Source organism: Actinoplanes sp. NPDC023936 (assembly GCF_040639325.1).
GTDB lineage: Bacteria > Actinomycetota > Actinomycetes > Mycobacteriales > Micromonosporaceae > Actinoplanes.
The window spans coordinates 1-56238 of the sequence record NZ_JBEZZR010000049.1; the positions used below are offsets into that span (position 1 = coordinate 1).

Here is a 56238-nt window from a genome sequence, read left to right on the forward strand (position 1 = left end):
TGCTCCCAGAACCGCACCTGCACCCCACGAGGCACCATCTTCCCCATCAAAACCCCTGATCAATCGAGTGTTGCAACCACTGATTGACTCCAAGGGCCAGGAACGTGCTACGGCTACGGGTGAGGGCTGGCGACTGAGGGCTGGGACGGCGGCTGCGAGGGCTGGGGCTTGGGGGCGTGGCGTGGATGGGCTAGGGCTTGAGGGCTGGCGTCGCCTGAGCCCGCCTGAGCGCCTGAACCGTTCAAACGACGCGTCAAACCCGGCGACACCGAGCAGGCGTTCGCGCTGTTCAGCGAGGCGCGCACCCGGTCGAACCGGCTGGCCGACACCTATGTCTGGCTGGACGCGCACATCCTCGACGCGCAGTGCCGCCTGGGCGTGCGGCACGGCCATCGGGACACACCGGCATGGATCGACGCCTTGCGGCGTCTGGCGGCGCGGTCCGGGATGCGCGAGATGAGGGTACGGGCGATCCGGCACGGCGCCGCCCTCGGCAACCCGGCCGATCGGGCGACGGCCGCCCTGCTGGCCGGTCAGCGCTCGGCGAAGTACTCGTAGGGGGCCACCGACACCCCTTCGCAGATGATCCGGGGGTCGTCGTCGCCGGCGTCCGGGTCGAGGTCACGGGCGCTACGGGAGCCCATCGAGAACAGGGCGAAGCCCGGCTCGAAACGGTACCCGGCGTCGGTCAGCTCGTATCGATGGCCGCGCTCGGCCAGTTCGGCAACCACGTCGTCGAGGAAGCGGAAGGTCAGCTGCACGCCGTCGAACCAGGCCTCCTCACCGCCGTCGCCGGTGTAGGCGACCTCCACCAGCTCGACGGTGTCCACATCGCTGTAGGAGAGCACGAGCATCGGCGTGGTCTCGTAGATCGCCCGATCGAGCCGGCCAGGGTGGACGGGTGTGCCGAGTTTGCACTCGACGACTTCCCTGCTCTCGCCTATGCGCACCAGCGGCGTGCCGCGTCCCGGCAGAATTTCCATCCCCGCATCATCCCACCAGCCGCGCGGCGAACGCGGTGACGGCCTCGTCCGGATCAACACCGGCGTCGATGGACGTGGTCAGCATGTCGAGGAGCAGGCCGTCCACGGCGTAGTGCAGCAGGGCGATCTCGAACGGGCCGCCGGGCAGGCCGGTCGTCGCGTGGAAGGCCACGTCGTCCCGGTACCCCTGGCGCAGCGTCTCGCCGAGGATCGCGGCCAGGCCGGGCCGGCGGGCGGCTTCCAGCCGCAACTCGATGAGCGCCCGGGTCAGCTCCGGCTCCCGGGTGGTCCGCTCCACGATGTAGCGCAGGTAGTCGGCGAAGAGCTCCCGGCTGGGTTCGCGGGCGCTCATCGCGGCGACCACGGCCGGGTCCGGCGCGAACCGCTCCATGATCCGCTCGCCGAGCGCGCCGAGCAGCGCGTCCCGGGAGCGGAAGTAGTTGGAGGCGGTGCCGACCGGCACGCCGGCCTCGGTGTCGACGGCTCGGTGGGTCAGGCCGCGGGCGCCGGCCTCGGCGAGCACCCGCAGGCCGGCGTCGGCGAGCGCGCGGCGCCGGTCGGGATTTCTGGGCATGGCGGACACGGTAGCAGCAACCACTACAGGTGCTGTAGTCTCCACCACGACAGCCGTAGTGGTAAGCGGAAAGAATGAGGTCAAATGCGAAAGCTCGTGTACTTCGTCGCCAGCACCATCGACGGTTTCATCGCCGCGCCGGACGGATCGTGGGACTTCCTCGTGATGCAGGACGACGTCCCGGCGTTCATGAAGGAGCACTACCCCGAGACCCTGCCCACCCAGGCCCACGCGGCGATGGGCATCGAGGGGCCCAACCAGGTCTTCGACACCGTGCTGATGGGCCGGGGCACCTACGAGCCGGGGGCCGCCGCCGGGCTCACCAATCCGTACGCGCACCTGCGCCAGATCGTCTTCTCGCGGACCCTGTCCGCATCGCCGGACCCGGCCGTGGAGGTCGTCGGCGACGATCCCCGGACGTTCGTGGCCAAGCTGAAGGAGGAGCCGGGGCTGGACATCTGGCTGTGCGGCGGCGGCAGCCTGGCCGGCGAGCTGATGCCGCTGGTCGACGAGCTGGTCATCAAGCTGAACCCGGTGGTCGCCGGCGCCGGCATCCCGCTCGCCGCGACCGGCTTCGACCCGCACGGCTTCACGCTGACCGGCACGACCCCGCTGCCGAGCGGCGTCGTGGTCCTGAGCTACCGGGCCGGCCGTTAGTCCACCGTGCCGGCGGGCGGCGCGCCCGTGCTGCCCCACCTCGACGTCGGCAGCGGGAACGCGGACGTCACGACGATCGCCGAGGCCACCGGGCAGGCGGACTTCACGGTGGCGTTCGTGCTGGCGGACGCGGCCAGGTCGTGCACGCCGACCTGGGCGGGCACGACCGCGATCGACGACAGTTTCCGTCTGCGACGGAGACTGCCCGGACGGCACGGTGAGCAGCGAGTGCAACGGGATCGGACAGGACGATCACGCCTTTACCAGCCTGTTCACCACGTTCCCGGGTGAGTCGGCTACGCCGTGTCGCTCTCGTCGCCCTCCAGGTACATGCGACCGGCCCACGCGATAGGTTGATCATCGTGACGGCCCTGAGCGCTCTTTGGTCCTTTGTCATCGTCGTGGGACTGCTCACGATGACTCCCGGGATGGACACGGCTCTCATCCTGCGCACCGCGGCCCTCGGCGAAGCCCGCCGCGCCTGGGGAGTCGTTCTCGGCATCCAGACCGGAACCCTCACCTGGGGTGTGCTCACCTCCGCCGGTGTCACCGCGTTGCTGACGGCTTCGCACCTTGCCTACGAGGTGCTGCGATGGGCCGGCGCCTGCTATCTGATCTGGATGGGGCTGAGCATGGTGTGGGCCACTCGCCGCCGCCGGCCAGACCCGTCGGACGCACTGATCGACGAACCCACGGCGACCGGCAACGACTTCTACCCCGGGTGGCGCCGCGGCGTGCTGACGAACTTGCTGAACCCGAAGGTGGGCGTGTTCTACGTCGCGCTCCTGCCGCAGTTCATCCCCTCCGGCGCTTCCCCGTTCACCTTCGGCGTACTCCTGGCCTGCGTGCACATCCTTCTCGGCACCGCCTGGTCGGCCGTGCTGGTCGTCCTGGCACGCCGGCTGCGTACGGTGCTGCGACGTCCCACGGCTCGCCGGCTGCTGGACCGCGTCACCGGGACTGTGATCACCGGCTTCGGGATCCGGCTCGCTACCAGCAGCCACTGATCTCGCCGGACCCGCCCGCTGCCGCGAAACTCGACGAGTACCGGTACCTCGATGTACTAGGTCAAGGTGGGGCCGTCCGGCCGGGTCTGGCGCTGCTGAGGCGGCTGGTGACGGTTGCGGCTGATGCCGGATCCCTGCTCGGCGGCACGCTGGCGGGCCAGTTTCTCCGCCGCCTCACGGACCCTGGCCGCCGGCCGCTGAACCGTGCCGGCGGCCGCGGCCGGGGCCGGGGTCGGGGTCGGGGCCGGCTCGGTGACGCGGGATCGGGGGTTCTCCCAGGCCCGCGGCCGGTCCGGACGGTGGATGACCCAGTCGCTCTCGCGGAAATGGGCGGAGAGGGTCTGACCGAGCACCGTCGCGTTGAACGGCCCGCTCGACTCGAACACGCCCAGCGAGACCGGACGGCCCAGCCGGTTCTCCCACTGCTTCGCCCACTGGACCAGTGCGGGGCTGGCGCCTTCCAGCGCCTTCGGATCCAGGTACCCGTGGCCGCCCATGAAGTCGCCCGGATACCGCTCGGAATGGTTGGCCCGCCAGTTCTCGCGGGCCGCCCGGACCAGCGCGGTGCTGTTGATGTCGAGGTCGAAGTCGCTCGGTGCGGATTCCAGCCCGAGACGCCACATGGCGTCGTAGGGCCGGCGCAGCGGACCGTTCCCGTCGTCGCCGAGCCAGGACCGCAGCCGGTCGGCAGCCTCCGGGTTGGCGGCCAGTTCCTCCCGGCGCGGCAGGGTCTTGTGCTCGCCGGAGAAGAAGTTGGCGCCGGTGCCCTTGAGCCGGATGTCCACCTGGGACGGGTCGATGCCGTCCTGCCGCAGCGCGTCGAGCATCTCGGTGCCGAACTGCCGGTAGAGCTCGGGCGTCATGCCAAGCGGCGCCTCACCGGTGACCAGCCATTTCACCTGGACCGGACGGATGCCGAGCACGTCGAGATCGTGTTTGGTGACGGCGTAACCGGAGTCGTCGCGGGGCCACCAGTGCGGGGCTGTCTCCGTACCGTCGAGGATCTTTTGGATCTGGTTGTCGAGGGGATGGTCGGGGTTCAGTTCGGCCGTGACCGTCAGGGGCTGCCACTGCTGCTCGCCGGACCGCACGGCCGGCGGCTGCATCGTGGCGGTCTCCCCCAGCGCCGGCGCGCCGAGGCTGACACTGCTCGCCGCGGTCTGCTCGGCCTGCACGGCGGGCGGGCCGGAGTAGACGCCGTCCAGCGTGACCACGCCGTCGCCGCTCAGCGCGACGAATTCCTTCTGATCGAGGAACCCCATGCCGGTCAGCGGGAGCGCCAGCACGTCCCGGGCGGGTTTGCGATCGACCAGGATCACCGCGTGGCCGCCGCGCTGGTTCACCCAGTCCTCGACGACCTGGCGATCCAGCGCCCAGCTGGACAGCGGGCGCTGCGGGATCGCGAAGGCGTCACCGACGTTCAAGCGGCCGACCCAATCCGGCTTCACCTCGTCCTCGCGCCAGGACATCGTCCGGTAGGCGACCACCTCGGTGATACCGCGATCGGCCAGGACCTCCTGGGTCATCTCGTACTGGGTACGCACGAAGTCCCGCAGGGTGTCGCGGTTGGTGCCCAGTTCGATACGGAGCGCCTTACGTCTCTCGCTGTCCAAGTGCCAGTCGAGGACGCCGGTCAGACCGAACTCGTCCCTGGTGACCTCCTGGATCGCGAGGACACGGACGTTGTTGTTGGAGCCGTACGCCCAAGCGCCCATCAACTCGCTGACCGCGATCTGGCGGACCAGGACCTCGGCACGCGGGTCGTCCATCCGGATCCCGTCACGGAGTCCGGCCGGGTCCAGCTCGCCGACGTGCCGGAGGTTGGCGCCCATCGATGGGTACCTGGGATTGAAAGGCACCAGTATGTAGTCACCGTCGCCCAGGTGGTGCGCCATGTCGGTGCCGACGTCCAGACCGAAGGCCGCGCGGACCAGAGCGGGAGTCGGCGAGCTCATCCGCTCCGCCAGCGCCTCGATGGCGATGGTCTTGGCTTGCGGTGTGTTCGTGATCCGGCCGTCGTCGGTCAGCAGCCGTTCGCCGATCTCCTGCTGCACGGCTCGCTCCGGCGAGTCCGGTGCTGGGGCAGGCGCCAGTCCGGGTTCGGGGGACGCCGGCACAACAGATTCCTCGCTCACCGATCCCCCGTCAGCGGGCCGGGCCGACGCCGTCGAGGAACTCTGCGACCTGCCGTCGCAGGCGCTCCGGCGCGACCCTCCACACCGGAGTCCGGGTCAGCTCCCGGAGCTTGACCGCCTTCACCTCGTCCGGGGCGGTGTGGCGCAGGCCCAGGTGGTTCCAGAGGTGATCCAATTCCTGGTACGGGAGATCCCAGGAGTACCCGACGCCGGACTCGGGAACGTCAGGGCCGGGCTCCGGCATGACGAGGACTTCGTCGGCGGTCATGGCTGGTTCGACGCTGATGATGCGGAGGCCGAACCGGTCCACCAGCTCCCGCAGCCGCACCCGGTATTCCTCGACGGTCTCGGTGGCCGGCTGCTTCCCCTCGAACAGCAGCATGAAGGCCCAGCCGACGTCCTCCTGGTAGCCGAGGTCAAGGACCAGGCGGGTGCCGTCGCCGCCGGCGCGGGAACCGTGCGCGATGCTCATCCAGGCGCCGGGGCCCTCGGTCAGCGGCACCGGGTCGAGGTCCAGGATGTCGAGCACCTGCTGGACCTGGTCGGGTGTGAGTTCTCCGTCGGCGTGCACCCGGAGCGCGGGCCAGAGCATGAGGCGTACTTCCTTCCCCGTCGGACAGTGTGCCGGTGATCAATCTAGGCGAATCACGCCCATCGGATGGGGTTGGTCCACGCCCGCTGTCCCGCCGCGTCCTCGACGGTGACCCGGCACCAGCCGCGCCGGAACATCGCGATCGGCAGCGAGCACTCGGTCAACGACAGACCCTCAACCAGGCGTACGCCGGGATCGCCGCCCGTGATCATCACCTTGCTCGCCGGCGAGCAGCGCACGTGCAGCACGCCGTCGTCGAGCCGGACGTCGTGGATCTCCGGACCGGTGCTCGAGTAGTAGTGGCCCGCCTTGAGCGCTCCCAGCAGCGCCTCCGGGGTGAGCTCATCGGCGCGGACCTGCACCCAGGCCCTGCCCCCCGGCGGGTCCTGCGGCTGGAAATGTGCGTCATCGGCGGCGTACGCGGTCAGCAGCCGCCCCCGATTGAGCAGGACGTCGGTCAGATGCCAGCTGTCACCGCGGTCCTCCCGTGCCGACAGCGCGTTGTAGACCTCGACGGCGTGCGCCGCGTCCAGTTGTGCCGTGTCGGCCTCGGTGAGCAGGGACGCCGCCGGATGCGCGATGCCCACGAACGCACCGGCGTCCCGGGCCCGGCGCGCCAGGTCGGTGGCGTTCTCGTCCGGCTCCGGCGGGGCGAAACCGAGCGGCAGCCCGACCGCGAGGATGTGCCACTCCGACGAGAACTCGGTGCGTGGCGGATGCAGCTCGGCGCCGAGCAACGTGGTGAAGCCGGGGACCCGCAACGACCGGGTGTCGGTGAGCGGAAACCCGTACCTCTCCCGGAAGTGGTCGGTGATCGCCAGGAAGTCGTAGCCGGCGTCCCGGTAACGGCGGGCCACCTCCGCCGGGGGCAGAGCGCCGTCGGAGCGGTCCGAGTGGGTGTGCAGGTTGCCACGCCAGAACCGGCCGGGCCGCCCGAACGGCAGATCGTTCACCGACATCCCCCTCTGTTCGGTACGAAGATCGCAGCGGTCAGCGGCCGGCCCGGACGACCGCGCGGACCCCACCGGCCACCAGCAGCCCGAAGCCCAGAGCCATCACCGGCAGCCCCACATCGAACGGGATCTCACCCACCCAGTTCGAGCTGCCCTGCTCCGGGAACTGCGCGAAACTGACCGCCACCACCAGCAGCGCGAACATCATGCCGCCGATCGCGCAGGTCAGCGCGGTGACCGCCGCACCCTGCGACGACCTCGCCCAGAGCCCGGCGATCAGCGCGACCGCCAGCCAGCCGAAGGTGACGAGGGTCCAGCCGCCGCCGGTGCTCAGCGAGGCGTAGGTCCACCCGGAGAACGACCACGCGTAGCCGTCCTGCAGGCGAAACCACGGCAGCAGATAGCCGGCGAGAGCAACCAGCGAGCCACCGATGATCAGAGCGTCGGGGGCGGGGCGCAGGCTGACGTCCTCAGCGGTCATGATCGCCACGGTAGCCGGTCACCGCATCGTCTCCGCCGGCATCCGCGGCATAGTCGCCGACCGCGACGTCATCGAGAAATGACGACCAATAACCGTCCGGATCCGCGGTCGCGACACTGTCGATACGCACCAGGATTCGGCGAAGTTCCTCCGCCGCCTCCCATGCCATGTCCAGATCTCGATCGGCCGGGTAGAAGGGATACCGGACATCCATCTCGAGCAGCGACTCGCGGAATGCACCCAGGGAGCTGTTCACCACCGCTGGGCCGGATTCTTGGGGCCAGCGGAGACACACGTTGCCCGACACGAATTCCACATACAACTCGACGTTCTCCCGGGAACAGCCGAGGACGATCCCGTCGACCTCTGCCGAACCCGGCGCAGGGCCGGGCGAGGGCGTGAAGATGTTCAGGCCCACCCTCGGCAGGCCCACGCGGCACAGATCATCCCAGATGGCCTCGGGGCACCCTTGAGGCTTCTCTCCGCCGTAGGTGACGAACTCCACGCCGATTACTTCCCTCCGCCGATCATCATCGACCACACGGGATTCACGGGACGAGGCGGCGGCTGAAGATAGGTGAGCGCACACGCAACACCATCGTGGGCGCTCACCCCTGCCAGGGCAGGGATGAACGCCCACGCACGGCTCCGGTGTGCCGCCGTACCGCTGGCGCGGGCTTCGGTGTGCCCTCGTCCCGCGCCAGCGCCACGTCGTGAGCCGTCAGGTGCCGGCTTCACCGAAATTCTTGGAGCACCCCGACTGCCGCACGAAAGGCGTCAACAGCCTCCGGTTCCGGGTTGTCGCTGTCGAAGTATGTGTCATACCAATCATTGCCCGGAACCGCCATCGCACGCAACGACTCAAGCGCCAACGCAGCAAGTGAAGGATCGACATCGGGAATCACCGAGTTGGTGAGCCGGGCCGTCTGCTCCCCCTCCACCACTAATCGCTCAAGACCGCCCGGCACGCTGATCGCCACCAGATTAGCCGCCGCGACGACATCCTCGGGAAACAGATCGACGTCCTCCCCCGCAGCCAACCGAAGGCCGTCGTTCAGCATTTCACGAATGAATTCCCCTCGGGCACCCGGGTCTTCAGCAGCAGCGAGATCGAGTAGATCGGCGGCGGCATCGCTGCCGAATGGCCCCGGATTCCAGGTTCCCATTTTAGCTCCCGAGTATTGTCATTACTGAAGATGAGGGGGCAGATACTTCTTCCCGATTTTAGCGTACGGGAGCTGCCCTCTTTCCTTGAACTTCCCGACGTAGTCCGGAACGTGGTGCGGCATCGGAACTTCCGGGTATTTCTGATTCACCAAGGTTGTCCCGCCCTCCAGAAACTCATCCATCAGGTTCTGCTCACCGGTCCGGGTGTCGAGCCGGCTACCTCTGCGGGGAGAGACGAACGGGTAATCCGTCCAAGTCACGTTCTGGATGTCGTCACGTTTATATTTGGCCCGGGAGACCGCATGGTTCGAGTTCAACAGCGAGTCGTTGACACGTTCCCGCATATTGGTGTGCGAAGACCCGACGTATTTCCGGCCGTCCTTCAGGTGAATCGTGTAGACACCCGGGCCCTTGGTCACCTCGTAGTCGTCACCGAGGTGGTCGGTCTCGCCGCAGTTCTCGTTGTGGACGAGAACCGGCTGGTCGCCGGCGGCCACATAGTACGTGTGCAGGTCGGCGACGGTGAGGTTGTGGACCCGTGTGCTCGCTGTGTGATGGCTGATCGCCGAGATCTGGGCGTATGTTCCGGCGCTGGTTCGCAGCCATTGATGCTGCGACAACCGGCCCGCGTCGATCCAGTCGTTGAGGGCCGGAACCCAGAAGGGGTGATTGTCGGTCGCCGTGACGGTGGCGGTTTTGTCGCCCCGGGCGCCGTCGATGTCGATCGTGACGTCGACGAGGCTCTTCTGGCCGGCGCCGACGATGACGGCGGTGACCGGCTTACCGAGGGTGACTCCGGCAATGGGATCGGTTGCCAGAACCCGGTCGCCGACCTTTACCTGTTCGATGGCGACAGTGGTGCCGTCGGCCAGCAGAACCGGAGTGCCGGGCAGGAAGCTGTTCGGCGTCCGGACGGGACACGAGTCTTCGTCGTCCTTGAGCTTCTTCTTGCGTCTGGCGAGTTCGCGTAGCGCGTCGCGCCGTTTCTTCGCGTCCTTGATCCGGTCCAGGAAGGTGAGCAGCTTGGGGACGAGTTTGCCCAGCTTGTAAGTGGCTCTGGCCATCTTGACGACGCCGAGCAGGCCGACCAGGGTCCACAGACAAGCCACGACGTTGCCGTCTCGGACGCAGGAGACCAGGTCCCCGGCGCCGGACAGGTCCCAGAACAGATCCTCGGCCTCGGCCTTGATGAAGTCCAGGACGCTCATCCCGGCTTCTTGCTCAGCCTGGCGCAGTTGTGCCAGCTCTTCAGGGGTGAGGTACTGCGTGAGGTCGTCCCCGGTCGCCTCGGGAGGGATGTTGGCGATGGCGTCGGCGAGTTCCTGCGCGGCGCGTTCCCGTTCGGCCTCCTCGGCACGCTCGGCGGCTTTCTGTGCCTCGGTCGCATGCTGCAATGCCTGGTCCGCTGCGGCGGCGGCGCTGTCAGCGTGCTGTTGCGCGCTGTCGGCGGCTTGCCGCGCCTGGGTCGCGGCCGCCTCGGCTGCGGTGGCCGCGGCGCGTGCCGCGGCGGCGTCACTCTCCGCCTTCGTGGCGGCCCGGTCGGCGGCATCCGCGTCGTCGCGGGCCTGCTGGGCGCTGCGTCCGGCGATCGCGGCATCGTTGGCGGCCTCGTTGGCGGCCTGCCGTGCCGCGGCGGCATCCGCGCGGGCCTGGGCGTCGGCGCGGGCGGCGCTGGCGGCGGCCGTTCGTGCGGCTGCCGCGTCGGCGGCGGCCTGCGCCGCAGCTTGCCGGGCCTGCGCGGCGGACTCGGCCGCGTCGGCCGCGGAGCGAGCGGCTTGGGCTGCCGACAGGTACGCCGGCCGTACCTGATCGGCCGCGTGTTCGGCGGCGGCCTCGGCCGCCTCGGCCGCGGCGAGTGCCTCGGCCGCGCGGGCCTGCGCGGCGGTGGCCTGCTCGGTTCCGATGACTAGTGCTTGTGCGGCTACCTGTGCCACGAAGTCGGCGTCGATGTCGGCGCCGGTGAACGGGCTGACCAAGGCGATCGCGGTGTTCGCCGGCTGGGCGATCCCGGCCGCCGACTGCGCTGCCGCAGCCGCCGCGCGGACCGCGGTCTCAGCCTGTTCACTGGCCGCCACCGCCTCGGTGCCGGCGGCCTGCGCCTCCGCCTTCGTACGGTCGGCCGCCCACAACGACTTCACCGCCTCGTCGGCGGCCTGCACGGCGAGACTCTGTGCCTTGCTCGCCGCCTCGGCGGCCTTGACCTGCTGCGCGGTCGCCTCGGCGGCCTTCGCGTCGGCCCGCACCCGCGCGGCGTGCACGGCCCGGGAAAGCGACTCGGCCTCGTCCGCCGCCGCGTCTGCCGCGGAGGCGGCTGCCTGTGCCTTCTCCGCCGCGGCCCAAGCCCGCTCCGCGGCGTACTCAGCCTGCTTGGCGGCAGCGCGGGCGTTCGCGGCAGCGCCGGTAGCGGTGTTCGCCGACGCGCGTGCCGAACGGGCCGCGGTGGCGGCGATCCCGGCCTGCCGGTCCGCCTCGTCGGCCTGCGCCTGCGCCTCCTGCTTCTCCGCCTCGGTCTCGGCGTGCGCGGCGGCTGCCCGCAGCGCCTGCGCCTTCGCCTTGGCCGTCTGCTCCTCACGTTCGGCGGCCATCGCCTGATCCCGGGCGTCGCGGGCGGTCGCCTCCTGCTGCCAGGCACGATTGTTGGCGTTCGAGGCGGCCTGGTCGGCGGCATCGGACTTCTGCCACGCCTGATCAGCGACGGCCGCCTGCGCGTCGGCCGCGGCGCGTGCGTTGCTGGCGATCGCCTCCTGCTTCTCCGCCTCCGCGCGGTGTTTCTCCGCCTGGACGCGCTCCGCCTCGGCGATCTTCCGCTGCCGCTCCGCCTCGGCTGCCTGCGCCTCGGCGGCCTGCCGCTGCTGACGGGTCTTCTCCGCCTCAGCCCACGCCTTGGCCTCCGCGGCCTGCGCCTGCTCCTTGGCCGTCTTCGTCCGCGCCGCCGCCGTCTTCGCCGCGTCCGCCTGCTTCTTCGCCGCCGCAGCAAGCTTCGCCGCCGCAGCCGCGTGGTCGGCGGCGTGCTGACGCCACTTCTCCGCCTGCCGGGCGTGCGCCTCAGCCTGCGCCTGCGACCCCTGCGCCGCGTTGGTGGCGATGGTGGCATCCACCGCGTGCCCGGCGGTGGTGATCGCGCCGACGGCAGCGACCGCCGCCTCCCGCATGCCGACCGTGATCGCCGACCACTCGATCCCGTACGTCAAACCGGTCTCGTCCAGGGTTTGCGCCGCCACCTGCGACGCCGCCGCGGCGGCCTGCGCCTGCTGCACCGCGAGCTGCGCCACCGACAGCTGGTCAGCGATGATCTGCTTCTCGATCGCGAGCGAACCGGCCTTGCTCGCGACAGTCCCGCCACCGGCCAGGATCCGCTGACTGTTACGCGCCGCGTTCGCCGCCCCGCCCATCGCGTTGGCGGAACGCTGCAACGCCCGTACCCCATTGCCGTGCGCGACCATCATCTGTGCCCGCGCCTGCGACGCCCGCTCAGCCCGCTTCGCCAGATCCGACAACTCCTCGAGGGCCTTGTTGCGCGCCTCCAGATCCGCCAGATGCTTCTCCCGGGCAGCGGCGTCGGCCTTCGCGGCTGCCGCATACCCGGTCGCGAAGAACGCGGACACCGCCTTGTCGTCACCGGCAAGGGCCTGCTCAGCGGCGGTCTTGACCTGGGTACCGGCCGGCGCTGCCGCGGCGAACACCCGCAGCCGCTCCCGCAACGCCGCGGCACGCTCCCGCTCGTCCCCCACCTTCTTCTCGTCCCGGGCACGGGCGATATCCGCGCCGTAGGCCAGGAACGCCCACCGGTCCTCATCGGTGCCGGCATAGACCCGCCGCACCTCGGTGTCGAAGTAGCCGCCCGGCACACCCGTGCCGACCAGCGCCTTCACCTTCGCCAGCCGGTCCGCCGCCTCCAGGCGCTTACGCTCACGCACCTGCTCTTCGATCACCGGCATGTCGTTGAGTGCCCAGCGCCGGATCGCCGCCGCGTCACCGGTCGCGAGGATCTTGAGCGCGGCGTCACGAACCTCCGGCTCCTCGGTCAACTCCGCCAGATCGGTGACCGAGCGCACCCAGCGCTCATTGCTGGTCACCACACCCGTGGAGCCGTTCCACTCCTGGGTCACCAGAGGCGGAACCGGGATCGGGGGTTCTTCCTGCACCTCGGCCACCGGTGCGGGCGCGGCCACGGCGGGCGGCGCGTGCAGACCGGCGGCAGCGACCACGAGGGCCAGCAGCATCACCAGCCACAGACGTAACGAAGACGTGCGTGTATTCACGGGGATCCATCCATAAGAAGAGGGAGTGGCTCAGGACTGCAGGACCAGCTCGCCGGCCAGGACCATCGCGTGGATCTGCGCCCAATACGCGGCCTGCTTCGCGGCGGTGTCGCGGGTGGTCTGCCAGTGCTGCTCGTTGTCCAGAGCGGCATCGGCGATCGCGTCCCAGTTCGGATTCGACGACGCCTCGCCGGCGGCCACCGCCACCTGCTGCCAGTTCGCCGCCTGCTGCTGCGCGACCAGAACCGCGCCATCCCACGCCGACGTGGCCGGCCGGGCCCGGTCGCCGACCAGGTCCCACGCCCGCAACGCGGTCTCCCGCGCCAGTTCCTTCGCCTCGCCCTCCGCCTCGAGCGCCGCCTGCTGCGCCGCCTGCGCGTCCGCGATCAAACCCTCCAGACCGGACCGCCACACCATGTCGCTGTTCGCCCGCTGAGTCCGCTCGGTCTCCAGATCGACGGCAGCCGCGGCAGCCCAGTCGTAGGCGTAGAACTCCACGACATCCGCGTCCGTCGCCTCAGGACGCGCGGCCAGGCCGGCCGCCGCCCGCACCTGGGGTCCCGGGTCGGTGTCCCGCAGACGCACGACGAAATCACGGTCCGCGTCCGACAACGCGGCCGCCTGCTCGCCCTCGGCCTCCCGGGCCAGCCGGTCGCGTTCCTTCGCCGCCGCGTAACCGGTCCGGGCGAACACTTCCAGCGCCGCAGTACCCCGGCTCAACGCGGCCTGCGCAGCCGCATGCACCTCCGGCGAATACTCCACCGTGTGCGTGGCCAGAACCCGGCGCGCGAAATCCTCATTCCGAGCGGACAGCATCTTCGCCCGGTCGACCGCGAATTTCATTCCCGAATTCAGGAAACGATCCACCGCGGTCGGGACATTCTTGCTGGTCAGCGCATTCCACGCAGCCGTCCGTACCAACGCGCGCGGATCATAGAGTGCCAGATAGCGTACGTAAAGAAGGTCTTCCTCGTTCTGGTCGAAGTACTCATCGAACTCCGCCACCGCCACGACAGCCCAGACGGGCGCCGCCGGCACCGCCACAGCGCCGGCGACCACGCCGGGCACCAGCACCAACGCAGCCGCCATCGCTGCGGACCTAGTCCGCACACGCGTATTCAATTGCACCATCCCCCGTAGGACTGCAACCACCGACGAAATTTCCGGCCACCACAAAAAGGCGCGCGGGAATGCGCGAAAAAGAGCCGGGGTGGATTGATCAAACCAAATCTGCCAACTTTCTAACATGGAGGCAGGGGCCGCCGCCACCCCGCGACGGCCCTCACCGGCGGTTCGACGTCGAACAATTCGCGTATCGAAGGGGAACTCTGAGAATTTGTCAGATAGATCTTGACGCTCGGGTAGTCGCATGGTTACGTGTCGTCAGCCGCACGGGAAGCCGCAAACCCGGAGCGGCTGTCTCGCATGCCGCCCTGCCGCTGGATGACCAGCTCAGGCCGCAGAAGCGATTTCCACCAACCACGGGGACTTCATGACAACACGCACCAGGCACCGCACCGTCCTATCCGGATTGCTGGCCACGGTCACGGCCACCACACTCGCGATGTCGATGGCCGAACCGGCTTCCGCCCAGCCCACTCCCGCTCCTCCGACGCCCGCGACGACGTCGTCCGACGCGAAGTCCGGAGCGAAGTCCGGAACGCGGTCCGAGGCGGTGGATCCGGCGCCGTCAGAGCCGGCGGCCGCGCCAGGCGGGACCACCGCGGCCCGGGCCGCTGCCGCTGCCGCCGCCGATGAGCCCACCGAGATGGAGGACAAGGTCCTCGCCGCCCGCGAGATCGGCATCGAGCCGCCTCCCGAGTGGCTCGGTCAGAGCGACCGCAACTTCGTCTTCCTGATCTGGCAGCACTCGGCCAACTACCCGGTGGTCCGGGCTGCCGCCGAGCTCACGCTCTCCGCCGACATCAAGATCGTCGACGCCGTCTGCAAGGAGTTCATCCTGCACGGCATCTTCGAGGCGAAGGTCGCCGACGACACCAAGAAGATCAGCGACGAGCTCGCCGCCCGCCAGGCCCGCGAGCTCAAGAGGTCCGCCTACGCCGCCGCCGGGGTCGCTCTCGACACCGAGGGGCGCCTGCTCCTCTACTCCGAGCGTGACGTGATCGTCGAGATCTGGCGCAAGGCCACCGGGCCCAAGGTCAAGGCCGCCGCCAACACCGCCATCGACGGTGACGCCGCCGCCCAGCACGAGTTCCTGGTCTCCGGCGTCGTCGCCGCGGCGGATGAGGACCTCCGCGACGCCATCGCGGAGGCCGAGAAGGAGAGCCTGGAAGAGGCCGCGCGGATCAAGCGCCGCGGCGAAATGATCGCCGCCGCCGCCCTCATCGGCGTCGTCGCCGACGAGGGCAAACTTGCCATGACCGACGACAACTTCATCCGCTGGATCTGGGAACTCGTCGACGCCAACCCGCGCCAAGTCGAAATCCGCGCGGCGGCCCTGGGCGCGCTGCGCAGCAGCGAACCCGGCGTCTGGCGCGCGTTCATCGCGAGCGGTATGGCCGATGCCAACGAAAAGGACACCACCCGCGAGCGGCTCGCAGCCGAGGCCGCGGACCGCGCCAGCGCCCTCAAAATCAAGAACGACGCGGCCGCGAACGGTAAGGACAACCTCGTCACCGCCGCCACCCACGCCCTGCTCGGCAACGACCCGGCAGCCGTCTCCCACTTCCTGCTGGCCGGCCGCAACCAGGTCGCGCCCGACGCCGACAACCGGCCCGGCGCGATGTCCTGGCAGTGGCGCAACCTGAACTCCGACAAGTGCCTGGCCACCGAGGCCGGCAGCCTCGCGAGCGGCGCGGTCCTGGTGCAGGCGGACTGCGCCGAGGACAACAAGCAGCGCTGGACGGCGGTGCGGGTGTACAACTCCAACCCGGCCCGGTACCGCATCATCAACGCTCAGGACCGCGCCAAGTGCGTCGGCCTGGAGACGGACACCGCGGCCAACGGCACCCGGTTCACGGTCGCCACCTGCAAGAACGCGGAGGACGAGTTCTTCACCTACACCAAGGTGAGCGACAGCTACGTCTGGACGAACGTCCTCGCCCAGCGCGCGATCACCGTGCTCAACGCCAGCAAGGTCACCGGCGCCCAGACCATCACGTACGACGTCAACAACGGCGCCAACCAGCAGTGGTACCCCACCAACACCCGGCTGCTGCCGGGGCAGGAGCTCGGTGAGGCGAAGCTGATCCAGTCGCTCGTCGGCCACACGGCCCGGATGCAGAGCGACGGCAACTTCGTGATCTCGAAGGGTGGCCGGGCGATCTGGGCCACCGCCACCACCAACGGCGTCCGGTTCATCAACCAGCGTGACGGCAATCTCGTCGTGCGCCGGGCCGACGGCACCGCGGTCTGGGCGTCCGGGACTCACACCAGCGGCCCCAGCACGCTGTTCATCCAGGACGACGGCCACGTCGTGCTCTACAGCAACAGCGACGGCAGCGTCACCTGGAAGTCGAACATCTGGGACCTGTCGTTCGTCAGCAGGCTGAACCAGAAGTGCATCACCGTGCCGGGCACGACGTTCGACGCGGGCCTGCAACTGGAGATGCAGCCCTGCGACAAGCGGCCCGCGCAGCAGTGGATGCACCGCGACGACGTCCTGAGCTTCAACAACAAGTGCATGGACGTCAAGGGCGGTGGCCTGGCCCCCAACGGCACCATCGTGCAGACGTGGACCTGCCACAACGGGCCCTCGCAGAAGTTCGTCCTCCAGGGCGACGGAACCTTGAAGAACCCGGCGTCCGGCAAGTGCGTCGACATTCCGAACAGCAACCGCAACGACGGCGCGAAACTGAACATCTGGACCTGCGGCACCGGCCTCAACCAGAAGTGGGATCGCGGCTTCGTCTGATCCGGCCGCCCGCCGGTGGTGCGCAGGCACCATCGGCGGGCTCCATCGGCGGGCAACACCGGCCGATGAGCTAAGACCCTTCGCCGCCGCTCCGCGGCGCATACCCCGGTGGTTGCTGCGGCGGCGGCAGCAACGGCTCCAGGGGTACGACCGGACGCGTCACCGGCTTCTCCGCCGTGACGTCGACCTCCTCGCCGTAGAGCAGGATCGGCAGCGTGGCGCCCTCGCCGTCGCGCAGGCTGACCCGGGCGGTCTCGTGATCGGCCTCGACGAGCAGGCGCACACCGCTGTGCCGCAGGTTGAAACGCAACCGGGTGATGCCGGACGGCAGCCGGGGCGCCAGGGCGGGCACCGCCGAGTGCGAGCGCAGGCCGCCGAAGCCCTCGACGATCGCCGACCACGCGCCAGCCAGCGAGGCGATGTGCAACCCGTCGCGGGTGTTGCCGTGCAGGTCGCGCAGGTCCACCATGGCGGCTTCCCAGGCGTAGTCGTGGGCGAGCTCCAGGTGGCCGACGTCGGCGCACATCACCGCCTGGGTGCAGGCGGAGAGCGACGAGTCCCGTACGGTGATCCGCTCGTAGTAGTCGACGTTGCGGGCCTTCTGCTCGGGCGTGAAGTCGCCGCCGCACCAGTGCATGGCGAGCACCAGGTCGGCCTGCTTGCACACCTGACGGCGGTAGAGCTGGAAGTACGGCGCCGTCATCATCAGCGGCTGGTCGACCCGAGAAGACGGGAAGTGCCAGGGCGCGTACCGGGTGAAGCCCTCCGACTGCGGGTGCACGCCGAGCCGCTCGTCGTACGGGATGTGCACCGCGTTCGCGCAGGCCAGCCACGTCTCCGGCTCGTCCGGCCGGACACCGAGACGCTCGGCGGCAGCGGGGTCGCGGGTGCACGCGTCGGCAGCGGCACGCAGGTTCCGGGCGGCCATCAGGTTCGTGAAGACGTTGTCGTCGGCGACCGCGCTGTACTCGTCGGGGCCTGTCACACCGTCGACGTGCCAGGCGCCGGACGCGTCGTGATGACCGTGCGACGCCCAGAGCCGCGCGGTCTCCACCAGGATCTCCGGGCCGAAGTCCAGCTCGGTTCCGGTGATCAGCCGGTATTCCTCGACGGCGCGGGCCACCACCGCGTTGAGGTGCAGCGCTGCGGTGCCGGCCGGCCAGTACGCCGAGCACTCCTCACCGCCGATGGTGCGCCACGGGTAGGCCGCGCCGGACAGGCCCAGGGTCGCCGCCCGGTCCCGCGCGTGCGGCAGGATCGAGTGCCGCCAGCGCAGCGCGTCCGCGGCGGCCCGTGGCGCGGTGTACATGAGCAGCGGAAGCACGAATCCCTCGGTGTCCCAGAACGCGTGCCCGTCGTACCCGGGACCGGTCAGGCCCTTGCCGGGGATCGGCCGGCCCTCGGCGCGGGCGCCGGCCTGCAGCACGTGGAACAGTCCGAAGCGGACGGCCTGCTGGAGCGTCGGGTCTCCCTCGATCTCCACGTCGGCCGCGTCCCAGAAGTCGTCGAGATAATCCCGCTGCTCGGCGACCAGCCCGTCCCAGCCGCAGTACCGTGCCGTGTTCAGCGCCGCGGCGATCTGGTCGCGGAGCGCCTCGGTGGAACGGGACGTGCTCCACCCGTACCCCAGGAATTTGATGATGCGCAGGCGCCCGCCGGGCGGCAGGAGGGTGACCACCGTGGTGCGCGCCCAATCGGGGCGGACGTCGGTCTCCTCCTGGTAACCGGACGGGCAGGTGATCACGTGGTCCATGCCGGCGGCCAGCAGCAGCCCGCTGGAGCGGGTGCGATGCAGCAGCACCGCGCCGTGCTGCTCGCGGTCCTGCTCGACGGCGAGCAGCGGGTTGTTGAGGGCGGCGGCGACGCGCGGGTCGTCCGAGACTTTCGCCTGCTCCTCGTTGGCGGCCAGCCCGGACTGCACGGTGATCCGGACCTGCTGGTCGACGGCCTCGACCTCGTAGCAGATCGCGGCGACCGCCCGCTGGGTGAACGAAACCAGTCGCCGGCTGGTGATCCGCACCCGCCGCCCGGCCGGTGACTCCCAGTCGACGGAGCGGTGCAGCATGCCGGCGCGCAGGTCGAGAACGCGCTCGTGGGAGTGCAGCACGCCGCTGCCGACGTGGAACTGCTCGTCGTCGACCATCAACCGGATCAGCTTGCCGTCCGTCACGTTGACGACGGTCTGTCCCTGTTCGGGATAGCCGAAACCACCCTCCGGGTACGGCAGCGGACGATCCTCGTAGAAGGAGTTCAGGTAGGTTCCGGAGATCTCGTGCGGCTCACCCTCGTCGAGGTTGCCGCGCATGCCGAGGTACCCGTTGGCGAGCGCGAGCACCGACTCGGTCTGCGCGAGGAGGCTGGTGTCGAGCCGGGTCTCGCGCACCGCCCAGGGCTCGGCGGGGCAGATGTCTTGGCTGATCACAGCAGGGCAATTACCGCGCTCGGCCCCCGGGAAACTGGCAGTTTGCTGAGTTAGGCAGGATGCTCGGGTGCGGAGCTACCTGATTCCCGCGATTGCGGCGACCGTGGTCCTGGCCGGCGGCGGGCTGATCTATGTCGGTCTGGACTCGTCATCCGACTCCGCCGGGGAGGCGGTTGTCGCCTCGCCGTCGCCCACCGGGCCGAGCCCTGAGGAGCTGGCCGCGGCCGAGCGGGCCAAGCGGGTCAAGCAGCTGGACGCGGCGCTGAAGAAGGTGCCGACCGGCGGCGCCGAGTTCTCGGTCGCGGTGCTCGACGCGAAGACCGGGGAGACGTACGCGTACCGGGGCGCCACGAAATACGACACCGCGAGCATCGTGAAGGCGGACATCCTCGCCTGCATGCTGCTCAAGGCGCAGGACGCGGACCGGGAGCCGACCGCCAAGGAGATGAACCTGGCGAAGCCGATGATCCAGGTCAGCGACAACAACGCCACGACGTCGCTGTTTCAGCGGATCGGCGGGAAGGCGGCGGTCACCAAGTGCAACAAGCGGCTCGGGCTGACCGCGACCACGGTCGACGTGCACTGGGGACTGACCCGGACCACGGCCGCTGACCAGGTGAAGCTGCTGACCGCTTTCGACTCCGCCGAGGGCCCTCTCGACGAGGAGTCCCAGAAGACCGCTTTTGACCTGATGACCGGGGTGGACGAGGAGCAGGACTGGGGCGTGCCGAGCATTGCCGCGGAGAGGGAGACCGCGACAGTGAAGAACGGCTGGGACACCCGGGACGCGGACGGCGGGAAGTGGGTGGTCAACACGATCGGGCGGGTCACGTCGGACGACGTCGACGTGTCGGTGGCGGTGCTCTCGCACGACAACAAGTCGCAGGAGGCCGGGATAAAACTCGTGGAGAAAGTCGCCAAGGCAACGCGCCAATACCTCAAGTACTGAACTGGCGCGTTTGGCCGCAAACGTTCACCGGGGGCCGCCCGGTAGTGCGCCGATGCGGCCGCGTGTCACGGTCGGTCGTCGGTGACCGTGGAGCGCTGCGGCGAGCACTGGCAACCAGCCGGGCCGCCTGGGCCCGCGTGCCCCGCCGACCCAGCGCTGGCGTCCTGCGGCTGGCATCTCGCACCTGACACCTCCCGCCCCGCCGATCTTGGAACCCAAGGTCCCAGCCGTAGCCCACACATGTGATCAAGCCCGGATAACCGCTCTCACCTACGGCTCGCATCGCCCGGCCGTAGCTCGCGCATGTGATCAAGCCCGGATAACCGCTCTGCCCTACGGCTCGCGCCGCCCGACCGTAGCTCAGACATGTGATCAAGCCCGGCCTCCCCGGCTGCCGCGAGGTGACATCCCGAGCCCTCGAGGTAACGGAAATCGGACCTCAACGAAGACCTAACGGCCCAGAGGGACGGCCTGGCGACTGGCCACCGACAGCCACACCCACGTTTCCGCAGGTAGGCGGCTTCATTAATTAACCAGCGGGGTCAGCACTCACGACCAGCCGGACCGGCTGGTCCGGCTGGTCGTGAGTGCTGTCCCCCGCTGGTGTGGATCGTGGAAAGGCGTGGCCCGGCTGGCGCTCAGTGCTGCCCCGAGCCGCCGGCGAGAACACTCACAGCCAGCCGGGCACGACGAGCTGGTCGCCAGTGCTGCCGGACGCCCGTTCCGAGAGCACTGAGCACCAGCCCGCCCCCACCGCTCCAAGATCCGAAACCGCCCGCGCCGGCACAACCCCGCCGCTGCCCTAGCGCCCGCGCCGCATCATCTCCTGCGCGATCTCGCTGCGAAGCCGGTCGCGCCAGGCCTGCATGTGCTTCAGGTTCGGCTGGCCGATGTTCTCGTCCTGCCTGTAGATGGTCATCCGCTCGGCCTCGAGTTCCCGGTCCACGTAGACGAGGGCCTGTTCGAGCTCGCCGTTCCGCTCCAGGATGATCGCGAGGGCGTACCAGACTTCTCGCAGGTCCTCGAGCCGAGCCGGTTGCAGCGCCTCCAGCTCGTGGAGCATGTCGGTGAACAGCTGGATCGCTGCCTCCATGTCCCCGTTGTCCCGCAGGAGGTAGCCCATCTGACGCCGTACCAGAAGGGTGTCCGGATGGGTCGGACCCAGCACCCGGCGCATGTCCTCGCTGAGCGCCCGCGCCTCGGTGATCGCCGCAGGGGATCCGACCGCCTTGGCGGTGATCTGGATCAGCTCGCGGCGGGCGGCCAGGGTGTCCGGGTGGTCGGCGCCGAACTCCGCCGTCCGGGCGGTCACCTCCTCCTCGGCGAGCCGGCGCGCCGCGGCCGGGTCGCCCTCCTTCGCCAGCCACCACCGCAGCTTGTGCCGGGCCTCCACGGTGTCCGGATGCCACCGGCCGAGCGTGCGGGTCAGGTACGCGATCCCCTGCTCGGCCCGGTCACCGGCCATCGACTCCGGCCGGTCCCAGGACGCGAACCCGCGCAGTGCCGACCGGCGTCGGACGAATTCCCGGATGCCCATCGCTGACTCCCTGATCTAGATGGTGTCGCTGCCGGTCTCCCAGTAGGCCATCCGCTGCTGCTCGGCGGCCTGCTGCTTCTCGGCCTCGGTCTGGTACGCCCAGCTGCTCGCCAGCGCACTCGTCTGGGTGGCGCTGAGCCGCGTGACGGCCGGCGGCGGCGGCTGCTTCGCGCAGTACTCCTGGAAGCGGTACCGGCGCTTCGGCCAGAGCTTGTAGAGAATCCATCCGAGCGGGACGAGGAACAGCAGCCATATCACCAGGAACGGGATGAACAAGACGAAGCCCTCCCACACCCTGGTCGGGTGGAGCGCGCCGAAGTAGGTGAGTTGGAGGCCCCAGAAGACGGTGAGCGACACCACCGTCACCATCGAGATCAGCCTGAGGAGGTCGGCCTTCCTGCGGGCCCAGCGAGGCAGCCGCGCAACCTGTTCCCGCACGAACTCCTCACGCTGCCGGTCCATGTCGTGCGCGCTCCGGATCTGCGACAGCGCCACCGGCTCCCCGGCCGCGGCGAGCCACTCCAGCACGGCCGCCTCGAGCGGATGCGCCGGCTTGTTCGCCGGGTCGCTGCCGCGTTCGGTCACCGTCACCAGGCCCTCGGCGTCGATGCTGATCAGCCCGTCGACCAGGAGTGCGGACGCGACCGCGGCGTAGAGCGGGCGGTCCCACGCCGGGTTCGCCACCGCGATCACGTAGTAGGGATCGATGCTGACCTCGGGGAACCGCCGCACGACCCGGCTGTCCCAGAGGCTCCGCAGGGGAAAGATCACAAGCAGGACGACCAGGAGCGCGATGGCGTACGCCGCCACGGCGCCCGCCAGGGCCAGATCGGTCACGCCCCATCGTTACATTCCGATGGCGCTGTGTATATGAACTACTTTTCGAAGAGGTACTGGAGGCCGATCACGTCGAAGACCCGCCGCACGATGCCGACCGCCCCGGCGAGCCGGAACCCGATCCCGGCCTCCTCGGCGGCGAGGTACCCCTCCAGGATGGCGCTGACCGCCTCCGAGTCGATGAAGCGCACCCCGCGCAGGTCCACGACGAGCCGCGACCCGTCGGCGTCGCCGGCGGCAGCCAGCAGCGCCTCGCGGATCTCGTCGCGAGCTCCGATGTCGAGGTCGCCGGTGAGCGCGACCGTGATCACGCCGGGCGCGGCCGCCCGCATGATCGTGAAGTAATCGTCCGGCACGATAATTGTCTACCAGCAAATAATCCGGACCGCATCCGGCGCGCGAGGGACGCCCGGCCACGCCGGACGTCCCTCTACCGTAGGACTCAGCTCTCCGACGCCCACAACAGGGCACGTCCGAGCTGGGACTGCAGGCCCTTGGCGTGCAGCCGCCAGATCGGGTCGGTGCCGATCAGGACGACGCCGTTGCCGGCCGCTGTGGTGCTGCGCACGATCGCCGCCTGGCCGGCCGCCTCGGCCTGGCTGCCCGAGCCGTTCGCGGCCGGCGCCCACCAGCCCGCCAGCAGCGGGTCCGCGGCGTACGACTGCTCGACCGTCACGCCGGCGCCGAGCCCGGTGTACCAGACCGGCTGCGCGATGAACGAGTGCGGAATCGCACCGGAGCTGACCGGCCCGCCGTTGTTCACCACGTTCACCACACCGCTGGCCAGGCTCGGCCCGGAATGCGCGGTGACGCTGATCAGCCCGGCCGCGGTGCCGAACGCGGGGCCGGCGCTGTCCACCCCGACCACACCCCCACCCCGTGCCAGGTACGCGTCGAGCGCCGCCCTGTTCTCCGCGGTCAGCACGGCCGGGTTCAGCGTGCTCGCCACCAGCAGCACGTCGACATCCGCGGTCAGGCTCGTCGCGAGCGTCGCCGGAGTGACAGCGCGGGCCTCGAAGCCGGTGTCCGCGAGAGTGTCCCGGACCTCGACCCCGCCGACGTATCCGACCACGACCTCGTCGAGCAGCGTGCCGGACCAGCGTTTCGGCGCCCTGTCGAAGGTGACCCGGTGCTCGGCGGCCTCGGCCGTGACCAGCCGCCGGTAGGACTGCGGGACGACCACCGAGCCGTCGGTCAGCCGGTAGACCCGCGCGCCGGCGTCCAGCAGGTCGTTGACCGCGCGCAAGTCGGTGGCGTCCTGGATGTCCAGCCGGTAGTCGGCGCGGCCGGCCGGCAGGTCACCGCGGACCACCCCGTCGTAGACGCGATGCAGCCTCACCCGGGGCAGGTCGTTCCAGAGCGTGTCCACGGTGGCGCCCCAGGTCAGGCCCTGGCTCCAGCCGGCCGGCCCGGCATAGAGATCGGAGACCCGGTCGGTGATGTCGGCGCCCGGCTCCAGCAGCGAGTTCACGATGCCACGTTTCGGCTGGTGAAGATCAATGACATAGGAGCCCGCCGGGTACGTCTTCCCGCCCGCCCGGAAAGTCGTGGCCGCCCGCCAGACCCGGCCGCCGCTGCCGATCAGCAGGTCGACGAGTCGCGCCGCAGCGGCCTCGGAGTGCTGGCGGTCCCCGGCCGGGATCACGTACGAGCGGGGGAACTCGGTGCGGTAGTCGTCCTCCGGACCCCAGCCGGGCACGTAGCCGTCCGGGATGTCCCGCAGCGGCTCGCCGGCCCAGCCCCGGCGGTACACCTCGGCCTGGTCGTGGATGACCTGGTCGCGGTTCGCCTGGATGTACTCCAGCGACTTCTTGATCGCCACCTCGTGCACGTCGGTGTTGATCCCGGAGCGCCGCACCCGCTCCTGCGGGGTGAGGTTGCCGCGCGGGTTCAGCGGCGCCTCGATGGTGTACGGGATGCTCGACTGCAGCAGCGAGAACGACGGCACGTAGATCGGCGGGAAGTCGTCCCAGACGCCCGGCTCGTCGTCCCGGAACGGGATCCGCGCGCTCTGCGTCTCCGGGTACCCGAGGTCCTTGAGACCCTGCTCGATGCCGAGCGCGTTGGGCAGCGCGTGCTTGATGAACAGGTCGTACTCGTTGTTGACGTTGTGCGGCGGCGTGCTCGGGTGCAGCAGCGTCGGGCTGACGTACCCGTGCAGGTCCAGCGTGATGATCGGCTTGACGTCGACAGCGAGCTCGCGGATCAGGTTCGTCTCCGGCTGGCTCACGATGGTCAGGTCACGGTTCAGGTCGTACCCGTTGCCGTTGGCCCGGGTCCCGGCGACCCGGCCGTCCGGGTTGGCCGTGATGTTGAAGACCAGCCGGTTGCGCCGCAGCAGCGTGGCGACCGCCGGATCCGTGCTCGTCGCGTACTCCTCGATGACCCGCAGCGCGGCGTCGGTGCCCTCCCACTCGTTGCCGTGGATGTTGGCGTTGACGAAGAGCGGGGTCTTGTAGTCGCGCAGCAGCTGCCTGTCGGTGCGGGCCCGGACCGGGTCGTCCTCGATCAGGCGCTTCCAGCGTTCCTGCCGCTGGGCCTCGGCGCGCGACTCCGGTGCGGTCACGGTGACCACGTACAGGTCGTATCCGCCGGCCGACGTGCCGGCCACCCGGGCGGAGACCCGGTTGCTCGCCTTCTGCAGGGCGTTGATCTTCGGCGCGATCTCGTCGTACGGAATCACGCCGATCGGGATCGACGCGTCGTCCGGGTTGTCCGGCCAGACCGGGAGCACGTTCTGGCGCGGGTACCCGGCGATGTCGCCGATCGGGGTGGCCGTCGGCGGCACGGCAGGCAGAGCGTCGGCATATGCGGGAGCGTTCCAGGCGGTGACGAGGAGGACGGCGGCCGCGGTGGAGGCGGCGAGTCTTCGCAACATGGTCGCGATCGTCGATGTTTCACACCAGCGTCGTCAATGTCCGTAAGCGCACATTGCCTATAGATCCAATAGGTTTTATGATCCACCGGTCAGCGCGCGCAGGCCGGCCGCCACCAGCACGCCGAGCAGCACGGCGAGCAGCAGCGGAACCTTCAGCAGGCGAGCGCCGACCACCGCCGCCAGCGCGGCGAGAACCGTCCAGTCCAGGTCGGCCCAGCGCCGCCCCAGGACCTCCACGACGACCAGCCCGGCGAGCAGAGCGGGCGCGAGAAGCGCGATCACTCCGACGCTCCACCACGGCAGCTCCCGGTCACCGAGCAGGGCCGGGCCAGCCGCTTTCACCGCGAAGCTGCCCGCCGCCACAGCAAGAATCGCCAGCCACAACGTCACGGCCGCGCCTCCCCGATCTCGGCATCCGCCGCACCCGCCGCATCCGCCGCAGCGGCCGCACGCGCCGTACCGTCGGCACGCGCCCCACCGGCGGCACCCGCCGCATCTGTGGTACCCGCGGCACCCGCCGCATCTGTGGCACCCGCGGCATCTGCGGCGGAGACCCGGCTGCGCAGCCCGACCAGGGCGCCCACCGTGGCTCCGACCAGCGCGACCCCGGCCGGCACCCACCAGAGCATCCCGGCCGCCACCGCCCCACCGATCACCGCCGCGAACAGCGCCCCATGAGCAAGCCGCGAGCCGCCGCGAGCCGAGGCCGGGCCGCCGCGAGCCGACCGGTGGGCCTGGTGTTCGGCGCGGAGCTCGTCCAGGAGCAGGACCAGGAAGAACGCCGGGAACACCACGTCCAGCCCGAGCTGTTCGACCAGGCCGGGCGAGGGCGCGGCGAGCACCCCGAGCACCGTGCCGGCCACCCACGCCGGCCACTGCACGATCGTCGCGCCGAACAGCCGCCAGCGGTCGAACCGGCCACCGCCCAGATGCGCGGCCACCCACGACCCGTCCACGACGGCCTGACCTTGGAGAGCTCGCCGGAACCGCCCGCCGGACAGACTCGGCCCGATCGCGAGCCCCATCGGCAGGAACCGCCCGTTGATCAGAAGCGCCGCGCCGATAGCCGGCCCGACCCCTCCGCCGCCGGCCAGCGCCGCGAGCAGCGCGAACTGCGCCGACCCGGAGAAGATGAGCACCGAGGCCACGATGGCGGCGAGCGGGCTCCAGCCCTGGTCATGAGCCGTAGCCCCGAACGTGATCGCCAGCACGAACCCCGCAGCGGCCAGACCTGCGCCGACCCGCATCCCACCGACGAAACGCTGTCGCGCGGTATCCACTCCCCCGACCGTACTGTGAACGCCGGGATCCGCATCCCGGGACGGAGATCCGCCACCAGTTCGCCCGGCCGGCCAGTCTCATCAGGGCCGGCACCAGGATCGCGCGGCGCGGCGGCGATGCCGTCCATCGTGGCCGCCGGCGAGCCGGAACGCGCCGCGCTCGTCGGCGGAGCTCAAGAAGGCGCTTCTCGGCTATCTCACCCCTGGCGGATGAGGCGGACCGGGCGAAACCGCTCCTAGCGTCCTGGCATGGACGCGCTGCTGGGATCACTGACCGAAACCGAACTGGCCCTGGTCCGCGAGAGCGACCCGGAACGGATCGCCTCGCTGGACGAGGACGCCCTGATCGAGCTGCACAACCGGGTGCGGCGGGCGCGGAACAAGTACGTGAAGGCGTACCGGCGACGGGCCGCCGGACGGGTCGAGGAGGCCGGCGGCCGGGGCAAGGCGCACGCGCAGAACGCTCGCCGCCGGGCGAAGGCCGAGGTGTTCGAGACTCTGCTCGCGGCCGTGAGCCAGCAGCTCGCCGCCCTGGCGAAGGCGAGCGCCGAGGCGTACGAGGCGGAACGGCTGAAGGCGGAACCCCCGCCGGCCCCGCAACCGCGGCAGAAGCCGCAGAAGGCGAAGCAGAAGGCGAAGCAGAAGAAAGTCGCCCCGCAGCGCACCGATCGCCGCCCGAGCTCACCGGACCTGCGCAAACGCGCCGCCTCCACCCGGGCCACGAACGCGCGGAAGCAGGCCCGGAAGGACAAACGCTCCTGAGTCGCTCGCTCCGGGGGCCGGTCACCGTCTTGACGAGACAGTGACCGGCCCCTATTTTTGTCGCAAAGATTTTCAGAAAGTTTCACTCCTGTTGCAGCAAGACATCCCCCATCCCCCGCAGGAGATCCCCCATGGCCCGTCGTCGCAGTCGTCTCGCCACCGCCCTCGCCGCCACCACGCTCGCCGTCGGACTCGGCGGTTTCGGCATCAGCTCGGTCATCAACGGCCCGGACGCGCTCGCGGCGCCGCCCGGCAGCAGGGACGTCACGGCCGTGATGTTCGAGTGGTCGTTCGCCTCGGTCGCCCGGGAGTGCACCAACCGTCTCGGCCCGCTCGGATACGGATACGTCCAGGTCTCGCCCCCGCAGGAGCACATTCAGGGCAGCCAGTGGTGGACGTCGTACCAGCCGGTCTCGTACCGGATCGCCGGTCGCCTGGGTGACCGGAACGCGTTCATCTCCATGATCAACGCGTGTCACGCCGCAGGCGTGAAGGTGGTCGCCGACACCGTGATCAACCACATGAGCGCGGGCTCCGGAACCGGCACCGGCGGGACCGGCTACAGCAAGTACAACTACCCCGGCTATTACTCCGCCGCCGACTTCCACTCCTGCCGGACGGCGATCACCGACTACACCAACCGCTCCAACGTCCAGGACTGCGAGCTGGTCAACCTCTCCGACCTGAACACCGGCAGCGACTACGTGCGCGGCACGATCGCCGCCTACATGAACGACCTCGCGTCGCTCGGCGTGGACGGCTTCCGGATCGACGCCGCGAAGCACATGTCCGCTTCCGATCTGTCCGGCATCAAGGCGAAGCTGGCCAACACCGGCGCGTACTGGAAGCAGGAGGCCATCTTCGGGGCCGGCGAGGCGGTACAGCCGACGGAGTACACCGGCACCGGCGACGTGCAGGAGTTCCGCTACGCCCGCGACCTCAAGCGGATCTTCCTCAGCGAGAACCTCGCCTACCTGTCGAACTTCGGCGCCGCCTGGGGTTACCTGCCCAGCAACCAGGCGGCGGTCTTCGTCGACAACCACGACACCGAGCGCGGCGGCGACACGCTCAGTTACAAGAACGGCTCCGCCTACACGCTCGCCCAGGTCTTCGCGCTCGCCTGGCCCTACGGCGCGCCCGACGTCAACTCCGGCTACGAGTTCAGCGACCACGACGCGGGACCGCCGAACGGCGGGACGGTCAACGCCTGTTACAGCGACGGATGGAAATGTCAGCATGCCTGGCGGCAGATCGGCAACATGGTCGGCTTCCGCAACGCGGTCTCCGGAACCGCCGTCACCAACTGGTGGAGCAACGGCGGCGACCAGATCGCTTTCGGACGCGGGAGCAGGGGATACGTCGCGATCAACCACGAGGGCAACTCGCTGACCCGCACCTTCCAGACGTCACTGCCTGCCGGAACCTACTGCGACGTCCAGCACGGCGACCCGGTTTCCGGCGGCGGGTGCACCGGAACGACGTACACGGTCAACGCATCGGGCCAGTTCACGGCGACGATCGCGGCCGGGGAGGCGGTGGCGCTCTACGTCGGGGCGACCGGTGGCGTCACGCCCACCACCGGTGCCACCACCAATCCCCCGGCGACATCCGGGGCGAGCTTCGGTGTGACCGCGACGACCACTGTCGGTCAGAACGTCTTCGTGGTCGGTAACCAGGCCCGGCTCGGCAACTGGGCGCCGGCGAGCGCCGTCGCGCTCTCCTCGGCGTCCTACCCGGTCTGGACGGGCACTGTCTCGCTGCCGGCGGGCACGAGTTTCGAGTACAAGTACGTGCGCAAGAACGCCGACGGCAGCGTGACCTGGGAGTCCGGCGTCAACCGCACGGCGACCGTTCCGGCAAGCGGAACGGTCACCCTCAGCGACACCTGGCGCAACTGACTCATTCCGTACGGAACCAGGCAGTTGACCATGAATTTCTACGGCCGTCCCGTTCGCCCGAGGCATTCCGATGCCCTCAGGCGAACCGGACGCTCCGTGCTTTTCAGCCGCTGGACGCGGCGGGTGGTCAGCCCTCTGGGATGCTGCCGCTACTGTGCAACCCATGGTGTTACCAGCCGTAGCCGCCGTGCTCGTGACCTCGATCATTCCCGCGGCAGCGGCTGTGGAATCCCCGCGGACCGTGTGCCGCATCACCGACGACCGGCTCAACGAGATCTCCGGACTGGTCACTGATGGTGACGGATACGTGGTGGTCAACGACGGCGCGGACGACCCGGACGGGCGGCGCGTCTTCTTCCTGAACAAGCGGTGCACTGTGACGCGTACCGTCGCCTATCCCTCCCGGCCCCGCGACACCGAAGACCTGGCGCGGGGCGCGGACGGGACGATCTGGGTCGGGGACATCGGTGACAACGGCAACAGCCGGGAGACCATCGCGCTGTGGCGGCTCGCTCCCGGCGCTCGCAAGCCGGCACTGTTCCGGCTCTCCTATCCGGACGGTGCCCGCGACGCCGAAGCGCTGCTCGTCGCCGGCGACGGCACACCCGTGGTGATCACCAAGGATCCGGTGACGGCCGGGGTGTACGTGCCGTCGGAGCCGTTGCGCGCCGGCAAGACGACACCGCTGAAGCGGGCCGGCGACGTTCCCATCCCGGTGACCGCGACGAGCAACCCGTTCGGGTTCGCCGGGCGGCTCGTGATCACGGGAGCCGCTGCCAGTCCGGATGGGACCCGGGTGGCGCTTCGGACGTACAGTGACGCCTTTGAATTTGACGTCACTGAGGGTGATGTGGTGCGAGCCGTGACCGGTGGCAGCTCCCGGACCACCGCTCTGCCGGACGAGCCGCAGGGCGAGTCGATCGCCTACAGCGCTGACGGATCCGCGCTGCTCACCGTCTCCGAGGGCCGTGACGTGCCGATCCTGAGCTATCCGCTGTCGCCTTCGGCTGCTCCGGCGAGCCCGCCGTCGACCGCGCCGTCACCGTCACCGTCGGTCGTGCCGTCACCGGCGCTCTCGGTTGTGTCGTCGCCCTCGGCCGCACCGTCGGCTGCCGCCGCCTCGCCGGTCGCCGCCTCCACCTTCCCCGTCGGAGCGGTCGCCGCCGCCCTCGGGATGATCGTCGCCGGAGGCGTGACAGGCCTGCTCATCGCGCGACGGCGACGCTCGTGATCACTCGTTGTGCAGGCGGATGTCGTCGACCTTGACATCGACGTTGCTCACGTGGAGCCCGTAGTTCTCCACCGCCTCGATCACTGCGGTCCGCACCGCGGCGGTCACCTCGGCCACCACCTCACCGGCCGCGATCACCAGCACCACCGTGATGTCCACGTCGAGACCGTTCACCCGGGCCGAGACGCCGCGCGTGGCGTCACCGACCTTGTCCAGGCCGATCCCGTCGAGCACCCGGTTGAAGAACCGCGCCACGTCACCGCCGAGCTCCGCGACACCGGGCACCGACCGGGCCGCCGCGGACGCCAGCTTCTCGACCACCTCACGCTCGAAGTGGGTCTGCCCCCGGTAGGCCGCCACCTCCACGACCTCCGCGCCCCCGCGCTGCGGCGGCACGGGCGGAACCACGGCCGGCAGAAAGATCTCCTGGGTACGGTCCGCGCGGAACTCGCCCTCGTCGTTCATCAGCGTCCCTAACCTGGTGCCACCCGAAGCGACGTGAGCCTACTAGATCCATTTCGGGCCGCTGTGGGTGTAGAAAGTGATCGTGATGACTGCGACTGTGTTCCTCGTCGCGCTCTGTCTCCGGCCGGCGATCACCGCGGTCGGACCATTGTTGCCGCAGATCAGCGTGGACGAGCATCTCGGTGAGGCGGCGCAGGGGCTGCTCGGCGCGCTGCCGCTGCTGGCGTTCGCGCTGGTGTCGCCGCAGGTGCACCGGTTCGCGCGGCGGCTCGGGACGGAACGGGCGGTGCTTGCCGCGCTGCTGGTCCTCGCTGCCGGCGGCGTCGTCCGGTCGTACGCGGGAGATCATGGTCTCTGGGTCGGCACCGCGGTGATCGGGTGCGCCATCGCGGTCGGGAACGTGCTGGTCCCGGTGATCGTGAAGCGGGACTACGCGGCGAACGTCTCGCGCGCCACCGGCTACTACACCGTGTGCATCACGCTCGCCGCCGCGACCGCTTCCGCCCTTGCCGTGCCGATCGCCGGGCCGACTTCCTGGCGGTTCGCGCTGAGCGTGTGGTCGCTGCTCGCGCTGCTGATCGCGGTGATCTGGCTGCCCCGGACCCGCGCGTCGGCCACCCCCGTGGCGACTCCGGCTGCTCCGTCCGGCGTCAGCGTCTGGCGGCAGCCGCGCGCCTGGCTGATCACCGCGTTCATGGGCCTGCAATCGACGACGTTCTACATGCTCGTCACCTGGCTGCCCACCATCGAGATCGCCGGCGGGGTGTCCGAACGAACCGCCGGCCTGCACCTCTTCCTCTTCCAAGGCATGGGCATCATCGGCGGCCTGACCATCCCGTTCCTGCTTCGCCATCCCCGGCACCGCCCCCTCGGCGCGGTGGTGGCAAGCCTGCCGGTCCTGCTCGCGATCATCGGCCTGCTCACCGCGCCGGCGCTGGCCGTGGCCTGGACCACGATCGCCGGACTTGGTCAGGGCGCGGCACTCGTCACCGCCCTCACGCTGATCAGCCTGGGCGGCCGAGATCACGCAGAGACCACCCGGCTGTCCGGAATGGCCCAGTCCCTGGGTTATCTCCTGGCAGCCTCGGGCCCGTTCCTGGCGGGCCTGCTGGCAGAACGCACCGGGGCCTGGACGGCGTCCCTGTTCCTGGTGGCAGGTTTCGCCCTCCTCCAGATCGCCGCAGGCGCAGCAGCCGCCCGCCAGCCCGGCACCCCGCAGGAAAACGGAGCGCCGTCACAGCCGGCAGGCCGGCCTAAAGGCCTTCGCTGAGATCCCGGGTGTTCCAGCCCGGCGTGTCGAAGCGCACCGGCCGGACGCCGACGAGCGCTGTCAGGTGCTTCTCGACGGTCTCCAGTTCGGCAGCGCCGATCTGCTGCCGCCATCGCTCGCGTAGCTCATCGAAGATCGCTTCGCCTTGCCGCATGACCTCGAAGCCCAGCGGTGTGACCTGTAGGCGTTTGCGGCGCGCGTCGCGGGGATCCGTCTCGCTCGCCACGTATCCCCGTTCCTGCAGCACGGCGATGGTCCGCGCCGCCGACTGCTTGGTGACCGACAGATGCCGGCCCAGAGCGGAAGCGCTGTCCGCGCCCGCGGCGATGGCCCGCATGGCGAAATCGTGGACCGGCCGGACATCCTCGTGTCCACGCCGGGCCAGCTCGTCGATCGCGGCGTCCACCAGTGCGCGGAAGCCGCCGAGCAGGAGCAATGCGAGATCAGCGCCGGAGCGGGACATGGGACAAGCCTACGTCGACCCCTCGACGATCGACAGTCGGGGTGTCTATTATTCGACACCCAGGCTGTCTAATTGAGGAGCGGCATGACCGTCACCCACCACCACGCCGAGGTCAACGGCACCCGTCTGCACTACGTCGCCGCCGGTGACACCGGATCGCCGATCCTGCTGGTGCACGGCTTCCCCGAGACCTGGTGGACCTTCCACCGGCTGATCCCGCTGCTCGCCGCCGAGCACCGTGTGTTCGCGGTCGACCTACGCGGCTTCGGCGACTCCGGCAACGGCCCCGGCGAGTACGACAGCGCGACCTCCGCCGAGGACCTGCATCGGCTCATCGGCGTACTCGGCGTGGGCCCGGTGCACCTCACCGGCCAGGACATCAGCGGCGCCACCGTGTTCCGCCTGGCCACCGGCCACCCGCAGGACGTACTCAGCCTCACCGCGATCGAGATGGGCCTGCCCGGCTTCGGCCTGGAGATGCTGGCTGACGTCACGCGGGGCGGCGCCTGGCACATCGGCGTCCTCGCCGCGCCCGGCATTCCGGAGCTGCTACTGGCCGGCCGCGAACGTGAATTCCTGAGCCAGTACGCCTTCCCGTCCCTGACCGCGAAACCCGGGGCGATCACCGACGCCGACATCGACGAGTTCGTCCGCACCTATGCCCGCCCGGACGGCTGGCGAGGCGCAGCCGGCCTCTACCGTTCGATGCTGCGTGAAGGTCCCGAATTGGCGGCTCTACGGCTGACCGTCCCCGTCCTGGCCGTCGGGGCCGGCGGCGGTCCCTTCACCGCGCAAACCATGGCCCGGGCCGTCACCGCCGGTATCCGCACGGTGTCGTTGGACGGCGTAGGCCACTACGTCGCCATGGAAGCCCCCGCCGAACTGGCCAGAGCGATCCTCGACTTCACTGCCGCAGTCGACGCCGCTTAGGCCGTATCCGAAAGCACCGCACGAACTCTGGACCGTCACCACGCTGGCCCGCGGTGACCAAAAACGACGTCGGCCCGCACGCCGGCTCGCAGGCCAGGTGCTGTGGCAGGGAGCGTGAGCAGAGACCCGCGACAACCGGTACGCGCGGCAGCAAGGGTGAGTGGGCAAGGTTTTGGGGCGGGGGATGGCCTACGCAGGGATCAAGCCTGACCGCCCGGAGTAGGCCATCCCCCGCCCCAAAACCGCCCCCCTCGCGCCGAGCCGCCACCGGCCAAACCGCGGAACCGCAACGCGCGGAACAGCGCCACAACAGCGCCGTTCTACGAAGAGCGGGCCAGCATGGACTCCACCTCAGAAGCCGTGACATTAGCGCCGAACAACTCGGTGCCGGGCTCCATGCGTACCCCCGAATCGAGGGACCCGGAAATCACCGCATCGAAGCCCAGGGAATCGACCAATGCCGCGGTAGCGGCGAGGTCGTCAGCGGAATCCCCCGCGATGGCGATGGCTTTGCGGCCGGGCGCGCCGGCCGGACGCGCCTCCGCCTCCAGATCGTGATAGCCCATGTGGTTGAACCCCTTGACCACCCGGGATTCCGGCAGGAACCCCTGCACCAGCTCACTCGACGAGCCCAGATCGTCGCGCACCCCGTCGACCTCCCACCAGTAATTCATCGCGTCGACGACCAGCTTTCCGCGCAGTTCCGCGACCGGCACCGACCGGTATTTCCCGAGCGGCAGCGCGAGCACCACGATGTCCGACTTCGCTGCCGCCTCGTCGGCCGAAACCGCGCGAGCGCCCGGGATCAGAACCTCGACGATCAGGCGAATCTTCGACGGGTCTCCGGATCCTGCCACGAGCACGTCATAGCCGGCGGCCACCGCGAGCCGCGCCAGCACGGTGCCCAGTTTCCCCGCACCGAGAATGCCTATCGTGGCCATTACGCCATCATCTCCCGCACCATCGGAGCGACCTTCGCGCCGAACAATTCCACCGCGCGCATCCGGGCACTGGCCGGCTGCGCTCCCGCGGTGTAGATGAGATCAAAGCGCCCGACGCCGAGCGCACCCGCACCCCGGGCGATCTTGCGGGCGACGGTTTCCGGCGAGCCGATGTAGAGCGATCCGTGCTCGACTTCCGCGTCGAACTCGGCTTTGCGCAGCGGCGGCCATCCGCGGAGCGCGCCGATCCGGTCCCGCTGCACCTTGTAGTGCGGGTAGAAGATCTCCTTGGCCTGCTCGTCGGTGTCGGCGACGAACCCCGGCGAGTGCATGCCGACCGGGTGCGCGACGGTGCCGAGCTGCTCGGCGGCACGCTGGTACAGGTCGATGTACGGCGCGAACCGCTCCGGTTGCCCGCCGATGATCGCGAGCATCAGCGGCAGCCCGTACCGGGCGGTGCGGACCACCGACTGGGGTGAGCCGCCGACGCCCACCCACGTGGAGAGCCGGCCGGATTCGGTTTTCGGGAACACGTCGGCGTCCAGCAGCGCCGGGCGAGTCTGACCGTTCCAGGTCACCGGCTTCTCGTCCAGAAGCTTGACGAACAGGTCGAGTTTCTCCTCGAAGAGGATGTCGTACTGGCTCATGTCGTAGCCGAAAAGCGGGAACGACTCGGTGAACGACCCGCGCCCGAGGATCGCTTCGGCTCGGCCGCCGGAGATCGCGTCGACGGTGGCGAAACGCTGGAAGACGCGCACCGGGTCGTCGGAGCTGAGCACTGTCACCCCGGAGGCCAGCGTGATCCGCGAGGTGCGGGCGGCGATGCCGGCCAGGACGGTCTCCGGTGTGGAGATCGAGTATTCCGGCCGGTGGTGTTCGCCGACGGCGATCGCGTCCACGCCGAGTTCGTCGGCGAGGACCGCCTCGTCGACGACCTGCCGGATCGCGGCGGCGTGCGTGACGAGCGCGCCGGAGTCGTCCTGCGGCACGTCGCCGAAGGTGTCGAGTCCGAGAATCATCACTGCCTCCAGGTGATTGATGCGTCAATCAAGTTGATGGACACGTCAACCAGGCGGTCCGCGACTTCATTCCCGACGCGAGATACCGCGCAGCGGCGCCAAACCCAGGCCCCCTCGCGATGTCAAGTGTCCTTGACATCGACGACCGCCCCCTCCTACGGTGTCAAGTGTCCTTGACACGGCTTCCGGATGGAGGGTCCCGTGCACATCCGCAACGAGATCAGGGCCAGCGCGCAGCTCGTGCTCTGGACGTTCGCCTGGGTGGCGAGTCTCGCCCTGGCCAAGTTCGGACCCCAGTTCCTGTGGGATCCGTCGCGGCAGGCGGCGAGCTGGACCGCCGTCGCCCTCAACGTCGCGGCCGGCGCCTGCTGGATCATCGCGTTCACGCGCTTCCTTCGAGCGCTCGACGAGCTGCAACGCAAGATCATGCTGGAAGCGCTGGCGATCACCCTCGGCGTGGGCTGGGTCACCGGGCTCGCCTACGTGGTCGCGGACACCGCAGGCCTTGTCGCACGCGACGTCGACGTCGCCGCTCTGCCCGCGTTCACCGGGGTCGTCTTTGTGGTCGCGTTCGCGGTTGGCAAGATCCGGTACCGATGAAGAACCGCATCACCGAGCTCCGCGCCGAACGCCGCTGGACGCAGGCCGACCTGGCCCAGCGTGCCGAGGTGTCCCGGCAGACGATCAACGCCGTCGAGACCGGGAAGTTCGATCCGAGCCTTCCGCTCGCGTTCCGGCTGGCCCGGCTCTTCGAGATGACGATCGAGGAGATCTTCATCGATGAGCAGTGAGCGCCGGCTGGACCAGTCGGCGCTCAGAGTCTCAGACTCGGCACTGCCACGTCGTCGCGTCGTAGAAGTTCGCGAAACGGTCCAGACGCGCATATCCATGGGTCAGCTCGGAACAGGCAGCCGCCACGTCGATGTCGTAGTAGGTCGGCCCGGCCCGGCTGTACCGCACACAATGCCAGTCGTAGACCGTCGTCCCGAGCAGCGCGGACCCGCTGTAACCCTGGCCGGTGCAGTACTTCTCGAAGTCCGGCGTGACCACGTCCGGCTGCACCGACCAGCAGGAGACCGACGTCGGGTCGTAGAAGTCGTCGATCCGGTCGACGACGTGCTCGTTGCCGTACAACCAGCGGCAGGCCGCGTCGAACGCGAGATCACCCTGCCGGCCGTCGGCGACGCAGTGCCAGTCGTAGGCGGTCGCGCCGGTCAGCGCCGCGTCGGCGTACCCGATCGAGCGGCAGTAGGCGCCGATGTCGAGCCCGCCGACCTGCGTCGGCGGCGGCGGGGAGGCACCGGCCGGGGTGGTCACGGCGAGCACACCGGCGAGGCCGACGAGCATCGCGAGCAGGAATTTGCTGATCGAACGCATAGCACTCCCGAGGGCAGCACGGATCCTGATTTGTCGCCTGAGGAACCCCAAAGGCACGCATAGCCTAAGGTGAATCCGTCGAATTGCAAGCGCTTGCAGGATGTGAATCAACTTGCAGGACTGTGACGCGGAGATGACTGAGGACCGTGGATCTCCCGGTGCAGGCGTTCCATCCGCTCGTCGAGCCGCGCCGCGTCCTCGGCCGCCGCGGTCAGCTCGTCCCGCAGCCGCGCCGGCACCTTCGGGCTGTGCTTGTAGTAGATCTTGTGCTCGAGACTGGCCCAGAAGTCCATCGCCACGGTCCGCAGCTGCACCTCGACCGGCACCGACACCACACGCTCGGACATGAAGACCGGGATCTCCACGAGCAGGTGCAGGCTGCGGTACCCGTTCGGCTTCGGCTTCGCGATGTAGTCCTTGGTCTGCGCCAGATCCACGTCCGGCTGCCGGGTCAGCATCTCGGCGACCGTGTAGACGTCCGAGACGAACCCGCACACCACCCGGATGCCGGCGATGTCGCGAATCCGCTGACGCAAGTCCGCGTACGTGAGCGGGCATCCGATGCGTTGTGCTTTCGCGGCGATGCTGGTCGGCGTCTTGAGCCGGGGCCGGATGTGCTCGATCGGGTTGCCGGTCCCCCGATGCGCCAGCTCCTCGGCCAGGATCTCCAGCTTCGTTCTGATCTCCGCGAGCCCGAACCGATACACCATCAGGAAGTGATCCAGATCGGTCATGTGCTCACGGAGCACCTCGGGCACCGGGCCAGCGCCACGCGGCACTAACTGCCCGTCGTCTGCTCCCGGACGCGAGGTAGCCACCCCGGTGAACTTATCGTTTCCCGCTGTTCCCGGCGCACGTTTGCCTCCACCCGCTGGCCCGCCCAGGTTCCGGCGAGCACCAGGGAGATTCCGGCCAGCACCATCGGGCCCAGCCGCTCACCGCCCAGTCCCACCCCGATCAGAACCGCCCAGACCGGCTCCGTGCCGAGCAGCAGCGAAGCGCGGGCCGCCGAGGTGCGACGGATGGCCCACAGCTGCACGAGGAACGCAAAGACACTGCATCCCAGCGCCAGAAAGACCACCGCCAACCAATCACTTCCCCGGTACGCGCCGATCGCCGTCCCCAGAGCCGGCCCGGCCGCCACCGTGAACAGCACCGCCCCGACGACCGTCTGCACCGTGGTCAGCGTGACCGTGTCGTAGTCCCGGCCGCGAGCGAGATGCCCGGAGAGCGTCACGTGCCCCGCCCGGACCACCGCCGCGGCCAGGATCAACGCGTCCCCGGCGGACGGCGCGCGCAGCCCCGGCCCGGCGACGAGCAGCACCACTCCGGCGACGGCCACCGCTGCCGCGAGGAAGAACGCCGGTGGCAGCCAGCGGCGGCCGATGACGCCTTCGAGCATCGGCGTCAGCAGGATCGTCAGGCTGATCAGCACACCGGCGTTGGTGGCGGACGTGTGCGCTACCCCGTACGTCTCCAAGGCGAGCACCGACGCTTGGGTGAGTCCCAGCAGCGTACCCACCGCGATCTCCCGCCGGCTCGGCCGGCGCGGGCGGCGAACCGCGAGCACCGGCAGCATGGCGAGCGCGGAGATCAGATAGCGCAGGGCGAGCAGGCTCAGCACCCCACCGGCCACGGTCAGGCCCTTGGCGGTCAGGTAACTGCTGCCCCAGACGGCCGCGACGGCCAGGAGCGGGAGGTCGATCAGCACACCTGGCAGCGTGGGCCCCGGAACGATGAAGACCAAGGGCCACCTTCTCAACAGATGGTGTAGTCATACCTAATGGATATGCACCACCTGCGACTACTCCGGGAACTCGGCGACCGGGGCAGCGTGGCCGCCGTCGCCGAGGCCTTGCACATCACCCCGTCAGCGGTGTCACAACAGCTCAAGGTCTTGCAGAGATCCGCGCGGGTGCCGCTGACCGAACGCCGCGGACGCCGGCTCGTGCTGACCGGCGCGGGACGGGCGCTCGCCACCGCGGCCGTGGAGATCTGGACCGCGCTGGACCGGGCCGACCGGGTCGTGGACGCGTACCTGGAGGATCCGGCCGTGCCGGTCAGCGTCGCGGCGTTCCACAGCGCGGCCCTCGCCTACTTTCCCGCGCTGATGGCCGCGGATCTGAACACCCGCTGCTCGGACGAGGACGTCGCGCACGCCGACTTCCCGGCGCTGGTCGCCGATTACGACCTGGTGATCGCGCACCGGCTGCCGTCCAGCCCGCCCTGGCCGGCCGACCGGGTGACAGTCGTGCCGCTGGTCCACGAGCCGCTCTACGTGGCGATGCCGGCCACCCACCCGCTCGCCGACCGGCCCCGCTTGACCGCTGCCGACGTGGGCGGCGAACCGTGGATCAGCGTGCACGACGGCTTCCCGCTGCACGGTGTGCTGACCGCGATAGCGGCGCTCGCCGGGCGGCCGCTGAACATCGTGCACCGGATCAACGAGTTCACCGTGGCCGCCGCGATGGTCGCGGCCAGTGGCGGGCTGGCGCTGCTGCCCGGATACACCAGCGCGCCGGATCCGCGACTGGTGCTGCGGCCGCTCGCGGACCTGCGGGCGGGCCGGCACATCGACGTGCTGACCAGGCCGGAGGCGCTGCACCGGGCGGCGGTCCGGGCCGTCGTCGAGAAGCTGAGGACTTTGTCCTCTGCTCCACCGGACTCCGGCCGCACAACGATGAAGGGGACCGCAGAGGAGGAGTCATGCGAACCCCGACCATCGTCGTCGGCACCGACGGCGCCGCTTCCGGCAACGAGGCGGTCCGGTGGGCCGCCCGGGAAGCCGTCCGCCGCGACCTGACACTCCAGGTCGTCCACGTCCTCGACTGGGACGGCGGCACCTCGGTCCTGGCCGAGTTCGCCGGCCACAACTTCGCGCTGGCCCGCGAGCTCGCCGACATCGTGGCCGCCGCCGGGGTCGTCACCGCCCACGAGGCCGCCCCGGAGGTCGAGGCCGAGCCGCTCACCCTCGTCGGACGGCCGGCCGCCCGCCTGCTCGCCGCCGCCGAGCGAGCCGAGCTGCTGGTGGTCGGCAGCCACCGCCGCAACCGGATGACCGAATTGATCTTCGGGTCGGTGAGCCGCCGGGTCGCCCGGCGGGCACCCTGCCCGGTGCAGGTCGTCCACGCCCACGCCGTGGCCTGAGCGTTCAGGCGCGACTGCGCCGGGCGATCACCGTACGCCCGAAGTCCGACACCTGATCGTCGAGCCGCAGCAGAGCCCGGTAGGGGTTACCGACCGCCCGCTCCCGCCGCCGGGTCCAGGACCAGAGCACGACGACCGCGGCTGTCAGGAGGGTGACTATCCCGATCGTCGCCGGCCATCCGATCCAGCCGGCGACGGGGAACATGCCGACGGGTACTCCGACGAGCCCGGTGAGGATGAAACCGAAGCCGGTGATGAAGGCCGACGTGTCGGTGCTGTGCCTGACCTCGAAGATCAGGGCGACCACCGAGGCCACGACGATGGGTAGGATCACGAAGCTGTAGCTCCCGTCTGCTCCGGTCAGCCAGCGATAGGTGTCCAGGATCGCGTCGTAGATGCCGAGGAGCAGCAGAAACGCCCCGACCACTCCGGCGATCGAACTGACGGTGTTCCGGACGACTCGCAGCGCGTTCGGCGGCACCGGCTCGTCGCCGATGGTCTGCCAGTCCCGCACCGCCGCGTCGCGCAGTGTGTTGGACGGCCAGAACCGCTTCACGATCCCCACCAGGACCGGGGTGGGCAGCGTCCGCAACAGCCGGAACCGATAGGCCCGGCCCACCACCGTGTCGATCGCCGCGAGGGCGAGACGTCGGGCCGTGTCCGGATCGGAGTCCGCGAGGCCCTCCAGCCAGCCTCCGTAATTGTTCTCGTTCGCCTTCTCCAACGGTCTGCGCCGCCGGTGTCCCGAACTCGTCGCAGTCTCGGTGAGGTCGCTGAACCAGCCGTCCGGCGGATCCACCTGCCGAAATGACGCCGCCTGCGCGCCGACCCCGAGGGCGACCCGGGAGTCCGGCGCCGGGAGCTCCGCCAGCGGCTGATCGGTCGGCTGGTCGAGCAGCCAGCCGGCCCGGCCCATGATGATCCGCGTGTGGTGGTCGGACGTGAAGGGTTCCCACAACCAGAGGTAGTCCTTCTCGCTGTCCCTTCGAAACGGCACGGGGTCGAACCGGCTCAGCTCGCCTTCGATCTCCGGCTGCCGGATCAGGACCGCAAGCCACCAGGCCGCCCGGATGGCGACCTCCCGCACACTGAGCCACAGCTGTTCGGCGATCGCGGTGGCTGCTGCCGGGGTGGCGATCGCGCCCAGGTCGTCGATCGCATCCACCGAACCGTTGGCGGCCCGATGCGCCAGCACCGGGATGGCCAGCTCGCCGAGGCGCCGCAGAGCCTCCCGCGCCGCCCGGTCCGTCCCGGCCCGTTCGCTGAGCACCTCGATGGCCTCGCGCCGGCGGGACTCGGCCAGCACGATCAGGTAATCGGGGTTCGCCGCGCCGTCACGCAGCCGGGCGAAGAGGCGCTCACCGGTCGGGGTCCGGTCCGCGGCGACCGCGCCCAGCGCGGCGAATACCAGCGGCTTGTCCGGCTGATCGGTGCCGAGGACGCCCACGAACCCGTCCACGATCCGGTCGGCCAGGTCGGCGTCGAGGTGCCGGGCCTCGGCCACGCATTCCAGAGCGAGCAGCCGATCCTTCGCATCCCCCGCGAAGATCTTGGAAACCAACGGTGTGGCGTCCCGGTTGACGCCACCGCACCACAGCTTGACGGTCTCGCGCCAGCGAGCACGGTTGCCGCGGTAGAGCTCCAGGAGCCGGTCCGGGTCGTCGGCCAGCTCCTGGGCCGCCAGGTACTCCTGGAGCGTCAGGTGGGCGAACTGGTAGAAAAGGTTGGTGTCGTCGATGCGGACGAGCAGCCCGCTGCGGTCCACGATCTCGTCGACCAGCCTGCGGCCGTCGGTCGCCGTCAGGCCGAAACGCGGGACCAGCGTACCGACGACCGTATAGATCTCGGCCTCGCTGAGGACGTTGCGGTCGCCGGCGCGGTCCGGGTGCTCAGTGCCCTGAGCGGCCACGGCCAGGGCGCGCAGCGTGGTCCGTTTGTGCGAGGCCCGGTACTGCGCGAGGTTCCGGTTGCGCCCCAGGTCGTGGTCCCGGCGCAGCAGGTGGGTGATCGCCTCCTCGTAGAAGTCGGCGCGGGAGTTGGTCAGCAGCGGGCCGGCACCCGGATCGGCGTCGTGCAGGGAGGCGATCATCGTGAGCATCAGCGGGGTGCGGGCGAGCCGCATCAGGGCCGGGTTGGCCCGCAGCTCGCCCATCAGCTGCTCGACGAGCGCACGGGCGTTGGGCGGCACGTTGCCCGCCTCGTCGGCGCCACCGCCGTGGCCTTGCTCGCGGGTGAACCAGAGCCGGAGGAAGTGCCGGATGCCCGCGTCGTCGAAGCCGGCGACGCGGATCTGCGCGTCGAAGACCGGGAACAGGTCCTTGTCGTACACCGCGTCGCGGCAGGTCACGACGATCTGGCAGGCCGGGTGCCGCTCGGCGAACTCCTTGATCTCGTCGGCGACGTTCGCCCGGCGTTCGGTCATCACCTCGTCCAGCCCGTCGAGGAAGAGCGAGAGACGGCCGCGGTTCAGGGCAGCGCCGACGACCTGCGGAGCGTCCTTCACCATCGGCCGTTTGCCGTGCCCGGGACGGACCGCGAAGACGTCGGCGACGAGCTGTTCGAGCGTACGGTCGCCGCGGTTGTACCGGGCCAGCTCCACCAGCACCGGCACCCGGTCGTCGCGCTGCGGATCCGCCGACCATCGCAGCATCGAATGCCGCAGCAGCATCGACTTACCGGCGCCGGCCGGGCCCACCACGATGGTGCGCAGCCGGCCGCTGACGTCTCGGTAGACATCGACGCGCTTGCCGTCCTTCTCGTACTGCAGGGGCACGTACACGTCCTCGACCGCCACCTGGATGTCGCGCAGGAAACCGAGCCGGGCGTTGCGATCGGTGTCCTTGACCCAGAGCCGGTACCGCGTCCACTCGTCCCGCCGCAGCGAGCCACGGCCGCCCCTCATCCCGCGCCACACCGCCGCCAGGCCGGACCGGATTTGATCAGCGAAGACCTGCTGGATGATGGCGCCGGCCAGGGCGAGTACCGCGGCACCGACGGCGGCGTACGTCAGATCGAAGGGTAGTTCGGTCACGCGCGCCTCCACGGAGGGTAAGTGAGACGCGCACAAGGTAGTCCACGACGGACCCGCCCCGAATCGCCCAATCGGGCAGCGGAGGTCACTTCTGGGCGGATATCACGCACCGGTCACGGCACGGTCACCCCCTCGGCGAAGCGGATCGCCTCGGCCCGGCTCAGCGGCAGCCGCTCGGGATCCCAGCTGATCGCCAGCACCCGGCCGCCGCCCCGATCGACCTCCAGCCGGCCGGTCTCCGGGTAGAACGCCGCGGGCCGCCCGCCGATCGTCAGGAGCTCGGGACCGGCCTCCTCCATCGGGTCGAACGGCTCCTCGAGGACGTCAGCGCAGAGCCCCGACGGCTGCCGCTCCGACGCCACCGTCTCGGGCGTCGCCACGCACAGGCTCACCCCGCCCTGGTCCGGCAGGGCGCTCTGGTGCTGGAGGTTCAGACCCGGCGGCACGACGGCGAGGGTCACCGGCGCCGGGCCGGCCGGCACGCTGCCGGCGCTCAGATGGCGGGCGAATTTCAGCACCTCCTGCTCGTCCCGCTCGCCCCAGCTGCGCACCTGTGCCCAGTCGCCGTCGGCCGTCCGCCAGCGCACCCCGACGAACTGCTCTCCCGCCCGCGCGCCGTCGTAGAACGACGCGGTCCGGACGGTCGCCTCCCGGCCACCGACGTCGGCGCCGTGCTCCTCCTCGCCCTCGGTCTCCCACTCCGGCTCCAGCGGGCCGATCTCCGCCTCCAGGATCGAGGAGGCACGCTCGTAGTGCAGCAGCACGTTCGCGCCCATCACCGTCACGGACGGCTGCCCCACGCCGGGCGGCACCCAGCCCGGCTTGCGCGGGAAGGCCGGCTCGGGCCACGACGGCCAGGCCCAGTCGACCGCCGGTGAGCCGGTCGGCGCGGTGGCCGGCGGGGTCGGCATGACGCGGTCGGCACGGTTCGCCAGGATCACCGGCACGGACGCGACAGCGGCCAGCGCCACGGCTGCCGCGCCACCGGCCAGCGCCGCCCGGCGACGCCGGTCCCGGCGCACACCGGCGCTCACGGTGTGCCACAGGTCGGGCTGGGGCACGGGCTCGGCGGCGCGGTCGCGCAGCGTGACCCGCAGGTCGTCCTCCAGGCTCATGACGGTGCTCCTTCCCTCTTCTCGGCGGCCGGACCGGCGTTCCCCGCGGCCGGACCGGCTTTCTCGGCGATCAGCTCGGCTCGCAGTCTCGCCAGGCCACGCCCGGCGTGGACCCGGACCGTGACGGGCGAGCAGCGCAGGACCTCGGCGATCTGCTTGTCGTCGAAGTCCTCGTAGTAGCGCAGCACCAGGACGGCCCGCTGGGTCCGGCTCAGCAGGCCGAGACGCGTCCACAGGTCGTCGCGCAGCGCCTGCTCGTCGGCGAGATCGCCGGGGGCCGGCCTCTCCTCGGCGACCGCCCCGGGCCGCTCCCGATTGGACAGCCGGCGCAACCAGCTCACGTGCGACCGCACCAGGGCGGTGCGCAGATAGCGATCGGGCTGGTCAGCCTCGATGCGGGACCATCGCCGGTACGCCTTGACCAGCACCTCCTGCACGAGATCCTCGCCGTGATGCCGGTCGCCGCAGAGCAAGTAGGCGAACCGGCGCAGCGCGTCACCGCGTGCCGTCACGAATTCCTCGAAGCCGCTTCGCATGAAGTCCCCCTCACCATGAAAGACGCAGTGAGCGACCGGACATGTTTACAAGTCAGAGCCGGAGGAGTAGGAAAGGCAGGCTCAAGATCCGTACGGGGGAACGTCGTGCTCGTTGACGCCGGGGCTCTCGCCGCGGCCGGCATGCCTGCCGACCCGCTCCCGTCGTTGGCGTGAACGGTCCTGGCCGTGGTGGTCGGGGCATTCGCGCTGGTAGCTCTCGTGATAGCCCCGGTGGAGTCCATGATCCGCCGTCGTCCGCAGTTGAGCGAGGTCCTCCGCGTCTGCACCCCGTGAGTCCGGCGCCCACACCCGCCAGCCGTAGCGCAGCACGCTTGTCCACCCTTGATCACATGCCTCAGCTACGGCCGGGAGCCGCCAGCCGTAGCCAGCACACGTAATCATGGCGCCTAACCTGCGCGCACTACGGCTGGCCAGACCCAGCCGTAGCGAGCGCAGGCAAAACGGCCGCACAACCTGCGCGGACTACGGCTCGCCAGACCCAGCCGTAGCGCACGCTGGCAAAACGGCCGCACAGCCTGCGCGGACTACGGCTCGGCGGTGGGCACCGGCGCCGGCGCTCGCACCGACACCAAGATCACGCACGGAACAGGGCACGAAAGTGACCCCGACCGGAACTCCAGGGCCGCCCTACCGACCCGTACTCAAAGGGGCTTGATCTCCACCGGAATTCCGTTCAGGACGCTGTTGCCCGACAGCGGGTCGATCACCAGCTCGTCGGTCAGGATGTTGGAGTTCACGCCGGGATGCTCGGCGGCCACCGACAGCCGCACCCCCGGCAGATCATGACCCCACCCGTGCGGCAGGCTCACCACGCCCGGCATCACCCGATCGCTCACCTCGACCCGCGCCGACAGCGCTCCGGCCCGCGACACCACCCGCGCCGAGTCCCCGTCCACCAGCGTGAGCCGGGACGCGTCCGAGGGGTGAACCTGCAGCGTGCACCGGTCGCGGCCCTTCACCAGCGCGGGCACGTTGTGCATCCAGCTGTTGTTCGAGCGCAGATGCCGGCGACCGATCAGAACGAGCTGGTCACGGTCCCGGTCCAGGACGCCGAGCAGCCGCGCCGTCTCGGTGACCAGCGCCGGAGCACACAGCTCGACAGTGCCGCTCGGTGTCCGCAGAACGTCCGGGAGACGCGGCTGCAGCGGTCCCAGATCGATGCCGTGCGGGTGCTCCTTGAGGGTCTGCAGCGAGAGGCCGCCGGGCCGTCCGCCAAATTGATCACCGTACGCCCCCGCGCGCACCGCCACGTCCAGGAGGCGCTCGGCCGGCCCGTCGCCATGGATCAGTTCCCGGGCCGAGGCGAAGCCGGTCCGGGTGAGCGCCTGGTCGAGCAGGTACTCGTGGACGACGGCCGGGTCCCCGTCGCCCTGACCGGTGACGATGCGCAACAGCCGGGCCAGGATGTCGCACTCGTCCAGGCCGTCGGGGTCGGGTGGGAGCACGGGCGGCGAATAGGCGGCGAAGTTACGCACCGCGAACCCGAGGAACGAGAAGTCGAAGTGCCCCTTGCGCATGGCGTCCAGCGGCGGCAGCACCACGTCGGCGTGCCGGGTGGTCTCGTTCAGGTACGGGTCGACGCTCACCATGAAGTCGAGTCCGCCGAGTGCCCGGTCGAGCCGCCCGCTGTTCGGCGTGGACAGCACCGGGTTCCCGGCGACGGTGAGCAGCGCCCGGACCTGCCCGTCGCCCGGCGTCTCGATCTCGTCGGCCAGAGTGGCGATCGGCAGTTCGCCCTTGACCTCGGGGAAGCCGCGTACCCGGCTGTGCCACCGGCCGACGGTGAACCCGGTCCGGGAGCCCGGCTTGCCGGAGAGGTGGGCCGCGAGCGGGAACATCACGCCGCCGGGCCGGTCCAGGTTGCCGGTCAGCACGTTGAGCACGTCGATGAGCCAGCTGGTCACGGTTCCGAATTCGACGGTGCAGGTGCCGATCCGCCCGTACACCGCCGCCCGGTCCGCGGCCGCTAGTTGCCGTGCCAGGTCCCGGATCCGCTCGGCCGGCACGCCGCAGGCGGCGGTCACCTTCTCCGGGGCGAAATCGGCGGCCAGTTGCCGGACCTGTTCCACGCCCGTCACGTGTCCGGCCAGGTCGCGCAGGTCGGTCAGCTCCTCGTCGAAGAGCGTGTGGACCATGCCGAAGAGCAGGTACGCGTCGGTGCCGGGCCGGATGAACAGGTGCTCGTCGGCGTGTTCGGCGGTGCGGGTGCGGCGCGGGTCGACGACGATGAAACGGCCACCGCGGGCCTGGATCGCCGTGAGCCGGCCGGGGAAGTCGGCGGCGGTGGCGAGGCTGCCGTTGGACTCCCACGGGTTGGCGCCGAGGATCAGCAGGAAGTCGGTGCGATCCAGATCGGGCACCGGGATCGTCAGCGGATGGCCGAACAGGTAGCCGCAGGAGACGTGCTTGGGCATCTGGTCGACGGTGCTCGCGGAGAAGACGTTGCGGGTGCCGGTGGCCTTGAGCAGCGGCGTCACATACAGTCCGCCGGCCATCGTGTGCGCGTTCGGGTTGCCGAGGTAGACGGCGAGCGCGTTCCGCCCGTACCCCTCGATGATCGGCCGCAGGCCGGCCTCGACCGCGGCGAACGCTTCGTCCCAGCTCACCTCGACGTGCCGGCCGTCGCGGCGGACGAGGGGACGGCGCAGGCGGTCCGGGTCGCTGCTGAGCTGGCCGAAGGTGGCGCCCTTCGGGCAGATGAAGCCGTGGCTGAACACGTGCTCACGGTCGCCGCGAGCTGCGACGACCTGATCGTCGTCGGTCACGGTGAGTTCCAGGCCGCAGGCGGCCTCACAGAGCGGGCAGGTTCGATACGCGGTTCGCATGGCAGGGCACCAGCCTTCCGGTTACTGGCGAGTATCCTGCCATGCGATCCGCAAGATCGGATCCCCCTACGACGCCGCGCAGGTGACCGCCGGGACCGCGTTGCTGCCGGTCCACGAGCCGAGGAAGCCGAACGACGTGGTGGCGCCGGCCGCGAGTTTTCCGTTCCAGGAGGCGTTCCGCGCGGTCACGGCCGTGCCGCTGGTCGTCACGTCGGCGCTCCAGGCGTTGCTGACCTTCTGGCCGTCGGCGAAGGTCCAGGTGACGGTCCAGCCGTTGATCGCGGCGGCGCCGGCGGTCACCTTGACCTCGCCCTGGAAGCCGCCTGACCACTGGCCGGTGATCGCATAGGCCGCCGTGCAGCCCTGTCCACCCGGCGACGACGGCGAGGAAGACGGTGACGACGGCGCGGGCGACGAGGGTGCGGGTGACGACGGCGCGGGTGACGACGGGGACGGCTGCACGCCGCCGAAGATCGACGCCTCGCGGGCGGTGGCCTTGATCCCGTTCACGCCGTTGAAGATCCGCTCGCCCCAGGTCGACAGCTGATCCGGGTCGAAGCCGATCGCCATGTCCAGGATCGGATCCGTGTTGCCGGCCCACGACCAACCCAGATATCCCAGATCACGGGCGACCGCCTCGGCGAGCAACGTCTCGTGGTCGACCTGCGACGAGTCGAAGCGCCAGCCGAACTCGCCGATGACGAGCGGCCAGCCGTTGTTCTTGAATGTATTCAGATAGTCAACAATTGACGCGGCCGTGTTGAACACCGCATACATGTGTATCGACAGAATCAAGTTGTGTTGTGGGTCGGCGTCAAGCACCGTCTGCGCGTTGTCCCGCATCGTGTACTGCCAGTCCTGACCCCAGTTCGGCGCGTCGACCATCAACAGGTGCTGAAAGCCGTTGCTGCGCATCTTCTGGACCGCCGCAACGGTGGCGGCGGTCCACTGTCCGGGGTTGGTGTTGCCGATCGGCTCGTTGCCGATGTTGATGACGACGTAGTCCTCCTGGCCGGTCAGCACGCTCCTCAGCCCGATCCAGTAGTCGACCGCCTGATCCAGTGTGTACGCGGCGGCGTCCTCCCCGTACCCGGTGGTGTCATGATTCTCCAGGACGCAGATCAGCTTGTTCGCCTTGCAGAGGTTGATCACGTTCTGCACGTCGGCGGCGCTGTTCGCGGTCCATCGGCCACCGCTCAGCACGACCCGCACGGTGTTGGCGCCGGCCGCCTTGATGTCGGCGAACGAGTTCGTCTGGTTCGTGTACCAGGTGTGCATGTGGTTGACGCCGCGCATGACGAACTTCTGCCCGTTCGCCTCGACGATGTCGGTTCCGCTGATGTGCAGGCCGGTGGCGGCGTAGGCCGGCGCCACGAAGAAGAGCACCGATGCGAGAGCCGCGAGCACGGTGGCGGCCAGGGATTTTTTCATGATCCACCTTCGGGGGAAAGGGGGTCCGGACATTGCCTTATGGGAGCGCTCCCACATGGGACAGACCCATTGACTCATGCCGTTTACTGATTGGCAACAACGAGGAGGGCGATCGAAATGAACCCACGCGACCGCTTCGCCGAGATCCGCGCCAACGGCGGCAAGGCGACCCCGGACGAGCTGGACCAGCTCTGGGCAGCGCTGCCGACCGTCCGGCCCGAGGAGATCCTCGGCTCCTGGAAGGGCAGCGAGTTCGTCAGCGGCCATCCTTTCGAGGGGCAGCTCGCCACGATCCGCTGGCACGGCAAGACGTTCACCTCGCTGACCGACGTGACCCCGATCGTCTGCCTCGACGACGAGGGCAACCGGTACGCCAACCAGGAGTGGTCCCGCGGCGGCGCCAGCCTCTGGACCGTGGAGTTCCGCGGCGAGCCGACCGCCACGATGATCTACGACCGCCGGCCCATCCTCGACCACTTCAAGCGGATCGACGAGAACACCCTGCTCGGCGTGATGAACGGCAAGGGCGTGCTCGCCGAGGACGGCCGCCACTATTACTTCGTGCTGGTCAGGGAATGAGGATCAGGGCGGCCCTGGTCACCACCCCCGGCGGGCCCTTCATCCTGCAGGACGTCGAGATCGACAAGCCCCGCCCGGACGAGATCCTGGTCCGGATCACCGCGGCCGGGATCTGCCACACCGACTTGACGATGCGCCGCGCGTGGCCGCCGAAACGGCTCCCGATGGTCTTCGGGCACGAGGGCGCCGGCATCGTCGAGGCGGTCGGCGACAACGTCGCCACGGTCGTCCCCGGTGATCAGGTGTGCCTGAGTTTCCGCAGTTGCGGGGACTGTCCGGAGTGCGGGGACGGGCATCGGGCGTACTGCCGGCGCAGCGATCTGAACACCCGTGGCGGCCGGCCTGACGCGATCACGTCGGAGCACACCCCGGTGTACGGGGACTTCTTCGGGCAGTCCAGCTTCGCGACGTACGCGCTCGCCCACGAGAGCAACACCGTCAAGATCCCGGCGGACTTCCCGGCCGCCCTGGCCGCGCCGCTCGGCTGTGGCGTGCAGACCGGAGCCGGCACGGTGCTCAACGTTCTGGGCACCGGCCCGGCCGACACCCTGGTGATCTTCGGCGCGGGCGGCGTCGGCCTGAGCGCGGTGATGGCGGCCGCGGCGCAGGGCGGCACGGTCGTCGCGGTCGACCCGATCCCCGCCCGGCGCGCCCTGGCCCGCGAGCTGGGCGCCGCCGAAGCCCTCGACCCGGCCACCCCGGACCTGGTCAAGGCCCTGCGCGCGCTCACCAACGGCGGCGCACACCAGGCGATCGACACCACCGGGCGGAGTCAGGTGATCCAGCAGGCGATCGCCACGCTGCGCCGCCGGGGCACGCTCGCGCTGGTCGGCATGGGTGCGAGCGCCGAGTTCGACATCATGACCGTGATGACGAACGGGATCCGGATCCGGGGCGTGATCGAGGGCGACGCCGACCCGGCGGCCTTCATCCCCAAGCTGATCGGCATGCGGCTGCCGCTCGAAAAGATCATCACCGAGTACTCGTTCGACGACATCGAGACCGCCGCCCAGGACGCCGCCGCCGGCCGCGTCATCAAGCCGGTGCTCAAGATCTGGGACTAAGTTAATCCGAATTCGCGCACCATCTGCACAACGCGACTGAGCGCTTCTCGTCAAGTTAATCCGTGTTTACAGTCCATTTCATGGACGACGGTCTCTTCGGCGACGACGCGGTCATCCGCCGGGTGGGCGGCGAAGGGCTGCTGCTCGCCGGCGGCGGCCGGGCGACACTCCTCCAGATCGCGCATCCGTCGGTGGCACAGGGGGTGTTCGAGCACAGCACGTTCGCCGAGCGCCCCCTCGATCGGCTGCGCACCACGATGAGTTACGTCTACGGCGTGCTCTACGGCACCCGGGCCGAGGCCGCGGCGATCAGCCGCGCGGTCGCCGCCACGCACTCCCGGGTGACCGGCCCGGGTTACTCGGCGGCCGACCCGAGTCTCCAGGTCTGGGTCAACGCCACCCTCTACGACACCGCCATGCTGCTCTACCAGCGCGTTCTCGGCCCGCTCAGCGAGGCCGAGACGGACGAGTGCTACCGGCAGTACAGCGTGCTCGCCACCGCCATCGGCTGCCCCGAGCGGGCCTGGCCCGCCGACCGGGCCGCGTTCACCCGGTACCGGGACGACATGATCGCCACCCTCCGCGTCAGCGACACCGCGCGGCGCATCGCGAACACCCTGCTCTGGCCGGAGGGCCTGCCGATCCCGCTGCGCCCGGCCGTCCCGGTGAACCGGTTCGTCACGATCGGCCTGCTCCCCGAGCCGATCCGCGGCGGTTTCGGTTACTCATGGTCACCCCGCCGGCAGAAACTCCTCGACCGCGGCCTCGACGCGACCACCGCGATCTATCCGCGCCTGCCCGAGCGCGTCCGCTTCGCCGCCAAGGACCTCTACCTCGGCGCCCTGCGCAAACGACTCGCCCGCCGCCGCGATCCCCTCGCCGCCCGCGGCTGAGGCCCGGCCTCCGTAGCTGAGACCCGGCCTCCGTGGTGGTCGCCGGGATCAGGCCGTCCGAGCGCGGGCGATGACGTGGCGGCCAGGCGGTCAGCCCCGGCGCAGGTGCTCGGCGGGGATGTCGGCCGGGGCGGGCGGCGGCCCCATCTCGGCGATGCGCACGCTGTCCGGGTACCCGGGGTAGGTGCGGTTGTGCGGTGAGTTGGCGAGCTTGCTGACCCGGCGCGGCGGCAGGAGGCGCTCGCCGGCGGCCTTCGCCGTGAGGCCGGCCTCGGCCAGCGACGTGAGCCAGCGCGGCGCCGGCTCGAAGCCGAACGCCCGCAGCATCCGGTCGTCGAGCAGACTGTGGACGCCGACCTTCGCGGCCGGGCGCAGGAACGACGGGAACCAGCTGGCGAACAGATCGACGGTGTACCGGCCGATCTGCGCGTTCGTCTCCGAATAGGTGAAGTTCGCCCGCTCGTAGTCCCGCTTGAAAGTCTTGAACGCCGCGAAGTCCGCCGGGATCTCGCGGATGCCCATCCGCTTGCCGACCTCGGAGTAGTAGTGGAACGCGGCGAGCCGTTCGTTGTCGTGCAGCGGGCGCCAGCCGTAACGGTCGAGCCAGTCGATCGGGTCGTAGATGAAGGTGGAGAGCACGTAGAGCATGTCGTCGTTGCTTATCGCATAGCGGCCGTGCGCCCGGTTGACGACTTTCAGCGACTCCTTGCCGCGCGGCGAGTCGTAACCGTGCGCCGCCATTTCGGCCATCAGCAGCGCGGTGTCGTCGTAGCGTTTCTGCGGCCGGTCCCGGAACTCGCCGGTCGCGGCCAGCAGCCGGGAGATGCTGGGAACGCAGTACGTACGGAACAGCGCGAATTCCAGCGCCCGGGTGTAGTCCCATGGGAACTCGAGGCCGGACGATATCTGGTAGATCTCCAGGTGGTCGCGTTCCGGGTTGAGCTCGGCGATGCGGTGTGCGTTCGCGTAGCGACGGGACATGTCACACCCCTCCGGATTTGATATTTGATACCGTGACGCCGTGGCGATTCCTACTGAGCGGCCGCAATTGTCCGAGGAGGTCGCTGCCACCCTGCGCGGCCGGATCATGTCCGGTGACCTGCGTCCCGGCGCTCGGATCCGGCTCGAAGAGGTCGCCGCGCAGCTCGGCGTCAGCATCACCCCGGTGCGCGAGGCCCTGCTGACGCTGCGCGGTGAGGACATGGTCGAACTCGAACCCCGCAAAGGGTACGTCGTCTCGCCGCTCTCCAAACAGGACGTGATCGACCTGTTCCAGTTGCAGGGAAACATCGCCGGCGAGCTTGCCGCCCGGGTCGCCGAGCGGATCACCGAACCGCAGCTCACCGAGATCACGCTGGCGAGCCGGGCACTCGCCCGCGCCGCCCGGGCCCGCCGCGTCGCTGACATCGAGCGGCTCGAGTTCGAGTTCCACCGTTCGATCAACCTGATGGCGCAGGCCCGGAAGCTGAGCTGGTTCCTGCACGTGGCGACCCGGTACACACCGGCCCGGTTCTACGCCGCCGACCCGGGCTGGCGCGACGGCATGCGCGACGACCACGAGGCTCTGCTCGCGGCGTTCGGCGCGCACGACGCCGCGACCGCCCGGGCGGTGATGACCCGGCATTTCACCGACGGCGCCGAGTTGCTGGTCAAGCATCTCGACGAGCTGGGCATCTGGGCATAGCGGTTCACTTTCCGCGGGCGTGCCGGAATCGGAACAGTTTGCGGGCCCGGTCGAGGGCGTGCGGGTCGCGGTCCAGCCGCATCAGGTCGATCAGCGGCGCGAACCGGCGCCACGTCACGGACTGGGCCCGGCTGAACTCGCGGAGACCGTCGGCGCCGTGGATCCGGCCGAACCCGGAGTCGCCGACCCCGCCGAACGGCAGCGCCGGCACACCGGCGAAACCGAGCACCGAGTTGATCGAGACAGCGCCGGTGCGCAGGCGGCGGGCCAGCCCGGCCGCGCGCTTCTGATCCTTCGAGAAGATCGAGGCGGCCAGGCCGTACTTCGAGTTGTTGGCCAGCCGGATCGCCTCGTCCAGGTCGGCGACCGGGTTGACCACGAGCGTGGGTCCGAACGTCTCCTCGGTGACGGCCGCGCTCTCCTCGGGCACCTCGGCGAGCAGCACCGGCGAGATGTAGGGCTCGCGGACCGACGCGACGCCGCCGACCACCGCGCGTCCACCGGCGGCGAGAGCGTCGGTGACGTGGGCGCGCACGATCTCCGGCTGCTCCGGGGTGGTCATCGGCCCGTACGCCTCCTCCTGCTTGATCCGGCCGGTGATCTCGGCCAGGCGTTTGAGGAAGTCCTGGTAGACGGGGCGTTCCACATAGACCCGCTCGACACCGGCGCAGGTCTGCCCGGCGTTGCCGAAGCCGCCGAAGGCGGCTGACCGGGCGGCCGCGTCCAGATCCGCGTCGGCCGCGACGATCATCGCGTCCTTGCCGCCGCCCTCGACCACGATCGGGGTGAGCGTCCGCGCGCACGCCGCCATGACCACCCGCGCGGTGGCCGCCGAGCCGGTGAAGGCGATCTTGTCGACGCCGCTGTCGCAGAGCGCCGCGCCGGTCGTCCCGTCACCCGTCACGACCTGCAGCACCGCGTGCCCCGGCACGGCGCGCGTCCAGGCGGCGGCGAGCCAGACCCCCACGCCCGGGGTGTGCTCGCTGGGCTTGAAGACCACCGCGTTGCCGGCCGCCAGGGCGTAGGAGACGGAGCCGAGCGGGGTGTAGACCGGGTAGTTCCAGGGGCCGATCACGCCGATCACGCCGAGCGGCCGGTACTCGAGGGCGGCGGTCTGGTCGGCGGAGAGCAGCCCGCTCGGCACCCTGCGGCGGCGCAGCACCTTGCCGGCGTTGCGGGCCGCCCAGTCCAGATGCTCGACCGCGAGCATGACCTCGAGCAGCGCGTCGCCGAGCGGTTTGCCGGTCTCGGCGCGGATCAGCTCGGCCAGCTCGTCGGAGCCGGCCGCGATCGCGCGTTTCCAGGCCAGCAGCCGGTCGCGGCGGCCATGGGTGTCGAGACCGGCCCACCACCCGGCGGCGACCCGGGCCTCGGCCACGGCCGCGTCGACCGTCTTGGCGTCGGCTATGTCGTACTCCCCCAGCACCTCGGCTGTCGCGGGGGAAAGGGAACGCAGGGTGGCCATCGTCGTGCCTCCGACCGCAGATTTGATATTTGATATGTTACGTTCGGTGTCAATCCCCGGTACGACCTGCGGGAATCTTCGGAGGGGTCTCACATGGCTATCGATCTGACGGATGAGCAGCGCGCTTTCATTGAGGCTGTCGCCGCATTCGCGAAGAAGGAGGCAGGCACCCGGGAGCAGCGCGACGCGCTCACCGACGGCGGCCGCCACGCCCATCATCAGGGCATCTACCAGCAGATGGCCGACCTGGGGTGGATCGAGGGCGCCATCGAGAGCATGAGCGACACCGTTCTCTTCCTCGAACAGATCGGGTACGGCATGCTGCCCGTCGGCGGTTTCCCGGTGTCAGCGATCGTGGCCGCCGCGATCGAGCGCTCCGGATCCGAGGAGCAGAAGAAGACGGTGCTCGGCGGGTTCACGGCCGGCCGGTCGTACTCGATCGCCATGTCCGAGCCGGAGGCCGGGTCCGACGTCGCCAACCTGTCCTGCCGGGCGGTCGCCGACGACGACGGCTACGTGATCAACGGGCAGAAGACCTGGATCTCCAACGCGCACTTCGCCGACGCGATCCTGCTGGTCGCCCGGACCGGCGGCGCGCCCGGCGACCACGACGGGCTGACCATGCTGCTGGTGCCGGCGGACACGCCCGGCCTGCGGATCAGCGGCATCGAGACGATGGGCGGCAAGGAGGTCAACGACCTCTACTTCACCGACTGCCGGGTGCCGGCCGACGCCGTCGTCGGGACGGCGGGCAAGGGCTGGTGGCAGCTGATGGCCGGGCTCAACGTGGAACGGCTCATCCTGGCGGGTCTGATGCTGGGCACCGCTCGGCGCGCGTTCGACGACACTCTCGCGTACATCAAGGAACGCAAGCAGTTCGGCCGCCCGATCGGGAGCTTCCAGGTGCTCCGGCACCGGATCGCCGACCTGGCCACCGAGATCGAATGCTGCCGGCTGCTGGTGCACCGGACCGCCGAGCTGGTCGACCGGGACCCCGGGCAGGTGCTGCCGCGGGAGAGCTCGATGGTGAAGCTGAAGGTCACCGAGGTGGCGCGGGAGACGGCCCTCGCCGGGATGCAGATGATGGGCGGGTACGGCTACGCCACCGAGTACGACATGGAGCGGCACGTCCGGTCCACGCTGGTGTCCACGATCTACGGCGGGACCAGCGAGATCCAGCGGGACATCATCGGCAAGACCTACGGCCTCTAGGTTCCGAGCAGACGGCCGACACCGAACAGGACGATCGCGATGGCGATGTTGGCCAGCAGGGCCGCGCCCAGGCCGATCAGCCCCCGATCCCGGTCCCCCGGCTCCTCCGTGACACTTACCCACGGGCGGTCCCGGAACAGCCAGAGGAGCATTCCCAGGCCGTATGAGGTGACGAGGGTCAGCCAGAACCAGTACCAGCGGGTGCCGCGCACCGGCGCCGGGCCGGCGATCACCACGAGCAGGGTGCCGAGGGCCAGCACGGCGCTGATCCCCTGGAGCCATCCGCGCCAG

52 protein-coding genes (1 of these 52 only partly in view) are annotated in these 56238 nt (G+C 69.9%); 19 read left to right on the forward strand and 33 right to left on the reverse strand.

From position 1 onward, the window contains the following. Positions 1 to 420: 420 nt before the first annotated feature. Positions 421 to 558 (forward strand): hypothetical protein, encoded by a 138-nt coding sequence (locus AB0F72_RS37500; protein ID WP_360442291.1) that lies wholly within the window; start codon positions 421 to 423, stop codon positions 556 to 558. Here the strand turns inward: AB0F72_RS37500 and AB0F72_RS37505 are convergent. Both AB0F72_RS37505 and AB0F72_RS37510 read right to left on the reverse strand, forming a co-directional pair. After that, entirely contained in the window at positions 534 to 983 is a 450-nt protein-coding gene (locus AB0F72_RS37505; protein WP_360442293.1) for a hypothetical protein, read from the reverse strand. The two genes, AB0F72_RS37500 and AB0F72_RS37505, sit on opposite strands and share 25 nt — an antisense overlap. A 7-nt stretch (positions 984 to 990) precedes the next feature. Continuing rightward, positions 991 to 1557: a TetR family transcriptional regulator gene (locus tag AB0F72_RS37510; RefSeq protein WP_360442296.1), complete on the reverse strand. Its 567-nt coding sequence runs from the start codon at positions 1555 to 1557 to the stop codon at positions 991 to 993. Positions 1558 to 1641: 84 nt separating this feature from the next. Here AB0F72_RS37510 and AB0F72_RS37515 point away from each other — a divergent pair, with 84 nt between their 5' ends. Further along, the gene (locus AB0F72_RS37515; RefSeq protein ID WP_360442299.1) at positions 1642 to 2214 is read left to right on the forward strand and encodes a dihydrofolate reductase family protein; all 573 of its coding nucleotides are present in this window, start codon (positions 1642 to 1644) and stop codon (positions 2212 to 2214) included. Here the strand turns inward: AB0F72_RS37515 and AB0F72_RS37520 are convergent. Next, entirely contained in the window at positions 2211 to 2378 is a 168-nt protein-coding gene (locus AB0F72_RS37520) for a hypothetical protein (RefSeq protein WP_360442302.1), read from the reverse strand. The two genes, AB0F72_RS37515 and AB0F72_RS37520, sit on opposite strands and share 4 nt — an antisense overlap. A gap of 198 nt (positions 2379 to 2576) precedes the next feature. Between AB0F72_RS37520 and AB0F72_RS37525 the strand changes: the two genes are divergently transcribed. Then, positions 2577 to 3221, forward strand: a complete 645-nt coding sequence (locus tag AB0F72_RS37525; RefSeq protein WP_360442305.1) for a LysE family translocator — start codon at positions 2577 to 2579, stop codon at positions 3219 to 3221. 56 nt (positions 3222 to 3277) lie between these two features. Here the strand turns inward: AB0F72_RS37525 and AB0F72_RS37530 are convergent, their stop codons facing one another. From AB0F72_RS37530 to AB0F72_RS37565, 8 genes are all read right to left on the reverse strand, one after another. After that, complete coding sequence (locus AB0F72_RS37530; protein WP_360442308.1) at positions 3278 to 5275, reverse strand: hypothetical protein; 1998 nt, start codon at positions 5273 to 5275, stop codon at positions 3278 to 3280. A 91-nt stretch (positions 5276 to 5366) separates the two neighbouring features. Beyond that, complete coding sequence (locus tag AB0F72_RS37535) at positions 5367 to 5948, reverse strand: hypothetical protein (RefSeq protein WP_360442311.1); 582 nt, start codon at positions 5946 to 5948, stop codon at positions 5367 to 5369. Between the two features lie 53 nt (positions 5949 to 6001). Then, on the reverse strand, positions 6002 to 6901 hold the full coding sequence (locus AB0F72_RS37540; RefSeq protein WP_360442314.1) for a CehA/McbA family metallohydrolase: 900 nt from the start codon (positions 6899 to 6901) through the stop codon (positions 6002 to 6004). 37 nt (positions 6902 to 6938) lie between these two features. Continuing rightward, positions 6939 to 7382 carry a hypothetical protein gene (locus AB0F72_RS37545; protein ID WP_360442317.1) on the reverse strand — a complete coding sequence of 148 codons (444 nt, stop codon included), beginning with the start codon at positions 7380 to 7382 and terminating at the stop codon, positions 6939 to 6941. After that, positions 7372 to 7887: an SUKH-4 family immunity protein gene (locus AB0F72_RS37550; RefSeq protein WP_360442320.1), complete on the reverse strand. Its 516-nt coding sequence runs from the start codon at positions 7885 to 7887 to the stop codon at positions 7372 to 7374. The genes AB0F72_RS37545 and AB0F72_RS37550 overlap by 11 nt, the downstream gene beginning before the upstream one ends. 229 nt (positions 7888 to 8116) lie before the next feature. After that, positions 8117 to 8548, reverse strand: coding sequence for a DUF4259 domain-containing protein (locus AB0F72_RS37555; RefSeq protein ID WP_360442323.1), 432 nt, complete (start codon positions 8546 to 8548; stop codon positions 8117 to 8119). A 21-nt stretch (positions 8549 to 8569) separates the two neighbouring features. Continuing rightward, a complete protein-coding gene (locus AB0F72_RS37560) occupies positions 8570 to 12811 on the reverse strand; it encodes a polymorphic toxin-type HINT domain-containing protein (RefSeq protein WP_360442326.1) in 4242 nt (1413 codons plus the stop codon). A 30-nt stretch (positions 12812 to 12841) separates the two neighbouring features. Then, the gene (locus tag AB0F72_RS37565; protein ID WP_360442329.1) at positions 12842 to 13900 is read right to left on the reverse strand and encodes a hypothetical protein; all 1059 of its coding nucleotides are present in this window, start codon (positions 13898 to 13900) and stop codon (positions 12842 to 12844) included. 403 nt (positions 13901 to 14303) lie between these two features. Between AB0F72_RS37565 and AB0F72_RS37570 the strand changes: the two genes are divergently transcribed. After that, complete coding sequence (locus AB0F72_RS37570) at positions 14304 to 16685, forward strand: RICIN domain-containing protein (protein WP_360442332.1); 2382 nt, start codon at positions 14304 to 14306, stop codon at positions 16683 to 16685. A gap of 70 nt (positions 16686 to 16755) precedes the next feature. Here the strand turns inward: AB0F72_RS37570 and AB0F72_RS37575 are convergent, their stop codons facing one another. Then, a complete protein-coding gene (locus AB0F72_RS37575; RefSeq protein ID WP_360442334.1) occupies positions 16756 to 19107 on the reverse strand; it encodes a glycosyl hydrolase family 65 protein in 2352 nt (783 codons plus the stop codon). Between the two features lie 67 nt (positions 19108 to 19174). On the opposite strand from AB0F72_RS37575, the gene AB0F72_RS37580 reads away from it, so the two are divergent. After that, a complete protein-coding gene (locus tag AB0F72_RS37580) occupies positions 19175 to 20056 on the forward strand; it encodes a serine hydrolase (RefSeq protein WP_360442337.1) in 882 nt (293 codons plus the stop codon). Between the two features lie 802 nt (positions 20057 to 20858). On the opposite strand, the gene AB0F72_RS37585 is transcribed toward AB0F72_RS37580, so the two are convergent. From AB0F72_RS37585 to AB0F72_RS37610, 6 genes are all read right to left on the reverse strand, one after another. Further along, positions 20859 to 21593 carry a hypothetical protein gene (locus tag AB0F72_RS37585; protein WP_360442340.1) on the reverse strand — a complete coding sequence of 245 codons (735 nt, stop codon included), beginning with the start codon at positions 21591 to 21593 and terminating at the stop codon, positions 20859 to 20861. A 15-nt stretch (positions 21594 to 21608) separates the two neighbouring features. After that, a complete protein-coding gene (locus AB0F72_RS37590; RefSeq protein ID WP_360442343.1) occupies positions 21609 to 22430 on the reverse strand; it encodes a hypothetical protein in 822 nt (273 codons plus the stop codon). A 38-nt stretch (positions 22431 to 22468) separates the two neighbouring features. Continuing rightward, entirely contained in the window at positions 22469 to 22786 is a 318-nt protein-coding gene (locus tag AB0F72_RS37595; RefSeq protein WP_360442346.1) for an STAS domain-containing protein, read from the reverse strand. Positions 22787 to 22872: 86 nt separating this feature from the next. Then, positions 22873 to 25308 (reverse strand): M14 family zinc carboxypeptidase, encoded by a 2436-nt coding sequence (locus AB0F72_RS37600; protein WP_360442348.1) that lies wholly within the window; start codon positions 25306 to 25308, stop codon positions 22873 to 22875. Positions 25309 to 25383: 75 nt separating this feature from the next. Continuing rightward, positions 25384 to 25698 (reverse strand): AzlD domain-containing protein, encoded by a 315-nt coding sequence (locus AB0F72_RS37605; protein WP_360442351.1) that lies wholly within the window; start codon positions 25696 to 25698, stop codon positions 25384 to 25386. Further along, positions 25695 to 26588, reverse strand: a complete 894-nt coding sequence (locus AB0F72_RS37610; protein ID WP_360442354.1) for an AzlC family ABC transporter permease — start codon at positions 26586 to 26588, stop codon at positions 25695 to 25697. Before AB0F72_RS37610 ends, AB0F72_RS37605 begins: the two co-directional genes overlap by 4 nt. Before the next feature lie 249 nt (positions 26589 to 26837). Between AB0F72_RS37610 and AB0F72_RS37615 the strand changes: the two genes are divergently transcribed. The 3 genes from AB0F72_RS37615 to AB0F72_RS37625 all read left to right on the forward strand — a co-directional run bounded on the left by AB0F72_RS37615 (position 26838) and on the right by AB0F72_RS37625 (position 30479). Next, positions 26838 to 27350, forward strand: a complete 513-nt coding sequence (locus AB0F72_RS37615) for a hypothetical protein (protein WP_360442357.1) — start codon at positions 26838 to 26840, stop codon at positions 27348 to 27350. Between the two features lie 131 nt (positions 27351 to 27481). Further along, positions 27482 to 29248 (forward strand): carbohydrate-binding module family 20 domain-containing protein, encoded by a 1767-nt coding sequence (locus AB0F72_RS37620; RefSeq protein ID WP_360442360.1) that lies wholly within the window; start codon positions 27482 to 27484, stop codon positions 29246 to 29248. A gap of 163 nt (positions 29249 to 29411) precedes the next feature. Continuing rightward, positions 29412 to 30479, forward strand: a complete 1068-nt coding sequence (locus tag AB0F72_RS37625; protein ID WP_360442363.1) for a hypothetical protein — start codon at positions 29412 to 29414, stop codon at positions 30477 to 30479. Here the strand turns inward: AB0F72_RS37625 and AB0F72_RS37630 are convergent, their stop codons facing one another. Next, positions 30480 to 30944 (reverse strand): Asp23/Gls24 family envelope stress response protein, encoded by a 465-nt coding sequence (locus AB0F72_RS37630; protein ID WP_360442366.1) that lies wholly within the window; start codon positions 30942 to 30944, stop codon positions 30480 to 30482. Between the two features lie 85 nt (positions 30945 to 31029). On the opposite strand from AB0F72_RS37630, the gene AB0F72_RS37635 reads away from it, so the two are divergent. Further along, positions 31030 to 32214 carry an MFS transporter gene (locus AB0F72_RS37635; protein WP_360442440.1) on the forward strand — a complete coding sequence of 395 codons (1185 nt, stop codon included), beginning with the start codon at positions 31030 to 31032 and terminating at the stop codon, positions 32212 to 32214. Here the strand turns inward: AB0F72_RS37635 and AB0F72_RS37640 are convergent. Then, positions 32198 to 32677 carry a MarR family winged helix-turn-helix transcriptional regulator gene (locus tag AB0F72_RS37640; RefSeq protein WP_360442369.1) on the reverse strand — a complete coding sequence of 160 codons (480 nt, stop codon included), beginning with the start codon at positions 32675 to 32677 and terminating at the stop codon, positions 32198 to 32200. The genes AB0F72_RS37635 and AB0F72_RS37640 overlap by 17 nt on opposite strands. A gap of 84 nt (positions 32678 to 32761) precedes the next feature. Between AB0F72_RS37640 and AB0F72_RS37645 the strand changes: the two genes are divergently transcribed. After that, positions 32762 to 33607 (forward strand): alpha/beta hydrolase, encoded by an 846-nt coding sequence (locus tag AB0F72_RS37645; RefSeq protein ID WP_360442372.1) that lies wholly within the window; start codon positions 32762 to 32764, stop codon positions 33605 to 33607. 320 nt (positions 33608 to 33927) lie between these two features. Here AB0F72_RS37645 and AB0F72_RS37650 read toward each other — a convergent pair whose 3' ends face one another. Together AB0F72_RS37650 and AB0F72_RS37655 are read right to left on the reverse strand one after the other, a co-directional pair. Then, a complete protein-coding gene (locus tag AB0F72_RS37650; RefSeq protein ID WP_360442375.1) occupies positions 33928 to 34548 on the reverse strand; it encodes an NAD(P)-binding domain-containing protein in 621 nt (206 codons plus the stop codon). After that, positions 34548 to 35567, reverse strand: coding sequence for an LLM class flavin-dependent oxidoreductase (locus AB0F72_RS37655; protein WP_360442377.1), 1020 nt, complete (start codon positions 35565 to 35567; stop codon positions 34548 to 34550). The genes AB0F72_RS37650 and AB0F72_RS37655 overlap by 1 nt, the downstream gene beginning before the upstream one ends. Positions 35568 to 35768: 201 nt before the next feature. Between AB0F72_RS37655 and AB0F72_RS37660 the strand changes: the two genes are divergently transcribed. Together AB0F72_RS37660 and AB0F72_RS37665 are read left to right on the forward strand one after the other, a co-directional pair. Then, positions 35769 to 36167 carry a hypothetical protein gene (locus AB0F72_RS37660; protein ID WP_360442379.1) on the forward strand — a complete coding sequence of 133 codons (399 nt, stop codon included), beginning with the start codon at positions 35769 to 35771 and terminating at the stop codon, positions 36165 to 36167. After that, positions 36164 to 36358, forward strand: coding sequence for a helix-turn-helix transcriptional regulator (locus tag AB0F72_RS37665; protein WP_360442381.1), 195 nt, complete (start codon positions 36164 to 36166; stop codon positions 36356 to 36358). The genes AB0F72_RS37660 and AB0F72_RS37665 overlap by 4 nt, the downstream gene beginning before the upstream one ends. Before the next feature lie 31 nt (positions 36359 to 36389). Here the strand turns inward: AB0F72_RS37665 and AB0F72_RS37670 are convergent, their stop codons facing one another. The 3 genes from AB0F72_RS37670 to AB0F72_RS37680 all read right to left on the reverse strand — a co-directional run bounded on the left by AB0F72_RS37670 (position 36390) and on the right by AB0F72_RS37680 (position 38655). After that, positions 36390 to 36944, reverse strand: a complete 555-nt coding sequence (locus tag AB0F72_RS37670; RefSeq protein WP_360442384.1) for a hypothetical protein — start codon at positions 36942 to 36944, stop codon at positions 36390 to 36392. Between the two features lie 107 nt (positions 36945 to 37051). Beyond that, complete coding sequence (locus AB0F72_RS37675) at positions 37052 to 37678, reverse strand: GTP pyrophosphokinase family protein (RefSeq protein ID WP_360442387.1); 627 nt, start codon at positions 37676 to 37678, stop codon at positions 37052 to 37054. A gap of 44 nt (positions 37679 to 37722) precedes the next feature. Further along, positions 37723 to 38655: a DMT family transporter gene (locus AB0F72_RS37680; protein ID WP_360442390.1), complete on the reverse strand. Its 933-nt coding sequence runs from the start codon at positions 38653 to 38655 to the stop codon at positions 37723 to 37725. A gap of 72 nt (positions 38656 to 38727) precedes the next feature. Here AB0F72_RS37680 and AB0F72_RS37685 point away from each other — a divergent pair, with 72 nt between their 5' ends. Together AB0F72_RS37685 and AB0F72_RS37690 are read left to right on the forward strand one after the other, a co-directional pair. After that, positions 38728 to 39747, forward strand: coding sequence for a LysR family transcriptional regulator (locus AB0F72_RS37685; RefSeq protein ID WP_360442393.1), 1020 nt, complete (start codon positions 38728 to 38730; stop codon positions 39745 to 39747). Then, positions 39651 to 40091, forward strand: a complete 441-nt coding sequence (locus AB0F72_RS37690; RefSeq protein ID WP_360442396.1) for a universal stress protein — start codon at positions 39651 to 39653, stop codon at positions 40089 to 40091. The genes AB0F72_RS37685 and AB0F72_RS37690 overlap by 97 nt, the downstream gene beginning before the upstream one ends. 4 nt (positions 40092 to 40095) lie before the next feature. On the opposite strand, the gene AB0F72_RS37695 is transcribed toward AB0F72_RS37690, so the two are convergent. The 5 genes from AB0F72_RS37695 to AB0F72_RS37715 all read right to left on the reverse strand — a co-directional run bounded on the left by AB0F72_RS37695 (position 40096) and on the right by AB0F72_RS37715 (position 49050). Beyond that, a complete protein-coding gene (locus tag AB0F72_RS37695; protein ID WP_360442399.1) occupies positions 40096 to 43122 on the reverse strand; it encodes an NACHT domain-containing protein in 3027 nt (1008 codons plus the stop codon). 113 nt (positions 43123 to 43235) lie between these two features. Then, on the reverse strand, positions 43236 to 44237 hold the full coding sequence (locus AB0F72_RS37700; RefSeq protein WP_360442402.1) for a hypothetical protein: 1002 nt from the start codon (positions 44235 to 44237) through the stop codon (positions 43236 to 43238). Further along, complete coding sequence (locus tag AB0F72_RS37705; protein ID WP_360442405.1) at positions 44234 to 44773, reverse strand: SigE family RNA polymerase sigma factor; 540 nt, start codon at positions 44771 to 44773, stop codon at positions 44234 to 44236. The genes AB0F72_RS37700 and AB0F72_RS37705 overlap by 4 nt, the downstream gene beginning before the upstream one ends. Positions 44774 to 45435: 662 nt before the next feature. Next, positions 45436 to 47619 carry a molybdopterin oxidoreductase family protein gene (locus AB0F72_RS37710; RefSeq protein ID WP_360442407.1) on the reverse strand — a complete coding sequence of 728 codons (2184 nt, stop codon included), beginning with the start codon at positions 47617 to 47619 and terminating at the stop codon, positions 45436 to 45438. A gap of 66 nt (positions 47620 to 47685) precedes the next feature. After that, positions 47686 to 49050, reverse strand: a complete 1365-nt coding sequence (locus AB0F72_RS37715) for a cellulase family glycosylhydrolase (protein WP_360442410.1) — start codon at positions 49048 to 49050, stop codon at positions 47686 to 47688. A 117-nt stretch (positions 49051 to 49167) separates the two neighbouring features. Here AB0F72_RS37715 and AB0F72_RS37720 point away from each other — a divergent pair, with 117 nt between their 5' ends. The 3 genes from AB0F72_RS37720 (at position 49168) to AB0F72_RS37730 (ending at position 51586) form a co-directional block, all read left to right on the forward strand. Further along, on the forward strand, positions 49168 to 49629 hold the full coding sequence (locus tag AB0F72_RS37720) for a DUF4334 domain-containing protein (RefSeq protein ID WP_360442413.1): 462 nt from the start codon (positions 49168 to 49170) through the stop codon (positions 49627 to 49629). Next, positions 49626 to 50693 carry an NAD(P)-dependent alcohol dehydrogenase gene (locus AB0F72_RS37725; protein ID WP_360442416.1) on the forward strand — a complete coding sequence of 356 codons (1068 nt, stop codon included), beginning with the start codon at positions 49626 to 49628 and terminating at the stop codon, positions 50691 to 50693. The genes AB0F72_RS37720 and AB0F72_RS37725 overlap by 4 nt, the downstream gene beginning before the upstream one ends. An 80-nt stretch (positions 50694 to 50773) precedes the next feature. Next, positions 50774 to 51586 (forward strand): oxygenase MpaB family protein, encoded by an 813-nt coding sequence (locus tag AB0F72_RS37730; protein ID WP_360442419.1) that lies wholly within the window; start codon positions 50774 to 50776, stop codon positions 51584 to 51586. Positions 51587 to 51676: 90 nt separating this feature from the next. Here the strand turns inward: AB0F72_RS37730 and AB0F72_RS37735 are convergent, their stop codons facing one another. Then, a complete protein-coding gene (locus AB0F72_RS37735; RefSeq protein ID WP_360442422.1) occupies positions 51677 to 52567 on the reverse strand; it encodes an oxygenase MpaB family protein in 891 nt (296 codons plus the stop codon). Positions 52568 to 52607: 40 nt separating this feature from the next. On the opposite strand from AB0F72_RS37735, the gene AB0F72_RS37740 reads away from it, so the two are divergent. Then, on the forward strand, positions 52608 to 53270 hold the full coding sequence (locus AB0F72_RS37740) for a GntR family transcriptional regulator (protein ID WP_360442425.1): 663 nt from the start codon (positions 52608 to 52610) through the stop codon (positions 53268 to 53270). Between the two features lie 4 nt (positions 53271 to 53274). Here AB0F72_RS37740 and AB0F72_RS37745 read toward each other — a convergent pair whose 3' ends face one another. Then, complete coding sequence (locus tag AB0F72_RS37745) at positions 53275 to 54735, reverse strand: aldehyde dehydrogenase family protein (protein ID WP_360442428.1); 1461 nt, start codon at positions 54733 to 54735, stop codon at positions 53275 to 53277. 93 nt (positions 54736 to 54828) lie between these two features. Between AB0F72_RS37745 and AB0F72_RS37750 the strand changes: the two genes are divergently transcribed. After that, positions 54829 to 55947, forward strand: a complete 1119-nt coding sequence (locus AB0F72_RS37750) for an acyl-CoA dehydrogenase (RefSeq protein ID WP_360442431.1) — start codon at positions 54829 to 54831, stop codon at positions 55945 to 55947. Here AB0F72_RS37750 and AB0F72_RS37755 read toward each other — a convergent pair. Then, a protein-coding gene (locus AB0F72_RS37755; protein ID WP_360442434.1) for a hypothetical protein crosses the window boundary here: on the reverse strand, positions 55944 to 56238 show its 3' portion. Its footprint extends 143 nt past the window's final position; only the last 295 of its 438 coding nucleotides appear in the window; the start codon falls outside the window, past its right edge; its stop codon occupies positions 55944 to 55946. The genes AB0F72_RS37750 and AB0F72_RS37755 overlap by 4 nt on opposite strands.

What these genes read in the sequence shown, in the direction of transcription:
- AB0F72_RS37505 (WP_360442293.1), bottom strand. Translation starts at nt 983, where the DNA reads ATGGAAATTCTGCCGGGACGCGGCACGCCGCTGGTGCGCATAGGCGAG.
- AB0F72_RS37510 (WP_360442296.1), bottom strand. Translation starts at nt 1,557, where the DNA reads ATGCCCAGAAATCCCGACCGGCGCCGCGCGCTCGCCGACGCCGGCCTG.
- AB0F72_RS37515 (WP_360442299.1), top strand. Translation starts at nt 1,642, where the DNA reads ATGCGAAAGCTCGTGTACTTCGTCGCCAGCACCATCGACGGTTTCATC.
- AB0F72_RS37535 (WP_360442311.1), bottom strand. Translation starts at nt 5,948, where the DNA reads ATGCTCTGGCCCGCGCTCCGGGTGCACGCCGACGGAGAACTCACACCC.
- AB0F72_RS37545 (WP_360442317.1), bottom strand. Translation starts at nt 7,382, where the DNA reads ATGACCGCTGAGGACGTCAGCCTGCGCCCCGCCCCCGACGCTCTGATC.
- AB0F72_RS37555 (WP_360442323.1), bottom strand. Translation starts at nt 8,548, where the DNA reads ATGGGAACCTGGAATCCGGGGCCATTCGGCAGCGATGCCGCCGCCGAT.
- AB0F72_RS37565 (WP_360442329.1), bottom strand. Translation starts at nt 13,900, where the DNA reads ATGGCGGCTGCGTTGGTGCTGGTGCCCGGCGTGGTCGCCGGCGCTGTG.
- AB0F72_RS37570 (WP_360442332.1), top strand. Translation starts at nt 14,304, where the DNA reads ATGACAACACGCACCAGGCACCGCACCGTCCTATCCGGATTGCTGGCC.
- AB0F72_RS37585 (WP_360442340.1), bottom strand. Translation starts at nt 21,593, where the DNA reads ATGGGCATCCGGGAATTCGTCCGACGCCGGTCGGCACTGCGCGGGTTC.
- AB0F72_RS37600 (WP_360442348.1), bottom strand. Translation starts at nt 25,308, where the DNA reads ATGTTGCGAAGACTCGCCGCCTCCACCGCGGCCGCCGTCCTCCTCGTC.
- AB0F72_RS37615 (WP_360442357.1), top strand. Translation starts at nt 26,838, where the DNA reads ATGGACGCGCTGCTGGGATCACTGACCGAAACCGAACTGGCCCTGGTC.
- AB0F72_RS37620 (WP_360442360.1), top strand. Translation starts at nt 27,482, where the DNA reads ATGGCCCGTCGTCGCAGTCGTCTCGCCACCGCCCTCGCCGCCACCACG.
- AB0F72_RS37625 (WP_360442363.1), top strand. Translation starts at nt 29,412, where the DNA reads ATGGTGTTACCAGCCGTAGCCGCCGTGCTCGTGACCTCGATCATTCCC.
- AB0F72_RS37630 (WP_360442366.1), bottom strand. Translation starts at nt 30,944, where the DNA reads ATGAACGACGAGGGCGAGTTCCGCGCGGACCGTACCCAGGAGATCTTT.
- AB0F72_RS37635 (WP_360442440.1), top strand. Translation starts at nt 31,030, where the DNA reads ATGACTGCGACTGTGTTCCTCGTCGCGCTCTGTCTCCGGCCGGCGATC.
- AB0F72_RS37640 (WP_360442369.1), bottom strand. Translation starts at nt 32,677, where the DNA reads ATGTCCCGCTCCGGCGCTGATCTCGCATTGCTCCTGCTCGGCGGCTTC.
- AB0F72_RS37645 (WP_360442372.1), top strand. Translation starts at nt 32,762, where the DNA reads ATGACCGTCACCCACCACCACGCCGAGGTCAACGGCACCCGTCTGCAC.
- AB0F72_RS37650 (WP_360442375.1), bottom strand. Translation starts at nt 34,548, where the DNA reads ATGGCCACGATAGGCATTCTCGGTGCGGGGAAACTGGGCACCGTGCTG.
- AB0F72_RS37655 (WP_360442377.1), bottom strand. Translation starts at nt 35,567, where the DNA reads ATGATTCTCGGACTCGACACCTTCGGCGACGTGCCGCAGGACGACTCC.
- AB0F72_RS37665 (WP_360442381.1), top strand. Translation starts at nt 36,164, where the DNA reads ATGAAGAACCGCATCACCGAGCTCCGCGCCGAACGCCGCTGGACGCAG.
- AB0F72_RS37670 (WP_360442384.1), bottom strand. Translation starts at nt 36,944, where the DNA reads ATGCGTTCGATCAGCAAATTCCTGCTCGCGATGCTCGTCGGCCTCGCC.
- AB0F72_RS37675 (WP_360442387.1), bottom strand. Translation starts at nt 37,678, where the DNA reads ATGACCGATCTGGATCACTTCCTGATGGTGTATCGGTTCGGGCTCGCG.
- AB0F72_RS37685 (WP_360442393.1), top strand. Translation starts at nt 38,728, where the DNA reads ATGGATATGCACCACCTGCGACTACTCCGGGAACTCGGCGACCGGGGC.
- AB0F72_RS37690 (WP_360442396.1), top strand. Translation starts at nt 39,651, where the DNA reads ATGCGAACCCCGACCATCGTCGTCGGCACCGACGGCGCCGCTTCCGGC.
- AB0F72_RS37700 (WP_360442402.1), bottom strand. Translation starts at nt 44,237, where the DNA reads ATGAGCCTGGAGGACGACCTGCGGGTCACGCTGCGCGACCGCGCCGCC.
- AB0F72_RS37705 (WP_360442405.1), bottom strand. Translation starts at nt 44,773, where the DNA reads ATGCGAAGCGGCTTCGAGGAATTCGTGACGGCACGCGGTGACGCGCTG.
- AB0F72_RS37710 (WP_360442407.1), bottom strand. Translation starts at nt 47,619, where the DNA reads ATGCGAACCGCGTATCGAACCTGCCCGCTCTGTGAGGCCGCCTGCGGC.
- AB0F72_RS37715 (WP_360442410.1), bottom strand. Translation starts at nt 49,050, where the DNA reads ATGAAAAAATCCCTGGCCGCCACCGTGCTCGCGGCTCTCGCATCGGTG.
- AB0F72_RS37720 (WP_360442413.1), top strand. Translation starts at nt 49,168, where the DNA reads ATGAACCCACGCGACCGCTTCGCCGAGATCCGCGCCAACGGCGGCAAG.
- AB0F72_RS37725 (WP_360442416.1), top strand. Translation starts at nt 49,626, where the DNA reads ATGAGGATCAGGGCGGCCCTGGTCACCACCCCCGGCGGGCCCTTCATC.
- AB0F72_RS37730 (WP_360442419.1), top strand. Translation starts at nt 50,774, where the DNA reads ATGGACGACGGTCTCTTCGGCGACGACGCGGTCATCCGCCGGGTGGGC.
- AB0F72_RS37735 (WP_360442422.1), bottom strand. Translation starts at nt 52,567, where the DNA reads ATGTCCCGTCGCTACGCGAACGCACACCGCATCGCCGAGCTCAACCCG.
- AB0F72_RS37745 (WP_360442428.1), bottom strand. Translation starts at nt 54,735, where the DNA reads ATGGCCACCCTGCGTTCCCTTTCCCCCGCGACAGCCGAGGTGCTGGGG.
- AB0F72_RS37750 (WP_360442431.1), top strand. Translation starts at nt 54,829, where the DNA reads ATGGCTATCGATCTGACGGATGAGCAGCGCGCTTTCATTGAGGCTGTC.